Origin of the sequence: Pseudobacter ginsenosidimutans (assembly GCF_007970185.1) — a bacterium.
GTDB classification, from domain to species: domain Bacteria; phylum Bacteroidota; class Bacteroidia; order Chitinophagales; family Chitinophagaceae; genus Pseudobacter; species Pseudobacter ginsenosidimutans.
Map to the genome: position 1 here is coordinate 3,229,603 of NZ_CP042431.1, position 57,671 is coordinate 3,287,273.

The window sequence follows — 57,671 nt, forward strand, 5'->3', positions numbered from 1 at the left end:
CGCGATGGCCATTGATAGTGATGGTAACCTCTATGTAGTGGACCAGCAGGCAAAACTGGTAAAGAAGATCGCGCCTGATGGAACTGTATCCAATCTGCAGGCTGGTGGATCGGATATCATTTTTGGTATGCCCTCTGGTATCACCATCGATAAGAACGATAATATCTTTGTATCTGATCAGACAGCTATGCAGATCAGGAAGATCACACCTGCTGGTGTTAACACTGTACATACTTCAGGATTTGCATCCACTCAGATCACCGTGGATGGTAACGGAGTGATATATGCGAATGTGTCGGGCTTTGCCCAGGGGATCAACAGGGTAACAACCGTTGGTACCTACACAAAGGTTAACGGACCTTATTGGGTGATGACGCGTGTGGTGGTGGATGCTTCCGGCAATATCTATTATCCTGACCAGAATGCAAATAGTGGAAATGGAATTAGAACCACAACAACAGCTGGACAGAGCTTTGATTTTGTGGGCAACTCTGAAGCAGGTTTTGCTGATGGAGTGAGTTATATGGCGCAATTCAACGGTATCGGCAGCGCTGTATTTGCTAATGCCGGAGAGATGCTGGTGGCTGATAACAATAACAAGGCGCTGAGAAAAGTGGAAATGGCTACCAGAACGGTGAGCACTATCCAGCGATTCAGCTGGGGTTACCAGGATGGAACATTGAGCGAAGCTAAATTCAATTCGATGACCGATATGTGTATCGGCGCTGATGGCAGTATCTATATCCTGGATGCCACCAACAAAAGCGTCAGAAAGATATTCCTGCAGTAAATGCCGGATTGTTGAGTAGAGTATAGCCCGTCTGCAAGGAGAATGCAGGCGGGCTTTTTTCAAGAGATGCAGATGGATTGAAGTTTCATAATACCAGCCGGTAAAGCAATACAGGCATGATATTACTGGAAGCTGATAGACCAGCAGTCCTCTGCGCCGCGACGTGTTGAAAAATCGCCATCTTCTCCTGAGAAGTAGCCGCCTGTCACATAGCGTCCATTCGTTGTCTTAAATAACAATAGGCCTAAATCATTGCCACTACTACCGATCAACTTACTGTTGACAACTGTGCCATCATTATTGATCCACAGGAGCATTGCGTCAGCCTTTCCTTTATTAGGTCCATATTTGTCATTTAACGTGAATCCAGCAACAACCAATCCCTGTTCACGATTATGAACTGCTGCTTGTATGCGGTCGTTTTCTGCGCCACCATATAATGAGATATTTTGCAATTGGCCGTCTGCTGCCACTCTTAGGACCAGGCCATCTTCTCCCCCCTGATTTTTCCCTGCCAGCTGTCCGTCATTGCTGGCGCTTGTTCCAACAGCCACCAGTTCCCCATTTTCAACAGGGTAAACATTGTAAAGTACATCGATCCCACTACCTCCATATCTTTTGCTCCAAATTTTATTACCATTATTTGCATCAAATTTCATCAACCAGGCGTCCTGTGAACCATGCGGATCTTCAGCTCCGCTACCGTTGGAGCTGCCATAGTTTCCAGCTAATACAAAATTTCCATCGGATGTACGGAGCAGACTTCTCACACTCTCATGGTCTGAACCTCCATGTGATTTTTGCCATAGTAATTTACCGGTCAGGTCCAGTTTGATGATCCATGCATCGGTGGAACCAAAATGGTCAGTGACATCACCTTCAGCTCCTGTTACACTCCCTGCTATGATGTAGCCATCATTTACAGCTACGCACGCAAAAGCCTGATCATTTTCTTCGCTCCCATACATCCTTGTCCATTGTACAATACCATTCTTATCCATTTTAGTGATCCAGAAGTCATAACTTCCTCTTCGATCGGGAAAATCACTTTCACTGGAACCTGCTAACAGGAATCCGCCATCTTGCGTAACGATTACCGAATAGAAATAGTCGTTATTGTTTCCGCCATAGGTCTTTTTCCATTCCAGGGAGCCTGTTGCAGTATATTTTACTGCAATGGCATCACGTTCCGAACCTGGACGTTCACTAAAATCATGATCGGTGCTATAGGTATTTCCTATCAATATATATCCACCATCCGGTGTTGCAGCGCCATTATTGAACTCCTCGCTATTGCTGCCTCCGAGAACATTCAATATAGGTTGGTGAAACAAAGGGATCCTGGTTACCTTGATGTTAACGGGAGCATTCCCCTCTCCGCTAAGTGTAAGCGTTATTTCAGCCGGTCCCGAGTTATTGGTTACTTTGTTTTTCAGCTGAACCGTAGCATCTCCTGTACCACTGGAAGGTTCAATCTGCAGCCAGTCCGCACTTCCTGCTGCTTTGATTGTCCAGTTGGTGCTGGATGTGATCTTCAGGCTCGCCTGGCCATTAATCAGTCCGGAGATATTTACTTCTGTTTTATCTACCGATAATATGTGCTCCTTCTTATCTTTCTTACAGGAAGAGCCCAATACAATGACCATACTCATGGCCAGCCATAGTGATTTCATGGGTTACATTTTTTACTAATAGACAAATTATTCTATGAAGAACGGCGGCTGCACCGATCAGTTATATTTAATCGTAGACGAGTATGCGAAAATGAGCTATGAAATGGGGATGTCCATAGCTGTTTCACGGCCTCAATGTAATACTGGAAATAAATCAAGATTGAGCTACTATTTGTTTTATTTTCGATATATGAGCGCTGCCACCCGTCCCACTGCAACCGAATTACAACCCGTATTCGAACTCTTCAATGTCTTGCACCCTATCGGCAAAAGGGTGGAGATTTATCTGCAGAAAAATATATACTGTTGCGAAATCAAAAAAGGCGAACTGCTGGTGAAAAGCGGGGAGGTCTGCGATAGCATCTATTTCATCAAACGTGGCGTATTACGCGGTTTTATAGAAGAGGGTAGCAGGGAGATCACTACCTGGCTGACTGTGGAGAATGAGATCGTGGCAACCATCACCGGATTCCTGTTGAGAAAGCCTACCATGGAAAATATCCAGGCGATTGAAGATTGTGAATTGCTTGGTATCAAATTCGAAGACCTGAACCGGCTATACCTCAAGTATCCATCTTTCAATATTGTTGGGCGAAAGATCACGGAGCTTTATTATGTGTATGCAGAACAAAGAGCCTATATCACACGTTTTCATGAAGCAGAAAGAAAATACGAGATCCTGATGGACCTGTATCCTCATTACCTTAATCGCATTCCTCTAAAATACATCGCTTCATTTTTAGGCATTACCATTGAAACCCTTAGCCGGGTAAGGGCCAAAGCGCATACGCGTAGCAGAAAGAAATCTGTCAAAGACCTTTAAGCGTATCTCCGCATTACAGCAATACTTTTCTTTTAATTTGATCTGAGTCAAAAAAGCCACTCCGGGGTTGCTTATACACTTTGTCTGAAAGTCGCATCTGCTCTGGATTTGGCTCGGTCACTCGTTTTGTGAAATTTCACTGAAGCCCTTCAGTTATGCGGCTCACAGTATAAACATCATCTTACTTCTCGTTTCTTTATGGGCTGGACTGCCAGTCGGTTCCGCTATGACCCTAATATCCATATTGAAAAAAATGAAAAAGATATTGCTCCGCATATCCCTCCCTGTTGTATTGTTATGTACCCTTGTTGCCGCATTGCAGGCGCAAACCATTCGTTATGTAAGACAGGGCGGCTCAGGCAATGGCTCCAGCTGGGCCAGTGCATCGGGGAATTTCCAGGCCATGATCGATGCGTCTTCTGCCGGAGACCAGGTATGGGTGGCGGGAGGCGATTATCAAACGCCTGCCGGCTCGCCCTTCACTATGAAAGAAGGAGTGAAGATCTACGGAGGTTTCCCTAATACCGGAACACCAGCCTGGGCTAACAGGAATTTTACAACGAATATCACCCGCCTGTTGGGGGTTACAAACCCTTATACCGGTAACAGAGTAATTGAAAATCGAACTGCACTGACGGTTGCGGCTTTGCTGGACGGATTCACCATTACAAATGGGTATGTTGCCGGATCCAATCATGGTGGAGGAATTTCCAACATTGGAGCGTCCCCCACAATCAGTAATTGCATTATTACACAAAATGCGGCTGGAAGTGAAGGAGGCGGTTTGTATAATTTCGGCAGCAGCCCTGTTGTAACAAATTGTACATTTCTTTCCAATATCTCTGGTAAGGATAATAATGGGCAGGGCGGTGCTGTGGCCAATGTTTATGGAACGCCTGTATTCAATGATTGCGTGTTCCAGAATAATCGCGTTCTGACTGGGGGCGCGGGTACAGGAGGTGGTGGGATGTACAACAGCGAATCCAATCCTGTTCTGACTGGTTGTAAATTCTTCGGGAATAAAAGTTACGATGGTGGCGGGATGTTCAACTATAAATCGGGTGCTACCATCAGCAATACAGAATTCTCGGGAAATACGAGTGCATTGTACGGAGGAGCTCTTTATAATTATTCAAATGCCAATATCAAATTCAAAAACTGCAACTTCAACAATAACAATAGCGGTAATGGTGGTGCGATAGCCAACGGTTATTTCAGCGAGCTGAGTTTGGAAAACTGTCTGCTTTTTGGCAACAGGGCGATAGGTGGAGGTGGAAGTGGTAACGGAGGAGCAATTCATAACCGGTATGCAAAATGCACTATCACCAGCAGCACTATCACGGGGAATATCGGTGAGTTGCGCGGTGGGGACATTTCAAGTGAAGAAGTATTTTCAAATTACACGGTGCCCTGCGTCGTTATTCATAACTCTATCCTCTATGCGAATAGTTCCGGTATAGATCTTTACAGGAATGTTGTACAGATCCATAACAGCATAATACAAGGACATACTTCGGCAAGTAGCACAATTATAATAGAAAAAGTAAATACAATTGAAGGCCAGGATCCATTGTTCGTGAATGCGGCTAACGCAGTTGGTGCAGATGGGATCTGGGGTACAACCGATGATGGTTACAGGCTCCAGGTGCTCAGCCCAGCTGTAAATATGGGAAACAATACATTGCTTCCTGCCGGTGTGCTGACTGATTTTGCAGGAGCAACCCGTATTCAGGGTGGCACAATCGATATGGGCGCTTATGAAAGTTCACATGTCCTCAATTGCGGTTCAACTAAATTGTATGTAGATGGCAGTAAAGCCAGCTCCGGCACCGGAGCCAGCTGGGGTGAGGCTTTCAAAACAATGAGTGAAGCTATGCACAGGGCGCTCCAATGCAATAATGTTGCGGAGATCCATGTAGCAAAAGGAACTTATTATCCAACAGGAGATCAAAGCAGCATACTAAGAGACAGCAGCTTCCTCATTCCCGCGCGCGGTGGACTCAAGCTCTATGGTGGTTATCCTAATGGCGGCGGCACAAGGAACCCGGTAACTAACCCTACTGTTTTGAGCGGAGATATCGGCACTGCGGGATTTCATTACGACAACAGTTATCATGTGCTGGTAATGACCGGATCATTGCCTGGCGCAGACAGCGTAGTAATTGATGGATTCACTGTTACCCGTGGTTATAGCGATGGCGGCACCAACTACTACAATGATGTACTCACTAATCAGCATGAAGGTGGTGGCATCCTCTTACGCGTGAATCCGAATATTGGAAGCAAAGTGGCGATCCGGAATTGTAATGTGGTGAATAATCACGCAAATGGATTGGGCGGAGGTATCTATGTCTGGCAAACCACTCCTTCCATAATCAATTGTGTGATTGCAGACAATAGCAGTGGCAGTGACGGCGGCGGATTGTACAACCAGGAAAGTGGCACCACGAGGCTGATCAATTGTGCGTTCATCAGAAACTCCTGTACCAATGGCGCAGCAATGTATAACAGAAATGCAGCCATCACCATCGTCAACAATACTATTTTCGGCAATACTGCCAGTGTTCAGGGAGGTGCAGTTCTTAATACTTTTCCTGGTTCCATTTCAATCCAGAATTCTATTGTATGGAATAATGGAAACAATAGCATTTCCGATGCAGCTACCCTGAATGCAGGTTACAGTAATATACAGCAGGCCAGCGGTGTGTATGCAGGCACGGGAAATATCAATGCTGATCCGTTATTTGTGAACAGTGCAAATGCTGCCGGAGCGGATGGTATCTGGCGTACAGCTGATGATGGGCTGAAATTGCAGAATGCCAGTACTTTGATCAATAATGGTAATCCTGATATTTCAGGACTCGGCCTCGATCCGTTTGACCTGCAGGGAACGGAGCGCGTACAACGTGGCAGGATCGATATGGGCGCTTATGAAAGTCCATTTATCCGCTGTGGAGAATACAATACTTTATATGTAGATGCTGCTGTAGCCCAGCCTGGAAATGGATCGAGCTGGGCAGCTGCTTTCAAAACACTGAAGGAAGCATTTGATGTATTGAATTCCTGTGCTACTATCAATACCATCATGGTTGCGGAAGGAACTTACTATCCCACCAGTACAAACGACAGGGATGCTGCATTCCTGATACCTGCCCGGGGCAATGTTAAAATATATGGCGGATATGCCAGTGGTGGTGGGGCCAGGGATTTCAACACGTATAAAACGATATTGAGTGGCGATATCGGAGCCGCTTCCAATATAGCTGATAACAGTTATCATATTATGGTGTTAGCGAATCTTGCATCCGGAACAGATAGTGTGGTGCTGGATGGTTTCACTTTTACACAGGCGAATGGAGATGGAAGTGGAAGCAATACAATTAATGGAGTAGCGGTGGCGAGGAATACAGGCGGTGGTATATGTCTGATCAACAATGCCAATTACAAGACAATGATCCGTAATTGCCGTTCTGTCAATAACAGGGCCCTGCAGGGGGCAGGGATTTACTGTCTGGCAACTTCGCCATATATCGTCAGTACAATGTTGCAGGGGAATAGTTCCAGCGATAATGGCGGTGGCATCAGTATCTACAATTCCTCACAACCGGTGCTGATGAATGTTCTGATCTCCGGGAACCGCGCCGGATATGGAGCAGCAGTTTTCAATGATAACAGCAATCCTTATATCATTAACTGTACCATTACAGACAACTGGGCGGCTGGTGATGCAGGTGGATTTTATAACAGGCTCGGTATTGCCGAACTTACCTTCCGCAATTCAGTAGTCTATGGAAACAGGAATGGCGGTGGAGCAATTTCCAATATTCTCAATACCCAGGGTGGTAAGTCGAACTTCACTTATAGTTTGATCGAAACTGCTTCCGTAGCCTGGGAAGCCGCATTGGGAACAGATAATGGGAATAATCTGTTTGGGGATCCTGAGTTTGTGGAAAGGATAAATCCTACAACCGCCAATACACCTCATACTTCAGGTAATTACCAGGCGCAGGCAGGCAGTTCGCTGATTGATGGAGGAAGTTCTGTTCTGTTGCCAGCCGGTAGCTGGAATGATATAACCGGAGTGCCGAGAACGCTGCAGGCTTACCCTGATATCGGAGCGTATGAAAGTCCTTTTTTCAATTGCGATATCTTGAAGATCGACAGCAGTAAAACGAATGTGCTATGTTATGGAGCTGCTACAGGTAAAGCATCTGTACTTATGCTGCGCGGGAAAAGTCCATTCACTTATGCGTGGAGCAATGGTGCTGCAACAGCGGCAATCAGTAACCTGGCAGCGGGTGATTATTCTGTTACAGTTACAGATGCGAATGGATGCAGTATTTCTAAAACGATCTCCATTGCGCAGCCAGCTGCACCACTTGATGCTACAGTAATTCTCAATAATGTAAAATGTTTTGGGAACAGCGAAGGCAGTGCGTCTCTCACGGTAAGCGGAGGTCAGGCTCCTTACCAGTACAGCTGGTCAAATGGCAGTACAGCTTCCGCCATCAGCAATCTGCCTGCTGGTGTATATGATTGCACAATTAAAGATGCCAATGGATGCAGCATTGTAAAATCGGTAACGATTACGCAACCTGCTGCTGCATTGAATCTGAATATCACCAAAACAGATATTGTGTGTAACGGTCAGAATACTGGTATAGCCAATGCAGTTATTTCGGGTGGTGCACTGCCATACACTTATGAATGGAACAATAATGCAACTACTTCTTCGCTGACTGGTTTGGCTGCAGGAACCTATACCTGTACTGTAACGGATGGCAATGGGTGTATTGTCAGCAAATCGATCAGCATTGTTGAACCCGCTGCATTGAGTGTTGCCAATGTAGTGGCAAATGTCAGCTGCTTAGGCGCTAATAATGGAAAGATCGAATTGACCCCTGCTGGAGGAACAGGTAGTTACAGTTATAGCTGGAACAACGGCGAAACCAGTAGCAGCCTGAATAATTTGGCACCGGGCACATATTCCTGCATAATAAAAGATGCTGCCAACTGTCAGGCATCAGCTTCATTTACCATCACGCAACCGGCAGCTGCCCTTTCGGTTACCACCAATCAATCGGGTGTTATCTGCTATGGCAGTAATGCCGGATATGCCGGAGTGGTTGCCAGTGGTGGTACTGCTCCATATAATTATCTATGGTCGAATGGAGCTTCAACAGCATCTGTAAATAATTTGAGTGCCGGCACCTATTCCTGTACCGTTTCAGATGCTGCGGGATGTACTGATATGAGTGTTTTCACCATCACGCAAAACACTGCCATTACGCTTGACGGAACAGTAACACAGGTTGCCTGTTACAATAGCAATACCGGCTCTGTGAGTGTGGCGGCAAGCGGAGGAATTGCTCCATATAATTACTTGTGGTCAACTGGTAGTACTGCAGATGCTGTTTCAGGGCTTACTGCCGGGATCCATACCTGTACCGTTACAGATGCTGCCGGATGTTCAGCTTCAAAAACGTTTACCATCGCTCAACCCGCAACAGCTTTGATGGTAACAGTTGGCAAAACAGATATTGCATGTTTCAACGCTGGTGACGGAAAAGCTTCAGTGATAGTCTCCGGTGGCCTTGCTCCCTATACATATTCATGGAGCAATGGAGGAAGTTCTGCACAGATCGAAAACCTGGTTGCAGGAGACTATAACTGTACCATCACTGATAACTATGGCTGCACTAAAGTTGTACAGGTATCAATTATCCAGCCTGCTCAGGGACTGACGCTCAGCATTCAAAAAACTGATGTGTCCTGTAATACCGGGAATAACGGATCTGCAACAGCGAATGTAAGCGGAGGCACTCCTCCTTACAGCTATTCATGGAGTAACGGGGGGAATGCCTATTATGTTTCAGCGTTGTTTGCAGGAACTTTTTCCTGTACCGTTACAGATGCACTTGGCTGTAAAGCATCAGAAACTATTACTGTTTCAGAGCCTGATCCTCTCGTTTTGAACCCTTCAACAACCAATGTGTTGTGTTACGGGGCAAATAATGGAACTGCAGCTGTAAATGTTACTGGCGGTACATCTCCCTATACTTATAACTGGGATAATGGGGCTGAGAGTGCAGCTATCAGTAATCTGGCTCCCCGCCTGTATTTTGTTGATGTAAGAGATGCTAACGGATGCCGCAAATGGGAGTACCTGAACATTCTTCAGCCTGCTGCATTAAATGCACAGGTGATTTCGTTGAACAATGTGTTTTGTGGTTTAGATAATACCGGAGAGGCATTGTTGCAAGTTTCAGGTGGCATAGCGCCATATGATTATCTCTGGTCCAATGGCAGTACTGCTGCATTTGTTCAGGGGCTTGCTGTGGGTGATCATTCCTGTGTGATCACTGACGCCAATGGATGTGTGGTGAACAAACAGGTTACCATCAATAATCTTGTACTGAGTGGGAACAAAATATTTGTAGACAAATCTGTGGCTGTTTCAGGAAATGGCAGCAGCTGGAGCCAGGCATTTAAACATTTGAGCGATGCATTCAAAGCAGCTGCTTCCTGTAGCGGTATCGATAGTATTTTGGTGGCCAAAGGAACCTATACCCCATTGGGCGGATCCGCAACTGGGAACAGAGACAGTGCCTTCCTGTTCAGACAAAGTGGTGGACTGAAACTGATCGGCGGCTATCCTTCGGGAGGCGGCTTGCGTGATATCGATGCGAACGCCACTGTATTGAGCGGTGAGATCAGGAATCCCGGTAATGGAGATAATTCGCACCATGTACTGGTGATTGCAGGTATTAGCTCAGCTTCGGATAGTATTGTGATAGATGGAGTGTCTGTCATTCGTGGATATGGAGGAAATGGAGCAAATTATTTTTACAATGGAGTGGAGTTGTCCAATAGCAATGGTATGGGTCTTTATCTTGTCAACAATAATATCGAAGCAGGAAAGATCGCTATCAGGAATTGTCGATTTGCTGATCATTTTACTTTTGGCTCAGGCGCTGCCATTCATAACGAACAATCTGCGCCTTCGGTTATACATTGTAGTTTCTCCGGTAATATTGCTGTGTATGGGCAGGGAGGAGCTATTATGAACCAGCAATCGCCCAAAACCCTAATTGCTAATTGTGAATTTTCCAATAATGAGGCATCATCGGGTGGCGCCATTTATAATTCACAAAACTCAGATGCAAAGATCGATCAATGCCGTTTCCTTGATAATACCGCCAGCTTTGGAGGAGCTATAGGCAACGAGCATTCAGCACCTGTAATCACAAATTGTTTCATTGCCGGTAATAAATCAGGTAATACCCTTGGCGGCGCAGGTATCGGAAATAATAATGCTTCGCCGGTAATCATCAACACACATTTCATCAGGAACATAGCCACCAATGGTTATGGTGGCGGACTGTCCAATTTCATTAATTCAACTGCAACTGTTACCAATTGTAATTTTTACGGGAATGAAGGAACGGGAGGCACAGGTGCGATCTATAATTATGGAAGTCATCTTACAATCAGGAACAGCATATCTTATGGAAACGACGGTGGCATTACAAATGATAATGGCTCCACCACCAGTGCAAGCTATAGTCTGATTGAATACTGGAGTGGCGGAGGTACCGGCAATCTGAATTCCTCTCTGGATCCGATGTATGTAGCTCCAGTATATACTGCACCTTATACGCAGGGCGATTTTCGTCTCAAAACCTGCAGCCCAGCTATCAATGCCGGTACAACCGATACTACAGGACTAAATCTGCCAATTTATGAGGTAGCTATTGGTTTACCGCGCATTCAGCTGGGCCGGATCGACCTTGGTCCGCATGAGGCTAACAGTTATACCGATGCCAATGCTGCTTCCATCCCGTCAACAGCTGCATCAGGTACTGCCTTCCAGTTGAAGGATAATACAACATGGTATGGTACCGATTGTACCACGCTGATTGCAGCAGTCACCGGCAGCGGCTCCAATCCGGTAAGCGGTATCACAACTGCTTCCGTGGATATGGAAGCAAACCTGTTACCCGGATTTGTAAGCCGTTATTATGAAATTGAACCGGAACAAAATGGTGGTTCATCTTCCGGTACCATCACTTTGTATTTTTCACAGTCAGAGTTCAGTGCCTACAATACCGCCAACAACGGAACCAATAAATTGCCGTTACCTGATAAAGATGATCCTGAAATGAATGATGATTTTGTCAATATCAGGATCCGTAAGGTGTCTGGTGCCGTATCAACTACCGTTATCCCTCATACGATAAACTGGAATGCATCCCGGGAGCGCTGGGAGCTGAGCTTTGACGTAACCAGTTTCAGTAAATTCTATGTGTTCACTGAAAACAATGCAGCACTGCCACTCCGTTTGCTGAGTTTTGCTGTAAGAGAAGAAAACTGTACAGCAAAACTGAGCTGGACAACGGCTGAAGAAACTGGCGTTTCTCATTTTGAGGTGGAGCAAAGTACAGATGGTACTCACTGGAGTTTCATATCGAAACTGAAAGCTAACAATACAACCGGAGAGCATAAGTACAATGCAGAAGTAAACATCGATGTACAAATGAATTTCTATCGGCTTAAAATGGTGGATATAGATGGAACAACCACATATAGCAAAATTGTCAGACTTACTGCTCCTGCGGGCTGTAGCGCACGAAAGATCAAACTCTTCCCCAACCCGGCAGATAATATTATTTACCTGGAAAAAGCAAACCCGGGTGATCAGTATACGGTGTACGATAATGCGGGAAGAATAGTATTGCAGGGCAGGATCAGTAAAGCTGTTCAGGATATCAATGTAGCCAACCTTGTGATGGGAATGTATACCGTAACGGTGGTTAACAGGACTGGAGGTATTCAGGCATTTAAGTTTGTAAAGAGATAAAGATGGTTATATAGATCCCGCTGCCAGTTCATTATTTGATCTCGATCAAATAATGAACTGGCAGTAAGGGGCGAAAGTATATCTGCCTTTTCCGATGGAACAATAAAGACGACTGGGGCATCTGGGTAATATCGGGATTTGCGTTTGTAAGTCCCGGATTTCGTTATTTTTATTACGAGATGAATGTTGCATTTCACAAGGTACATCCCGCCCTCAGTCAATTCGTAGAGGTGATCATGTGCGTCAACAGAGGCGTTGATGATGCCGGAGAATTTTTGCAAACCAGCCTGCCCAATCATGAATGCTTCCTGAGTTTTGAATATGAGACTGACTTTATGGTAAGGACCGTAAAGACGAATGGATTTGTTGAGGCGCATACAACCACTATCATCCCCCCGCAATTAGACAAAACTGAATTGAAAGGAAAGACCATGAAAGCGATCATGGTCAAATTCAGACATGGCGGTTTTTTCAGGCTGTTCAAAATTCCTATGCCGCTTTTTAAAAATGACTGCTACAACGCAAGAGATGTGCTGAATAAGGATTTTGGAGATCTTTTTGAACAGATTCTCAATGCTGAGCCGCTGGCCGAAAAAATTAACCTGGTGGAATTATTCCTGCTGGCCAGGGTTGCCAATGCAACACCGGTGCAGCCAATTGATTATGCCTTTGAAAAATTGCTGTGCAGCAACGGCAATATTCCCATCCATGATATCGCCTCTATTGCCTGCATGAGTATCCGGCAATTGCAAAGAAGGTTCCTGGATCATTTCGGTATGTCGCCCAAGCACTATTCGAAACTGGTGCGATTTACTACAGCTTACCGGATGAGGACTTCACTTCCTCAATTGACATGGAGTGAGATCTCCATGCGTTGTGGCTATTATGATCAAATGCATCTGATCCGCGATTTCAGAACTTTCGCTGCATTCAATCCGGGCGAGCTGGATATGAATGGCAATTCCTCTAGTATGCTGCTCTTTCCTGACCATTCACTACAGGGATAACAATCCCTGATTCCCAAACTTGTCGCGTTTGTACTATCTCCCTGGCACGATTTGCGCATACTTTTGGCGCAGACATTTCTATTTATCAAAGTTGAAGTTTCATACCATATGAGAATTGCCTTACTGATCTTTCTGGTGATGGTCAGCCTGACCACCAACGCCCAAATTTCGAAAGAAACAAAAATTGTTACAAAGCCTAAAGTCCTGGATAAAACTGTAACGAAGCCCAATGCAGATAAGAAGGGAGAAAAAAAGGTGGAGACTTCCGGGAAAAAGCTGACAGGAACTGATCTTTCCAAAGAAATGAATGGCAATATTCCAAATGTATTGAGGGGAACTCCCATCATTGCTACAGTTGGAGGCACTAAAATAACTACTTACATTGAACCGCTCGATCGTGTGAGGTCTACCGTGAGTGCCGGCAGAAATCCAAAAGCAAGAAACAGGGGAACCAAAGAAGACAACGGGCTTATCTGTACTGCCTATAGTATTTCCCTGAGCCCCGAGTCGGAAAGTTTTGATGCGCCGCTTGCCGATAAAATGTCTCACACCTATCCCGGCGCGGCTTACAACTACAACGACTATATCAAGAACAACACTCAGCCGCCTCATAATAGATCAAAGCGTAATCCCATCATTTTGCAGGTGTCTTCCAGCAGTGGAAACGGGAAGCAGCTATTGGTGGAAGATCCCACTAAGAATAATCTCGATGAAGCGGCAGGTAAGCTTAAATATTCTTTGCCTAAACAAGCGAATAACCTGAGTACTGAAATCTATGTGCAAACTATCGTGAATGAGGCCACGTTCGCACTCAATGTTGAAGCGGGTGGTGGTGGATATGGTTTCAAGGCCAGTGCAAAATTTGGTTTGAAATACGATAGTAAGAAAACTTACATGAGCATCGATGCCAAACAAAAGAATTATGTGATCACTGCCAACCGTCCGGATAATGCAACAGGAGGTTTCTATGTAGATGAATCAGAGAATGCAAAAAACGAAAACGTATACATGTCGTCCGTAACCTATGGAAGGCGTGTGATAGGTATCATCGAAACGGAGCTGGACCAGGAACATATGGAAGTGGGTGCTAAAGCCTCTTATGATGGGTTTGGTGTTTCAGCAAATCTTGGTTTAGGCATTGTAGATAAAATGAGCCGGGCCAAAACCACTGTTCGCTTGTTGTTTATCGGAGGCAATGGTGATGTGATCACGATCCCGAATCCTACAGCTGCATCTGTACAGGCCACCATCAACCAGTGGATGACAAGTACTTCTTCGCAGGCAGCGGTGCCCATCGAATATACTTTCAAGAATATGCGGGATATAGGAATGCGCTGGGAAAGTGTTGCCAGTAATATCAATTACCAGCAATGCGTTCCCAAACCACCTGCCGCCGCAGCACCGCAGCCATGGGACATTACCGTTACACTCAATAGCATCAGCAATAACAAAAGAGAGAGCGCCAAGCTGGGTATTTCACAATCGGTAGGTGTTTCGGTGAACGGACAATGGAAGAACGAAAATGCTGGTTTGGACAAGCCGATCATTTGCTGGATGGAAGGCTGGCAGGGCTGCCAGACCCCGCCGCATATAGATTTCAGGCAACCTCACCGGATAGGGGATGCAACCCGCAGGTACACCATCAGCAATGATGAATACGAACAGAACCCGATGTTCAGGGTGGAGACGCAACGGATAGTTACCTATCGCACGAGTGTTGGCGGCAGTAAAAATGAGAATAACCAGAAACAGAGAAGTGATAAACGACTCAAAGATATTGGTAGTATTTCCACGTTTGATGTGCCGGTGCATATCAATGGGAGGATCTTCAGTTTCAACTATACTGTAAAAGTGGCGCAAAGACCACCAGCACAATAATTACTTAATCAATTAATTTATTTATCAGTGATGAAGATCTTATTAACTATTGTTGCGTTGATGGGATGGACTCTTGTTACGCAAGCCCAATGTGAAGAGAGGATTTCCGGCAGGCAACTGGAAAAAGGCATGTTTGTTTTGTGTACTCCCCAGCTAGAGGGAAATACAGTTTATGTGGCTGAAGTGTTGTCTGTAAATGGAACTGATTTCAGTTGCCGGTTCCTTCATTCCAATTCCGTGTATCAGCTAACTGATTTTAAAACGGCAGACAAAGGTTCTGCTGCAATCATGCAGGCAGCAGTAAGATCCAGTAAAGGTGGAGGTTATAAGGCAGGGTCGGTTTTTATAATTAATGTTTATATGGCAGACCCTGCTCCATGCGATCTGTCTACAGCTCCGCTAAAAAACCAATATGTTGTGATTGCCACTTTTAAAGCGGATAATAAACGTTACCTGGGAAAAATGATGCCGGTAAGTGGAGGATATGATATTCAGTTTAAACATTCCCAAAGTGTTTATACTGTTGACAAAAAGTTTACAGTAACTAAAGTGGTAAAGGGAGGATATATTGTCGGAAGCCAGATGGAACTTGTTCATGCCAGGTTGTTGGAATTCTAACAAAAATCGATACTGAAACAGGGTAAATATTATACTATGGAAAACAGATTGTATTTCCCACTCTTTGCTGTGTTTTTACTATTTGCAATAAATGGTTTGGGGAGTGGATTGGAACTGCCAGCAAAGAATACTTCCGATGGTAATTTGCTGAACTCCGACTCTGTTGTACTTCCTGAGTGCATAAAAAAACTTACTGCTCCTCCGGGAAAAGTTATACGGGCTTCAATTGGAGCCAAACAATTCCGGAAAACATACACAATGGAGAATGGAAAGATCTTGTATGTATTGCATTCGCAGGCATCGATCGGTTGTAATATGAATGAACCCGCCAGTACTAAGTATTACAACGATTCCTGTAAAATGGTGGCCAGTTTTCCAACCAGGTTTTCAATTAAGCAGGGCTTTAAACCCTTTGTGGCTGCCGGATATAAGCCGGATGATTTCCCGGAAGCAGCACAGGGTGATTATCCGGAGTACTTTGCAAATCTGAAAAAAGAAAAGACTACCAATAAGATCATTGTCAGCGATGCCAAACCTACAGATCCTTTTCCGGTAGAGAAGGAGTTTACAGTAATTGGAGTGGATGATAATGTGCTGGATTTGAAAAAGGGAGATATCGTAAGAATATCCACGAAAAATGGCCTGAGGATTTTCCGTAATGATAAGCTGCTGAACAATTACAAATTAGTTCCCCAGCTTTCTACCATAAAAATTGAAGCGAAGTGTAAAGTGCCTCCATGCTTCACAACGCTAACGAAAGCACTTGTTTATCATATGGGTGGCATCAAACGTTTTGTGGAGATCAGGAACAATGCTTTTATGATCTCTGCAACACAATATGCAGATGCGCCATCACCAACAAGAAGTATTGAATTATCCTGGAGGATTGCTTACGCGCTGCGTTCTGAATGATGCGGTCAATTTATTATCTCATCCGTCAAACAAATCGATATGCAGGTTTTATTATTAATTAGTTGTTTATGCCTGGCAGGTAGCGGTAGTGTTGAGAAAAGCAGGGCTGATAGCAGTCTTGTACTAGCAGGTATTGAAAAAAACAGGGAACTTTCAATACTGTTCCCAAAAAATAATCAGAAAGTACGTGGAGAGTATAAGGTCTATGGTAAAGCAAGGCCTGGCTCCGTAGTTGTTCTCCATATCAGTAGCACCTATTATAAAACTGCACGTGATAGCCGGCAAAAAGTAAGCAAAGGAGCCGGGCCAATAAATAGAATGAACAGGAAGTTTAAGCTAACTGCAGACCGGAGTGGTAACTGGATCCTGAAAAACATTGAATTGTGGAATGCTGGCTGGGAGGAAAACTTTACCATAAAAGCTACTGCAGAGAATAAAACGGTTTCAATTCGGGTGTATGATAATACGCACCCGGTAGCAATAGATTAGCAATGCACCTGAAATAACAAAAGCTTCCGGTTCATGCCGGAAGCTTTTGCTTTTGTCTCAGTTATATAAATAGAATTTTATTAACGCACAAAAGCCGCTGTAGTAGCGGCTTTTGTGTCTTTTTTCTGGTACCGGGGACGAGAGTTGAACTCGTGACCTCAGGGTTATGAATCCTGCGCTCTAACCGCCTGAGCTACCCCGGCGTTTCATTCAGTTCACGCCGCAGATCAATTGATAATCAATTCGTACAGCATTTCTCCAAATGGGTGGCAAAAATAGTGAAATTCCTGTTATTTAAAAAAGAAATTCAAAAAACTTTCCCGGGTTCGCAGGTAGTCTGTGGTCCGTGGCTGCCAGGGCTGCTTTGCAAACACCGGTGCTAATCCGGTACAAAATCCTGCTAATCCTACATCAACTTCTTACATTGTCCCCGTCTACTTTTACTTCACAAAAGCGGGAAAGCGTTGCCCTCCGCCATTTCCATACCAACCCCCACATCAATAAAATAGTATTACTATGTATATGAAAAAGACCTGCACGATTGCCATTTGTTTATTCCTCTTTTCTTGTTTTACAGTATCCATCCAGGCGCAACAAGTCAATTTTGAATCACTGCTCCGCGAAATGGCAGACAGAGAGGCCATCGCCCGTTATCCTTCGCAGGCCTACACGCTGGCCCAGTTCAGCAGCTACGACCGTGCTACCACGGTTCCGGGGGATTCCAGCTGGTACGCCAATTGGGACCGCTCCATGTTCATTCGTCTCGATTCAGATAAAGGAAGAAAAGAGTATGTACTTTTCGATACCACAGGACCCGGCGCTATCGTCCGCTTCTGGATGACCTTCTCCGGCTCCAATAGCGGTGATGGGATCCTTCGGTTCTATCTCGATGGGAAACCTGAACCAGTGATCCAGGGATCAGCCAAAGAAGTGATCAGTGGAACTGCCCTCGTGAATGGTCCATTGGCTGCATCAGTAAGCGATAGCGTGAAATACTCTATGCGCGGGCACAATCTCTATCTGCCCATCCCATACGCCAAAAGCTGCAGGATCACTTACGAAACCAATAATATCACCGACTACGGCGCCAAAAAAGGCGAGGCCGTGTATTACAATATCAACTACCGTACTTATCAACAGGCTTCCGTTACCAGCTTTTCACTAAAAGACCTGAAGAAACACCAGGCGCTGCTGCAATCAGTACAGGAAAAACTGTCTACACGCGACAAAGGTTTGCAGGGCCTCTCACTCAATCCGGTCAATATCAATACTACAATTGCAGCCGGGCAATCTTCCACCATCAACTTACCATCAGGGTCAAACGCAGTCAGGCATTTCCGCTTGAAATTGTCGGCTGCCAACCTGGAGCAGGCTTTGCGCAGCACCATCGTTTCGTTCAAATTCGATGGAGAACAAACCGTATGGGTGCCTGCGGGCGATTTCTTTGGAACCGGTTACCAGGTTCGTTATTCCAATACCTGGTATTCACAGGTGAACAACAACGGAACCATGGAAACCTGGTGGGTAATGCCCTTCCAAAAAGAAGCAACGCTTACACTGCACAATCTGCAAGATGCATCTGTGCAGGTGGAAGGACTGATTGAGACAGCTCCCTGGAAATGGGACGACCGATCCATGCACTTTGGTGCTAACTGGCGTCAGTACACCAATGTATTCACCGGCGAAGTGAAGAACATGGAAGCAACAGGCGAGCCCTTCGATGTGAACTATGTGCAATTGAAAGGAAAAGGTGTGTATGCAGGCGATGGACTTACTTTGTTCAATACCATTCATCGCTGGTGGGGAGAAGGCGATGAAAAAGTTTATATCGATGGTGAAAAATTCCCTTCCCATATCGGAACCGGCACTGAAGATTATTATGGCTATGCCTGGTGCCGCCCGGAAAAATTCTCCAACCATCCTTTCATCGCACAACCCGATGGCAGCGGCAATTTCACGCCAGGATTCACTGTGAATATGCGCTACCGCAATCTTGATGCCATTCCTTTCAACAAGCAATTGACCTTCGATATGGAGCTCTGGCACTGGGGAAGGGCCCTGATCAATTATGCGCCGGTAACTTATTGGTATATGCAACCTGGCGGAACTACCAATATCAAACCTGAAATCGCTACTGCCAAACTACCGGTGGTGATCAAACGCTCAGATATCGTTTCTCCTACAATCAATCATGGAAAAGTGGAAGGGGAGAATATGGAACTGGTGAGTGTTTCCGGGGGCAAACTCACTTACCAGAATCTGAAGGGATACGATTGGAGCGATAATACACAGGCATTCTGGTCTGAAGGAAAGCCCGGTGATAAGATGGTGCTGAAATTTGTATCAGAGGAAGAAGGGCAATTCCACCTGAGCGCCCGCCTCACCAGCGCTCCGGATTATGGAAAAGTGAAAATGAAACTGAACGGCCAACCTGTTGCAATCACCTTTGATGGTCACGAAGAAAAAACAAAAGTGAAGATGTTGTACCTGGGCAATTTCAGGATCAGGAAAGGGGAGAACCTGCTGGAAGTGGAGATCACTGATGCAAGACCCAATGAAAAGAAGACAGCTTATTTCGGGCTTGACTACCTGAGGGTGCATTAAGCCGTTTCGAATCAGGTAGGAAAACCAGGGAGCGCCGCAGCATCCATTCTTCAAAGATGGGTTCTGCGGCGCCCTGGTTTTTGATCATTCTTCAATGGTCAGTTCGTTCAGTACCAGGCCCGGATCCAGCAGGTAGATCCTGATCGTGGCCGGAATGGATGAATGAAAATAATGCCTGGTAGTGCCTGACATGAAGCCTTGTATAACGTTATTGCCCCAGCGCTGGCTCCAGTGCTCTCCCTGCCCATCGAGATTAACAAATTCAGGTAAGGATCCATTCACAGAAATGGCGTAACGTAGTCCATGTTCAGCATTCAATGCATGTGTAGGTAGGAGCTTTGCTCTCACAGTGTAATTTCCTGGCGGCACTTTACCCCTGTATTCCACCCAGGATGCGCCTTCCACGGTATTGCCCTTCACGGAGGCGGCGGTAAATGGGAGCAGCGCCAGACCATTTCCTGTAATACCTAATCCGCGGATATTGGTCAGACGATAACCGTTCATTTCTTTCTTCATGAAAAAGTCCTTTGCGCCGATGCTTAGCAGCGGTTTAGGTATTGCTGCCATGTCTTTTGATGCAGTTATTTTTCTGCCGGCAATAACTGCACGATACAGGCTATCCGTTCCAACAACAGGTGCAGCATAATTGAAGAACCGGTTGGTGATCTCTTTTGCAGTAGTATTCATCATGCCATCCCATTTGCCACCTGCAATGCCTTTGTGATAATGCACTGTGATAGTCAAAATACTATCATGAGCCGCTTTTGCCAGTTTTGAATAATGAGCATAGTGCTTATCTCCCTGCCTGGCCAATGACAGGCTGCGGGCTGCATACAGCGTTTGCTGATTCATCCATGATGCGCCCAGCACGGGATACTGGACCAGCTGGAACCAGGCATCCTGTAAGCGATCAGGGATTTTCTTTCCCAGTGCGATCGTTTTTGCAGCCAGCGAACGATAGCGTCCGATACGTTGGTCCGCTTCATCAGTTCGGAAAGGGATATTCAGTAGCTGATCCGGTTTTCCGGAGGCCGCCAACTCATAATACTGCGCTTTGATCTGTGCAATTTCATCAGCCAATGCATGTCCAAATATCCCTGCTGCCCACTTACGCAGATACTTATGCGCATTTTCAGGTGTCCATTTTTCGATATCCCATGCCATCTCCATGAAGAATGCTGTTTCCAGTTCCGCCGGCTTGATATCACCTACATTTACTATCCATAGTTGAGATATGCCGAGATCGTATGATTTTTTCATTTCGAATGCGGTCAGCATTGGAGAGATGCTGGATAACCAGATATAGGCTTCCGGTTCACCGAGATAGGAGAAATGATAATACATCCCATGTCCACCGGACCTTGATTGTTTTTCCGGAACAGGCAGTTGCCTTACATAGCCATGATTATCGTCTACCCAAACCATCGTAACATCGTCCGGCAATTCCAGCTGACCAGTGCGGTACATATCCAATACTTCGTTATACGGACAAAAAGTTTGCGGTACCTGCGAGGCTGGTTGCTGAATATATTTCTCCAGCATCGCCCGTTGGTCTTTCACGATGCTATTCCATAATTTTATTTTTTCTTCACGTGAGGCCGGCCCTGGCATTTCTGAATCACCCACGCCACGCATGCCGATCATGTAAGTGGATTCATAATTCCTGGATTGCGCAACACGGTCTTCCCAGTAACGATGGATCTGGTCTTTGTTCAGGTCGTATCGCCAGGGCCCTCGTTTTTCATTGTACTCTTTCTCGAAATTCACAGACCATTCGAACAAATTATTGCGAAGCATCTGCTCGCAATGTGAAGAGCCGATCACAATGGCATAATCATTCGCCAGCTTCGGATTGGCAGGTGTGTTATAGAAAGCTGTTGTGCCATAATACATGGCAGGCCAGCAATAATTGGCTTTGAGGCGCAGCAACAGCTCAAACACTTTTCCGTAAACAGCGGGGCCGAGATTATTCTGTCCATCTTTCGTGTTTTTGTTTGACCAGGAAACAAGCCCCCATTTTTCATCATTGATGAAGATGCCGCGGTATTTGACGGATGGAGGCCCGATGATGGCTGTACCGGGCGCCAGATACAATTCCTTTTTCTTTTCCGGCCGAACATCGGCCCACCAGTAAAAAGGAGAAACGCCGATCATGGCAGACAATTCAAAGATGCCGAAAGCTGTTCCCCGCCTGTCGCTGCCGGCAATGACAAGTGCCTGTTTTACCCGGGGAAATGGTTGATCGATCACCGCGATGATGAAGGTTTCCCATTGACCGCGTACGCGTTCTGCTTTCAGTTTGTTGGAAGCAATCAATTGATCGATCATGGCTGATTGACCGATGGTCCCTGCTATCACCATATATTCCTGCGCAGGCGCATCGGTTTGCACTGCAGGCTCAATATCCGTTACCAGTTTGATATCCGATTTAAGTGCAGTTGCTGCTATCCCAACAACAGCTGCATCTTTTGCATCGTAACAAATAGGCGCCGCCAGGCCTTTTCTTACCAATGGAAAAGCATTGGCTGATGACTGGAATATTACATGCAGGGAAGATTTCGGTTGATGATCGCTGTTGGTTTTGATGGCCTGCCCCTGTACAGGCAATGCAGCCAGGGCAAGGACCGAATAAAGTAAATGATGTATACGCATGATAGATACGTTTTACCGGATTATTGCCGGGACGGGTGTTATAAAAAGCGAATAGACAAACCGATGGAGCTTCTGCAGAAGGCGATCGTTTGTCTATTCAGTATAAAAGGGAAGCGGTTACTATCAGTAAATAGCGAGCTCATCCAGCACCAGGCCGGGATCAAGCAGGTAAATGCGGATGATGCTTTCTCCTGGTTGTGTGATCCGGTGTTTGGTCTCACCGGCATTGTAGCCTCTCAATACATTCGTGCTCCAGCCTTTGCGCCATTGATCTGCCCCTTCGATATTAATGACCTGGGGTTTACTGCCATTCACTGAAATGCCATAACGCAATTTGTACTTGCTGTTGATGGCATGAGTAGGCAGGAATTTAGCAAGGATCGTAGCATAGCCCAGTACTAACCTGGTTGTATATTCGAGATATGGCGCACTTTCCACGGCACTATCGCTGATTGGAGGAGCTGTGAAAGGCATGATGCTGATCCCTTCTCCTGAAATGCCGAGTCCTTTGAAACCATTCAATGTGTAACCTGGTTTATCTTTTTTAGAAGTATAGCTGGCAGCGCTGATCATAAATGGCACAGCTTCTGCCGGTGCAGCAACCAGTGGTTGAGACTTTGCAGCGGCCAGGCTGCTGTCTGTGGCAACCGGGGGCATCGACATATTGAACCAACGTGCCTTGATCTGCTCCACCATGATGCCATCCCATTTTCCATTTGCAATTTCCTTGTTGTATCTCCTGGTGATCCTGCCGATCTCTTCGTGTGCCTTTTTTGCTTTAGCTGCAAATTGCAATGCAGCTGCATCGCCGTATTTGGCAAGCATTACACTTTTCCGTGCATACCAGGATTTCTGGTTCATGTAATAAGATCCGAGTACAGGATATTCAATTAATTGATACCAGGCATCTTTGAGACGTGAAGGGATTTTTTTGCCCAGTGTAGTGGTGGCTTTCGCCAGTTGTTCATAGCGGCGGATCTTGTTTTCCGCTTCCTCTGTTGTTACCGGCGTTTTGATCATGTATTCGGGTTTGCCAGAATTCGCCAGCAGGAAGAACTCATGCTTGATCTTCCCGATCTCATCTGCCCAGGTTTCTCCGAATGTTTTTGCTGCCCAGTAACGAGGGAAAAGATATGCTTTTTCGGGAGTCCATTTGTTGATATCCCAGGCCATTTCCATGGCCAGTTCAATTTCCATTTCTGCCGGTTTGATATCGCCCACATTGAAGATCCAGAGCTTGTCGGCGCCATAGGCGTAGGACTTGGTCATTTCATAAGACGTGAGTGCGGGAGCTACAGTGGATAACCAGATGAAACTTTCGGGAGGGCCGAGATAGGAGAAATGATAGTACATACCATGTCCTCCGGTCCTTTGCTGCTCATTGCTGGTAGGTAATTGACGAACATAGCCATGATTATCGTCTACCCATAACATACTGATGTCTTCGGGGATTTCCATTTTTCCTGTTCTGTACCAATCCAGCACTTCATTGTAAGGGCAAAACAATTGTGGCACTTCACTGGCTGCCTTACCTGTATGTTCTTCCAGCATAGCACGCTGGTCTCGGACGATATTATTCCAGAGTGCGATCTTTTCTTCTTTCGTGGCAGATCCGGGCATATCGGAATCACCCACGCCGCGCATACCGATCATGTAAGTTGATTCATAGTTCTTCGACTGCTTCACACGATCATTCCAGTAACGATGTATCTGGGTTTTGTTGAGATCATAGCGCCAGGCTCCTTTCTTTTCTTTGTATTCTTCTTCAAAGAACACATCCCATTCGGAGATATTGTTTCGAAGCATTTGCTCACAATGACTGGAGCCAACCACGATGGCATAATCGTCCGCGGTTTGAGGATTGCCGGGAAAATAATAGAAAGGTTTTGTCTCATAAAACATGGCAGGCCAGATATAATTGGCCTTCAGTCTGAGCAGGAGCTCAAAAACTTTCTCGTAGGTTTTGGGGCCGATGCTTTGAACATCCTTGTCGAGATGTTTGGCAGACCATTGTGCCAATCCCCACATTTCATCATTGATGAATATTCCCCTGTACTTCACGGATGGCGGGCCGATCAGGCTGCTGCCTTTGGTAATATACAGGGCTTGTTTTTTTTCCGGATGAACATCTGCCCACCAGTAGAGTGGCGATACACCCATCATTCCGGATAATTCAAACAGGCCGAAGGCGGTACCGCGGCGGTCGCTGCCAGCCACTACCAGCGCCTGTTCCATGCCTGCGAATGGCTGGTCCACCACGGCTATCAGGAAAGTTTCCCATTTGTTGCGAATGCTATCAACAGAGATCTTTTTACTGCTGATCAGTTTATCGATCAGGTTCGATTGGCCGATGGTGCCTGCGATCACCGCATACTTTGCCACCGGTTGCTGATCATTCCGGATGGCCGGTCTGAGGCCGGTTACGCGCTGAACATCATCGGCGAAAGCTTTCGATGCGATGCCGATCACTTTTGTTTCACCGGCATCGAAAAATAATGGAGCCGCATTGTTGCTGCCTGCGAGGGGAAAAGCGCCGGCAACGGGTTTCGATACGATCGTCACAGGCGGCTGCGCCTGCGCTTTCAATGTGGAAGGTCCTGACAGCAGCAATAAAGTGGCCAGGGATAGGAGCATTGACCTCATCATAATGGAATAAAATTTTCAGGGACTGTATATCCGATTATGCACTAATGTAAATAATGGCAACAGGCAGGAATTGGATATTCCTGCCTGAATTTTGCACTATGTTAGCCGGTAGTCTATTTCCGCTTCAGCAGAAGATCGTGGAAGTTGTGGCTGGGGTCTGTGAGTGCGCTGATGGCTTTCATGGTGGCATGTTCGATACTGCCGTCTGCGCGAAGGGAGAAAGTGATGTAGGCGTCTGCCCTCAGGCCGCGGTTCTTCCATCGGGCGATGAATGTATTGTATTGCCAGTGCTCCAGCTCACCTGCTAACTGTGGCGAATGAGCGAAGCGAATGGAAAATTTGTTGTTTTCCTGAGAAATGATCACATCTCCATACCATTTGTCTGAATAGGTTCCGGCATAAGCGCTCAGCGGAAGTGAAGGGCTGGATTGTGTATTGCGCAGCTGCGCCTGTCCGCTTTCCTTTTTCAGGATGGCGTCCCGGTTGGCGACTGCTATCTTTTTATATCCTTCCACCCAGTTGAAGGATGGTGCATTCAAATAATAGTCGGCAATGGTATTGGTGATACTTGCGTAGGGGCCGCCGCCTTCCTGGTTGGTGAGAACGGCAATGCCGAGATCGAGATCAGGGAACAATGTCATGCGGGAAACAAAGCCATCCAGCTTTCCGCCATGCGCTACTACTTTTACGCCACGATAATTGAACACATTGAATCCTAAAGCATATCCCAGGAAGTCCATATTGGCGGGCTTCACAGCATCCTGCGCCTTGCCGAATGGCATGGGTGTGACCAGTTTCCAAAGTTCATGGATAGCCGAAGGCTTGAAAACCTGGTTGCCATTGGTGGCGCGTCCTGAATCGAGTTGTACCAGCATCCATTGAGCCATGTCCACAGCATTGGAAGCGATCCCGCCGGCAGGAGCCGATACATCGGAAAAGCCCTGTTCAAAGAAATTGTCAAGGACCTGTACTTTCCCATTCACAGGAGCATGTGAGGTAGCGAGATTTGGTTGCTGCTTCAGTTTGGAAAATCGAAGAACGGATTCCCTCATACCCACCTTGTCGAGTATGCGCTGTTGTACAAAATCCTCCCAGTTTTGGCCGCTCACGGCTTTGATCACTTCACCTGCTGCGAGATATAGGATATTGTCGTAAGCATAAGTACTCCGGAATGAAGCGGCCAGCGGAATATCTTTCAGTTTGCGCACGATGGCTTCGCGACTGTAATCCGTAGGCGGGAACTGCAGAAGGTCGCCTGCATAAGCAGGTAATCCGCTGCGGTGCACCAGCAGATCGCGGATGGTCATGTTGGCTGTAACAAAAGGATCAGACATGCGGAACCAGGGCAGGTGATCGATCACGGGATCATCCCATTTGATCTTTCCTTCCTGCACCAGCAAGGCCAGCGCTGTTGCGGTGAAAGCCTTGGTATTGGAGGCAATTGGGAACAAAGTATGTTCGTCTACGGATTTGGGTTGTCCTAATTGTCTTACGCCGTATCCTTTCGCCAATACTACTTTTCCATTTTTCACAATGGCAATGCTGATACCAGGTACTTCAAAACTACTGAGTGCATTTTGCACCACGGCATCGATATTGGGAGGAGGCTGGAGATCTGATTGAGCCACCACAGCTGAAGCTGTTGTGGTGAAAGCAAGCGAGAGAAAAAATATACGTTTCATGATGGAGAATTATTTGACCAGGGGTAATTGAATATGCGATGGAAACGAAGCACTCCTGAATATTTTGTGTGTCGCTTTTTTGTAATCGCTGTCTTTAGCTTCAAAAATATTCGGAACGAAGGTTTGTGGATTCCTGTCGATGATGGGGAACCAGGTGCTCTGTACCTGTACCATGATCTTATGTCCTTTTTTGAATACATGGTTGGCTGCATGCAGATCGATGGTGAAATTGTTCACTTTTCCCGGTTGCAGGGCCGTTGGTTTTTCGAAGCTTTGCCTGTAACGTCCGCGGAATACATCATTGGAGATCATCAGTTGGTAGCCCGACATGAGTGGCTCTTCGGGAAAATGATCGGGATATACATCTATCAGTTTTACGATCCAGTCTGCATCGGAACCTGTAGTGGAAGCAAATAATTTCGCGAATACTTCCCCGGTGATGGTGATCTCTTCTTCCAGTGCTTCTGTTTCCCAGGTGAGCACATCGGGACGGTGATGTACAAAACGCTGATCATCTACCAGCCATGTTCTCCAGGTGGAAGTAGCGGAATAGGTAGGTACGATCGGACGTGGGCGATAGGGAACAGGATTGGCGGGATCTGAAACATAGGCATCGAATGCCTGCTCACCACCAGCAGGTTTGGTGAAAGAAAGTTTTCCATCAGGATGCATGTACAGGTTGGTGGCTTTTGCCTGTTGAGGAGGCCAGCTGTTATAGGATTGCCATGTATTGGAACCTGTCTGGAAAGTGCGTGCTTCGGGGAATTTGCCATCACCTTTTCCTTTCAGGTGCCAGGCAAACCAGGGCGCCTGGATCTCTGCACGATACTGTTCGGAAGTAGGCTGATCGAAGCGGATCTTGCCTAATGTTTTTCCATCTCCTCTTGCCCATCCGCCGTGGTTCCAGGGACCGGCAACAAAATAATTGCGATGACTGCTGTCTCTTTTTTCCAGCAGCTCATAAGCTTTCAGCGGACCGTAGAAATCTTCCTGGTCCCACCAACCAGCGGTATGAAGAACAGCCACGCGTGGATAATCCAGCCTGTAAGCCAGCGCTTGTTTTTTCCAGAAATCATCGTAGTCGGGATGGTTTACAAAATTATTCCAGGAAGGTATCTTGTTGTAGAAATGCTTTTTGTTCACATTGGAGAGGGCACCGAGTTGCAGATACCATTCGTAAGTATCCAGTTTGGTAAAAGGGAAGGCAGAGTCTGTTTTGCTGATCTCTTCGCGGAAAGCATATTCAAATCCGTAGCTGAGGCGGAATGCGCCATTGTGGTGGAAATCGTCGCCGAGATACATATCGGCTGGTGTGGCTTCCTCTGAAATGGCCTTGAGTGCAGGATGCGGGTCTACAGCGCCCTGCATGGCGGTCCATGCATTGTAGGATACGCCGAACATGCCCACTTTTCCATTATTGCCCTTTATGTTTTTCAAAAGCCATTCGATGGTATCGTAAGTGTCTGTGCTCTCATCGATGGCGCCGGGTTTTGATTTGTCGCGGGTGAACCGCATCATTTCAAATTTCCCTTCCGACTTATAACGGCCACGGATATCCTGGAATACGAAGATGTAGCCTTCATTGGCCATCTCTTTGGTACTCATCATTTCGTTGGGGGAAGGGTAGCCGCTGACGCCATAAGGAGTGCGGAGAAAAAGAAAGGGAAGGGGTTCTGAACTGTTGGGGATAGTGAAGATCACGGTGTTCAGCTTAACGCCGTCACGCATGGTGATGAGCACTTCCATTCTTTCATAAGCGGGAGGTGCGGTTGGCTTTGCAAATACTGTTGTGCCTGTTGCCAGGATCAACAGTAATAACATAACGTAGCTGGTCAATCGTAGTTTCATAATGATTAATTTGAAATAGAGGAATCAGGTTGTTATTGGTTCACGAGCGGGCGAAGCAGGGGTACCAGTTTTCCTACACCTTCCTGGATGGGCAGTAATACCGGAATGCCGAATTGCTGTTCCAGTTTTTGCTGGAATCCGAAAGCTTCTTCCGTACTGCACCCTGTAGTGTTCAGCGCCAGTGCTATCACTTCGCTTCCATACATGCGTACCAGTTCTATCTCGCTTTCAATGGAAGGCAGCGGCCCCCAGGAGGGATCATCTACATAGTAAGTGCGCTTCGGAGCAAATACCAGTACTGTTTTTTTCGCATTGGCGGAGATAAGGTATTCGGAGCCGCAGGGCCCTGAAGGATTGCGAAGGCCGGCCTGGCCTTCCAGCAGGATAAGGTCAGGATTGGTTTCGCGATAACAGGTATGGATGGCATGTTCCAGTTCGCCCGCTACAAAATCATTGATGGTGCTGTCCAGCACAAATCCGTAAGCGCCATCCTGCATCCATCCGGTTTGTCCGGTAAAGATCATTTGTGCGTTCAGGCCTTCGCGTCTGCAGGCTTCTGTCAGCATCCTGGTAGTGGTGCGTTTACCGAGGTTGGTTTCCATGCCTAATACAGCAATGATTGGGCATTGTACTTCAAAGATCTTTCCGTTCCAGAAATGAAGTTCATTCCTGTTTTTTGGTTTTCGTACATCGGTGATCGTTACATGGTATCGGTTGGCGAGCAGGGACATGTCTTCCATATCGGAAATGAAATCATGCAGGCCGCTAATGATGGAGATGCCGTTGCGGATACATTCTTCCAGGATGAGTTTCAGTTCCGCGGGCAGTTTGCCGCCAACAGGTGCGATGCCTACGATGCAGGCATCTATCTTTACCGGTTGCGCCAGTGCTGCGTTGATTGAGGACCATACAGGTATATTCCTGTGTTTACCATCCAGTACTTCACCGGCGTCTTTCCCGGCATGTTCATGATCGATCACTCCCAACAGTGAAAATCGATCTGACCCACGGATAAGGCCATGCGCTGTTTTGGCTGAACCATCGGCCAGCATTCCATTGGTCAATACGATGGCGTTTTGTTTCATATGCAATTAGTTTTTGATGATCGATATATTGCTGATGCTGCAATCAAACTGTAATTGATTCGCATTGATGCAGAAAGGCAGGATCAACACTAACGCCGATGCCGGGCAGGTCGGGGGCCGACAAAAAGAATCCGTCGTAGATAACGCCATCCTGTACGGGGTCTATCAACTGGCCGGTCATAGCGGAGTCGAGATCGAAGAAACTGATACCGGGGCAGGCATAGGCGAGATGAAGATTGGCGGTAACGCCGATCCTGCTTTCCAGCATGCCGCCGATCATACAGGCTGCACCTGCGTTTTGCGCCACTTCATGGATCTTCATGGCTTCCAGCAGGCCTCCTGCTTTCGCGAGTTTGATATTGAGGTAGTCGGCGGAGCCTGAATTCAGTTGCTGGCGGGCATCGTGATGCGTGTAACAACTTTCATCTGCCATGATGGGAATGGGCGATTGTTCGCGCAATGCGGGAAGCAGGTCATTGTACCAGGTGCGCATCGGTTGTTCACAGAACTGGACCTTCAGGTCTCCCAGCCAGTTCAGCATCTGTGATGCTTCATCGAAAGTCCAGCCCTGGTTGGCATCTACACGTAATGCGATCTTATCTCCCACAGCATAGCGGATGCTGCGGATCCTGTCCAGGTCCTCTGCCGGTTGCTTGCCGAGTTTCACTTTGATCATCGTGGCGCCGGCGGCTTTGAATTCGCGGGCCTGCGCAGCCATTTTTTCCGCAGTGTCGATACCGATAGTGATATCGGTTTCAACGGTTCTCTCTTCTCCTCCCAGGAATTTGTACAAGGGTTGATTGGTGGCTTTTGCTGCAATATCATAGAGGGCCATATCGAAGGCGCTCTTGGCAGTGTAGTTGCCAGCTGTGCATCTGTGCAGTTCCTGCATCCTGGCAGGGATATCGAGCGGATCTTTTTCTTTCCATACATTGGCGAAATCACGGGCCATGGCTATACAGGTGTCCTGCGTTTCGCCAACGATGAATGGAAAGGGAGAGCATTCTCCAATGCCGGTGATGCCAGTATCGGTATGTACACGAAGCAGCATATTGCGTGAGCAATCCATGGTGCCGGTGGCAATGGTGAATGGCTCCATGGGAATGTTGAAACGATAGATGTCGATGTGCGTTATCTTCATATCTTTTAAATTTTTTTATCAGGGATCAGGCTACCCATTGCAGTAAGAGCCCGCAGAGATAGCCGCCATAATTACCGAACACATATCCGAAAATGGCCAGCAACACGCCTACAGGTGCAAGCGCCGGGTGAAAGGCTGCCGCTACTACGGAAGATTGCGCTGCACCTCCCAGGCAGGCTTCACTGCTGACAGCAAGAAAAAAGAAAGGGATCCTCATCATTCTGGCCACGAGTACCAGCAGCAGGATATGTATCAGTAACCAGATAGCACCCACCATCAGCACTCCCGGACTTTTGAAGATAGCCAGCAGGTCCATCTGCATGCCGATGGCGGCAATGAGCAGGTACAGGAAGATATTGCCGATACGCGAGGCGCCGGCGCCTTCCAGTTTTCGTATGTTGGTAAACGATAGTGCAGACCCTATAAGCGTAGAGATGATCACCACCCAGAAAAAAACGGAAGTGAGGCTCAGTTTTTCCAGATAAGGCGCCTTCCTGCTGATGAAGGGAACGATATTGTCGGCCACCAGGTAGGCGAAGCCGGTAACACCGAATGCGATGCCGAGTATCAGCAGCAGATCATTCACAGAAGGAATGCGTAGCAAGCCCTGTTGATAGGATTCTACTTTGTCCTTCAGTTTTTCCACCGTACTCACATCGGCTTTCAGTAGTCTGTCGATCTTTTTGGTGAAGCCTGCACCATAGAGCAATATGGCCATCCAGGAGCTGGCGATCACTACATCCAGCATCACCATGGAAGAATAGAGGGCAGGACTTGGTTTGAAAACTTCATAGAGTGCAGTCATGTTGGCGGTGCCTCCGATCCAGCTTCCGGAAACAGTGGCCAGTCCGCGCCAGGTGGCATTGGCTCCTTCTCCGCCAACTGTTTCGGGAGAAAAGGAAGAAACGATGAGCATGGCAAGCGGCCCGCCAATGATAATTCCGATGGCGCCGGTAAGGAACATCAGTCCCGCCTGGTGCCTTAGTTTCCAGAGCTCTTTGAAATCCACTCCGATGGTGAACAATACAAGACTTGCAGGCAGCAGGTATCGGGAAGCGATCTTATACAGATCAGTATTGTCGATGGAAATGATATGGAAACTGGTCAGCAGGGAAGGAATGAAATAGCAGAGCAGGAGTGGCGGAAAGATGGTGTACAATTTCCTGAGCGTGGGATGTTTGCTTTGTGCAGAAGTGAAGATGAGGGCCAGCAGGGCAATGAGGATACCAAAAGTGGCTACATCATTCGAGACCAGGGAAGATTGTGCTTTCAGGAATATCATACAGGCTTTTTAGAATGAACGCTTCTTTTTTCAAGACCTAATCCCGGTTTATTGTTCAGCAGGATCCTGCCCTCCGACAAAACAGGGTCTTTATAGGGATTGTTGGCGATCAGCCAGGGACTGTCGAGGTCTACCCAATCACAGAGTGGCGCCAGCGCAGCTGCAGCGAGGATGGCATTGGAGGATTCGCCCATGCATCCGATCATGGTTTTGAGGCCGAGCGATTGCGCTTCCCGGATCATTCCATAACCCTCCCGCATACCCGAACATTTAACCAGCTTGATATTGATGCCGTGATAAACCTGTACTGCTTTTTTTACGTCCGGCAATCGGAGCACCGCTTCATCTGCGATCACGGGCAACGGACTGTGTGCAGTTACCCAGGCGTTACCATCGGGGTCGGAAGCAGGCATGGGTTGTTCAATGAACAATACATTTTGTTCTTTCAGCCAGCCGATCATGTCCAGCGCCTGTTGGCGGTCTGTCCATCCCTGGTTGGCGTCTACTGTTATAGGTTTGTTTGTTTCTGCACGTACGGCATCGATGATGGCTTTATCATTATCTGATCCGAGCTTTACCTTGATGATCCTGAAATCCGTTGCCTGTCTAACTTTCTCACGTATTTCATCAGGATGATCTATCCCAACGGTGTAGGAGGTCAGCGGCATCTGTGAAGCGCTGGCATGGAAGAACTGATGGCAGGGCTTCTGACAGAGTTTGCCGGCCAGGTCATGCAGGGCCATATCGAGGGCCGCTTTCGCTGCGGTATTACCCGGAGCTGCACTGTCTGTATAATCCAGGATCTCATCTATCTGGAAAGGATGATTGAATTGTTCCAGTTTGAGTGATGAGAGAAAGGATGTGATGGTGCCTGCATTTTCAGGCAGGTAATGTCCGGGAGATGCTTCGCCGCGGCCAATCATGCCTTCATGTTCCAGCTCGGTAAAAACAACGGTGGCTGCAGTAGTGGTATGTCCTGATATAGTGAAAGGATATTTCCTGATCAGATCGTAAGTGTAGTATCTTAATTGCATAATATGTTGGTGTTTGGGGCGGGATCACAGTAAAGCCATGGCTGCTTTCATATATCCTGCAGTATAGGCCATGCCTGCATGCCAGGGGGCATCGCAGCTCATTTGCGGCGTATGGTCAGGTATCAGTACGCCGTTGTATCCGTTATTTTTGAGGATACGAAGAATGCGGAACATATCGATATCCCCTTCATCGATGAACACTTCACGGTAGTTGGGCACTTTGCCTTTCACGTTCCGGAAATGGACATACCCGATCTTTTGTTGCTGAGCATATTGTTGGGTGGATTGATAGATATCACCTTCTGTCATCTCGGCGAGTGAGCCGAGACAATACTCCAGTACATTGTGATTGCTTTTATGCAGGTCTAGCAATTGCTGGTACATATAAGGCTGGTACACGAGACGGGGCGTATCGCGCATATACGGCACCGGTGGATCATCCGGATGTGCTGCCAGTTTTACTCCTGCCTCTTCAGCAACGGGAAGCACCTGTTCGAGGAACCATGCGAAGCGGCGCCAGAGCTCCTGGTGAGTGATCCAGGGAATGAATCCTTCCTCTGGGTTCTCTTCGTATTGCATGTTCCAGACCATTCCGGTTGGGATGGGCGTCTGGTCTATTGTTCCATCCATCCCCACTGATATGGCTTCACCGCGTGCGTATTGTCCTTTACTTCTACCGGCCACTCCTGCAAGTGAAAAATTGTATCCGATAATGGGAATACCGGCCTTACCAATGCTGCGGATGATCTTTTTGATGCGTTCAACCTGTTGTTCTTTACGCGGACCATCCAGGAGGATATCCGACCAGTGTGCCGGATCGAAGTTCTCGATGGCCTCCCAGATCAGTCCGGCATCGTTGATCTGTTTTTTGATGGCGCAGATCGAATCGTATTCCCAGATCGTTTCATCGCCTTTTGTAAAGCCCCATCCCTGGAGGTTTCCAAGAGGCTGATCGGATCTTTGTTGCTGGCTGCTTCCGGCGAAATAGTCCACCAGGTGTACCACCACATGGGTGGCCCCGCATTGCCGCACAAATTGGTAATTGCTGCGGTGAAGCATGTGTCTGTATAGTCCCATGCCTAAGTGCATAAGCGATGTTAGTTTTGGTCAGCGATTTGTAAATGCCTGCGGTAGCGTGGTCTGACCATTACGGCCAGTATTGCCCAGGATAACAGATAAGCACAACCGCAGAATATGAAAATGGGTGTATAATCACCTGTTCTTTCCAGTACAAGTCCAGTGATGGAAGAAAAGATCATTCCCCCGATTGCTCCGGAGAACATGGCTATGCCGGTTACGGCGCCAGTTGCATTTTTTGGGAAGATATCCGATACCAGTGTAAAGATGTTGGACGCATAGCCCTGGTGCGCGAAAGTGGCCAGCGCTATCAGCGCGATCACCCAACCCAGTTGCTGAATGAAGGGAACGATCATTACAGGTATCACCAGCAGGGAAAGCAACAGAATGGTGTAGATGCGTGCGGTTACAGGGATTGCGCCTTTGCTGACCATTCTTGAAGAGAACCATCCTCCGGCCAGTGCGCCTGCGTCGGATATCAGGTACACGATCACCAGGGGCCATGCCATACCGGTGATGCTCAACTGATGTTCGGAATGCAGGAATTTCGGAAGCCAGTACAGGAAGAACCACCATACAGGAGCAGTTAGGAAGAGTGATACAGCAAAGCCTAATGTTTGCCGGCGCAGTACCAATTGCTTCCACGGTAATTTGTCCATTGGTTCGGGTCCATCCTGTTCGATCCAATCCCTTTCCGCTTCAGAAATTTTTGGATGGTCCTGTGGTGCATGGTACCATTTGCGCCAGCAGATGAGCCAGAGGATACCAAGCATGCCGCTGATGATGAAAGCCCATTGCCAGCCGGCCTGCAATGCTATCCAGGGAATGGCAAGCGGTGTGATGATGGCTGCGATATTGGAACCGGAATTGAAAATACCCGTTGCCAGGGCTCTTTCTTTTTTGGGGAACCAGGTGGCCACTGTTTTTACCGCTGCCGGGAAATTGGCTGATTCACCGAGCCCCAGCAGGAAACGCATGATCACAAAAAGAAAGAGCGTTCCCGCGGCTGCATGCAGCATACAGGCCAGGCTCCAGATAGCAACCGCGATGGTATATCCCCATTTCACACCGAACCTGTCAAGCAATGCACCCGAGACCAGCAGCCCGATAGCGTAGGCTGCCTGGAAACCTGCTACGATCCATCCATAAGCGGACTCCGACCAGTTCATGTTTTCCTGCAATAACGGAGCAAGCACCCCCAGGATCTGCCTGTCGATATAATTGATGGTGGTAGCGAAGAACAACAGCGCTACGATCTTCCATCTGTATTTTCCTGTGGGCTGCATGTGGTTCAACTTAAACTGTAGTGTTGTGTTTTCGGTTGTATGATGCTGTTAGAAGTTATAAGCTGCGCCACCATCTACCGGAAGTAATACGCCGGAGATATAGGCTGCGGAATCGGAAGCCAGGAATAGTGCGGCATACCCGATGTCTTCAGGTTTGCCCAATGCTTTTGCCGGTATCCTGTTCATCACTTTTTCCTTTCTGGCTTTATCACCATCGAGCGCAGCGGCCAGCATTTCCGATTGGATCCATCCCGGTGCAATGGCATTGATCCTGATGTTGAAAGGCGCCAGATCGGCTACCATAGTGCGCATCATTCCGGTGAGACCTGATTTGGCGGTTGAGTAAGATACCACACGGTCTATGCCCATTACTGCCGCCATTGAACTGATCAGGAGGATGGAACCGTTCTTTTTGTTTTCGATCATACGGCGGGCCACTTCACGGCTGAGTGCGAAAGCGCCCAGCACATTGGTTTGGAGGATTGCAGCTAGATCTTCATCTGTGGTATCGAGCAGTGGTTTTTTCTGATTGCGTCCGGCATTGTTCACCAGGATGTCCACCACACCTGCTTTTTGTTCCACCTGCTGAAGGAGCTGTGGAATGGTTTGAAGCTGATCGATATCTCCCGTAACATAGTGGGCATTGCTACCCAGTTTGCTGACGGCCTCCTGTAATACCTGTTCTCTTCTGCCGGTGATCACTACTGTTGCGCCGGCTTCAATAAAGCAGGAGGCGATACCGAACCCGATACCGGTTCCACCGCCGGTGATGAGTGCGGTTTTATTATCGAGTCTGAATGGTTGTTTGTTCATGTTGCTTTGCATTACATGATGCCGAATGTTTCGAATGCTTCCTTTGAGCTCATTCCTTTTTCCAGCGCCTCTTTTACGCGTTGTTCCCCGCGGCATTTTTCGATGGCTTTGGTGAATGCTTCTGTTTCCACTTCCTGCGGGATAACGATCACGCCGTCCAGATCACCGTAGATGATATCACCGGGTTTGATGATGGTCTGGTCGAAGAGGATGGGGATGCGATAGTCCAGCACTTTACCTCTCGGTCCCTGGTCCTGGGCGTAAGTGCCCATTCCGAAGATGGGGTAGTTGAAACGAAGCACTTCATTGGTGTCTCGCGTGTAGCCATTCACTACGGCGCCTGCGGCGCCGAGCCGGGAAGCCCTGGTGGTCATGAGTCCGCCCCAGAGCGCATAGCGCGGCGAAGCTCCGGAGCAAACATATATCTCGTTCCGCTGAAGACTGTCAAGCGCTTCGAACATCAGCCCGAATGGCTTGCGGAGCAGTGCGTTGCTTCCTTCATCGATCTTCTCTCCATATACATCGGCTTCCAGTACAGGCATGGCGCGGCCGATCACCACCATTTTACTGTCGAGTGGTTTGATGGAAGGCGGAAGGAATTGTTGCAACAATCCGAGTTTGTCCAGCACATCTCCCACCAGTGCCGGAAATAATTCCTGTTTTGCAATTCCGAATAAAGCATCGTCATCTTTCCAGAGCGCCATAAGTTGATTGAATTTGAATGATGTGGAAACAAATGTAAAGGGTCGGCAAAGCCTTGCTTTTACCTGTATTACCAGAAAGTGATACTATGTTGCCGGGAACCCGATCCGTCAATTCAAATGCCTCATCCGTTAATCGGCAGGGCGGGGAACGATAGAGTTTTACTAGTTTTCCCTTGAATGCAACCTCAATTGAAAAATGTACCCCATTTACCCGGAACATCATCCTTCCTGCTGAGGGATATGATCGTTCCTTATTTTTCCAACCCGTTCCATTTTCATCCTGAACTGGAACTGACCTTCATTGTGCAGGGCTCAGGGATCCGTTTCGTGGGAGATAATATTGAATACTTCGGGAGTGGTGATATGGTGCTGGTGGGTGCCAATCTTCCGCATCGCTGGAAGAACGATAAAGTGTATTATGAACTGGACAATGATCTTTACAGCCGCGCCATCGTGATCCAGTTCCGTGAAAATTTCCTGCGCAGCGATGCGGGCGAATTGCCCGAGATGGCTGATATCCGGAACATGCTTACACTCGCCAAGCGCGGGCTTAAGATCGTGGGAGCAACGAGGCAAAAAGTGGCCAAGAGAATGATCGCCATGTTGCATCAGAACTCTATCGAAAGGATCGCCAGCCTATTGCTGATCCTCTCGAATATTGCTGCGTCCAATGAGTATGCAGTGTTATCAGGAACAAGCATCGATCAATCTTACACCAGAAGCGATACGGAAAGGATCAGCCGGGTATATGCCTATATCATGGAGAACTTTACGGATGAGATCAACCTGCAGGATGTGGCAGGTGTTGCCAATATGAGCCTGACTGCATTCTGCCGTTATTTCAAGAGTGTGACCAATAAGACCTTTTCCACTTTTCTGCTGGAAACCAGACTGAATTATGCCTGTAAATTATTGCTGAGTGATTCATTCAATATCACGCAGGTGGCCTTCAGGGCGGGTTTCAACAATCTATCCTATTTCAACAGGCAATTCAAAAAGATGAAGGGGATCTCTCCCCTTCAATATAAAAAACAGTTCCTGCAGGCACAGACTTACTGAGAACTTCTTCTATCGTATCGATCTGTCCAGGTGCACATAGCCGCCATCCACAAAAATAGTTTGCCGGTTGATGGCTGCTGACACAGACGATAATAGAAAGGCAGTCATGTTGGCCACTTCACGCGGGCTGGTACATCTTTTGCCCAGTGGAGCCTGTGTGTCTGCCACCACGATCCCGTTCACACGGATCTGATAAGGTTTTAACTCATCGGCTAAACCTGTGACCAGTCCGGATCTGGCGCCATTGGCCGCTGCATAGCCTGATGTATTACCCTGACCAGTAAACGCAGTTTTGGAAATGATATTGACGATGTTTCCACCGGTACGCTTTAGAGCCGGCAAGGCAGCGCGACTAATACTGTAATAATGACCAACATTGTTCTCCAGTGATTGCAGGAAACGATGATGATCTCCTTTGGCGAGTCCAATATCATCATTGACGCCTGCATTGTTCACGATGCCATCGATCCTTCCGATCCTTGCTACGATCTGGTGAACAGTGTATTCACAGGCTTCGGGATCTGACAATTCCAATGGGAAAAAATATGCTTCGGATCTGAGCGATAGCAATCGTTGCACTAATCGTTCACCATTCTCTTCATTACGGTCGAGGACGCAGGGGATAGCCCTTTCTGCGGCGAGCGTTTGAACGATCGCTTCGCCGATACCGCCGGCGCCGCCTGTGACCAGTATTACCTGCGATTGTAATTGCAGGTTCATAAATGGACTGTTTCAATGTATTTGCCAGACTGCAGGTATTGCTTGTATCGGTGGTCTGTTGATTGTTGCATGGCCGGATCAGGTTGCCAGGTTTGCTCAAAACCCTGTCCCATGGCGCGGATGGCATCGGATACGGATGGGTGGATGCCCGCTGCTGTAGCGGCATTCATGGCGGCGCCGATGGCGCAGGTATTTTCACTGCGATGAACACGGATAGGCAATTGCAGGATATTGGCCAGCATCTGCATGATGTAGGGAGATTTCTTTGCGATGCCTCCAATGGCTGTGATGCCATGAATAGGTATGCCCTGCGAAATGAAGCAATCATTGATGGCCCTTGCGCCGAAACAGGCGCCTTCTGCAAGTGAGCGGAAGATGCTGGCTGCATCGGAGCCCAATGTCAATCCTAATAATGCGCCATGCAATGATTGATTGGCATTGGGCGTGCGGCGGCCATTGAACCAATCGATGGATAATGCAGTATGAGCATCGCCGGGGATTTTTGCTGCTTCGTTTGCAAGCGCTGATAATAGTTGAGACGAAAGATCTGTGCTGTGACCGCCTGTTGACTGGATGGACCAGGTGAGCAATGAAACATACCATTGAAAGATATCGCCAAAGGCTGATTGTCCTGCTTCCAGTCCAACAAATTCCGGAAGTACGGAACCCATCACCTGGCCGCATATCCCATTGATGTTCTTCCCTTGCAGGTCCTGTGGCGGCACCACCATGATATCGCAGGTGGAAGTGCCCATGATCTTCACCAGGTGATACGGAGTGAGTTCTGCCCCGATGGCGCCTGCATGCGCATCGATGATGCCATTGCAGACGATGACGTTGGTTGAAAGTCCAAGTGTTGCTGCCCATTCCGGGGAAATGGTGCCTGCTGATTTTTCCGAGGTTACAAATGTTCCCGGCATCTGTGCCGCCATTTTTTTCAGGTGCGGATCGATCGCTTCAAAAAAAGCAAGAGGAGGAAAGCCGTTGAAAGCCTCACTCCATAAAGCTTTGTGGCCGGCGGCGCAGATATTACGCTGAACATCCTGCAATTTTTTTCCTGTCAGTAACATTGGCATCCAGTCAGAATGTTCCAGCCAGGTGAAGGCTGCATCACGCACTGTATGGTCTGTGTGCGAGATGTGCAGCATTTTTGCCCAGAACCATTCGGTGGAATAAGCGCCGCCAACATAAGCGAGGTAATTGGTGGGGAAGCGAAGGCTGGCAGCATTGATCTGTTCTGCGGCCTGCAATGCAGTATGATCTTTCCAGAGGATGAACATGGCATTTGGATTTTCTGCAAATGCAGGCAACATGGCAAGGGGAATGCCTTCTGCGGAAACGGGGCAGGGCGTGGATCCTGTGGTATCGATACCGATGGCTTTGATCTGCGATCTTATTTCAGGTGATACATCTGCAAGGCAGGCTTTGATGGTATGTTCCAGGCCTTCGATATAGTCGAGCGGATGTTGCCTGTATTGATTGGCTGACCTGTTGCAATACAATCCTGCTTTCCATCGCGGATAAAAAAAGGTATGACTGCTGAGTTGAGCGCCGGTGCTGGTGTTGAGGAGTAAGGAGCGGACTGAATCTGTTCCGAAGTCGACCCCGATCACATACGAAGAGTGCATGTCTTAAACGTTTAAGCACGAAAGATAGCAATAAAAATTTGTTAGTTTATTCGTTTAAGCATATTTTAGCTCCATCATAAAGAAAGTTTCCATAAAAGATATTGCCCGCAAGGTTGGTGTTTCTACAGCGCTGGTTTCTTATGTACTCAACGGAAAGGCAGAGCAGGCGCGGGTTGGCAAAGAGATGGCCGAGAAGATCAGTAAAGTGGCGAGAGAGATGAACTATCAGCCCAACCTGATTGCGCGCGGATTGAAAGATGGAAGAACAAAGACCATCGGTCTGATTGTGGCGGATATCTCCAACGCATTTTTTTCAAGCCTCGCACGCATCATCGAAGATGAAGCCAAACAACATGGATACACAGTCATCTTCGGAAGCAGCGACGAGCAGCCCGGCAAAATGGCTGACCTGATCACTGCGTTGCTGAACAGGCAGGTAGATGGAATGATCATTGCGCCGGTGGAACATGGAGATGCCCAGATCCAGGAGCTTCGCCGTAAGGGGATCTCTTTTGTGCTGGTTGACCGTTATTATCATAAGATCAATACCAACCGTGTTACTATCAATAATCATGAAGCTTCTTTCAATGCAGTGAAACTTCTTATCAAGAATGGATACAAGAAGCCTGGTATGCTGGCCTATGATAATTCACTTCCGCATATGCAGGAAAGGATCAGGGGCTATGAACAGGCTTTGAAGGAAGCGCATATCAGGAGAAAGCCTGAATGGCTGGCGCGTATCCCTTATGCAACGGCCAATACAGATATGGAGAGTTTATTGAGCAACCTGCTGCGCGGTCCTAATGCGCCGGATGCCCTGTTCTTCGCTACCAACTCGCTGGCGGTGCAGGGGCTCAAGATCATCAATCGGATGGGCATCAGGGTGCCGCAGGAACTGGGACTGATCAGTTTTGATGAACATGATGCTTTCGATTTTTTCTATTCTCCCGTAACCTATGTAAGCCAGAACCTGTTGGCTATCGGTCAGGAAACTGTTCGAATGCTGATCAGTCAGATCGAAGATGGAAAGAAGAGCGAGCCGGTACAACTGGAGATCCCCGCAAAACTCGTCAAGCGCGAATCCTGCGGATCCAAACCCGCCGGAAAAAAGAAATAGGCCCCGGATTTTTTTTGCTTATCTTGCTTAAACGTGTAAGCATATTTTTGTTCTGATTTGTTTGGCTGAAGCGTTGGAAAGAGCGGCTGGTGGTCCCGGTGTTCCTGCATTCGCAGGATCCCACTGCCGCTCGATCCCAACGAGATTGATTGTAGAAGAAAACGTTTTCGAAACAATTAACGCTGCTATATGAAACGAATGTCATTGACCTCATTTCCTTACCTAACAATGCTTTGCTGTATGATCATCGCCTCCTGCCAGGATAGTCCTGAATCCTCTTCTGTCCATTTTGAAAAAGGATCTTTTGGCCACGACCTGCAATTCCTTCTTCAGCATGATAGTGTGATAGTGCTTACATCGGAAGATGAACAAGCGCAGGTGATCGTCTCTCCTAAATACCAGGCCAAGGTATTCACTTCAACCGCCACCGGTGCAAATGGGAGTAGCTTTGGCTGGATCCATTACAAAGCCTTTACGGAAGCGCCTGACCCGCATATGAATGCTTATGGTGGTGAGAACCGCTTCTGGCTTGGTCCGGAAGGTGGCCCTTATTCATTGTATTTTGCACCGGGAACTCCCATGACCTTTGATAACTGGCATACACCAGCGCCCATCGATTCGGAAGCCTGGAGCCTGACCCAACAAAGCAAGCATGCTGTGCACCTGCAAAAAGAAATGCAGCTCGTCAATTATGCAGGAACAAGTTTATCCCTTCGCGCAGACCGCAGCATTACGCTCCTGGAAGCGGACACTATCAGCCGATTGCTGGGACTGATCCCTGATACTTCGGTTAAGGCTGTGGGTTATCGGACAGACAATGCCATCACCAATACAGGTACAAATGCCTGGAACGAGAAAACAGGAATGCCCTGCATCTGGATGCTGGATATGTTCAATCCTTCAGAACAGGCAGTGATCCTGATCCCTTACGATTCCAATGCAGTGAAAGCAGGAGAAAAAATTGCAAATACAGGATACTTCGGTGAAATAGATCCTGCCCGCATCAAATATCACAAAGGCGTAGTTTGTTTCAGGGCGGATGGTAAATCGAGAGGAAAGATGGGGATTGTGCCCGGCAAGGCAAAACCGCTGGCGGGTAGTTATGATGCAACAAAAAAGATCCTTACCATTACCTTCTTCGATCTGGATCGCAATGGGAAATACCTTAACCAGGAATGGAAAACGAACGTACTACCCTTCAGTGGTGATGCTGTGAATGCTTACAACGACGGGCCTTTGGCAGATGGTTCTCAAATGGGACCCTTCTATGAGATCGAAAGTGTATCGCCTGCAGCATTGCTTCAGCCTGGTGAGAAGATCGATCACCAGCATACCGTACTTCATTTAACAGGACCTGAACAATACCTGGATGCAATTGTGAAAAAATTGTTCGGACTGTCTATCCAGGAAATTCCATCATTTCAATAATAAAATAGCGTGTGCCCAGTCGCTAAGTAAATCATTCATTCATACATATCATGACAAAGCATTTTGATTATCCCGCAATCGGGATCAGGCCTGTTATTGACGGCAGGTACGGGGGCGTGCGTGAATCCCTCGAACAAACCACGATGGAGATGGCCCGTGCAGCAGCCCTTCTTTTCGAAAACAGCCTGCATTATCCCGATGGCAGTGCGGTGCGCTGCGTTATCGCAGATACCTGTATCGGCGGCGTCACGGAAGCTGCAGCGGCCGCCAGGAAATTTGAACAGCAAAACGTTGGACTAACGTTGTCGGTCACCCCATGTTGGTGCTATGGCAGTGAGACCATGGACATGCATCCCACCTGGCCCAAAGCCATCTGGGGTTTCAACGGAACAGAAAGACCCGGCGCTGTGTACCTGGCCGCTACACTGGCTGCACATAACCAGATGGGGCTCCCTGCTTTCGGTATCTATGGACATGATGTGCAGGACCTGCATGATGCATCGATCCCCGATGATGTGCAGGCAAAACTGCTCTCATTTGCGCGCGCAGGACTGGCAGTGGCGATGATGCGCGGTACCTCGTATCTCGCTATTGGATCAGTATCGATGGGCATCGCAGGCTCTATCGTTGTTCCCGATCTCTTCCGTGAATACCTCGGCATGCGGAATGAATATGTTGATTCATCCGAGATCCTCCGCCGCATCGAACAAAAGATCTACGATGAAAAGGAATTCGAACGTGCACTGGCCTGGACAAAAAAACATTGCCAGGAAGGAGAAGACACCAACGCAGCTGCCAAACAATTCTCGCGCGAAGAAAAAGATGAGCAATGGGCATTTGTAGTAAAGATGACCATCATCATCCGCGACCTCATGAAAGGCAATCCGGTATTGAAAGAGAAAGGATTTCCCGAAGAAGCGCAGGGCCATCATGCAATCGTATCCGGATTCCAGGGCCAAAGGCAATGGACAGATTTCTTACCGAATGGTGATTTCTCTGAAGCTATTCTCAATTCATCGTTCGACTGGAATGGAATACGAGCTCCCTATATGGTAGCTACAGAGAATGATGCGCTGAATGGTGTATCCATGCTCTTCGGTTACCTGTTGACCAACCGTGCACAGATCTTCGCCGATGTGCGCACTTATTGGAGCCCTGATGCGGTACAGCGTGTATCGGGCTGGAAACCGGAAGGAGAAGCCGCATCCGGATTTATTCACCTGATCAATTCCGGTTCTGCTACACTTGATGGAAGCGGACAACAGGAGGAAGATGGTCAACCCTGCATGAAACCATTCTGGGAGATCAGCGAAAAAGAAGCGGCCGACTGTTTGTCTGCAACGTCCTGGCATCCCGCCAACCGCGGCTATTTCCGCGGAGGCGGTTACTCTTCCAAGTTCGTAACCAAAGGCGGTATGCCGGTGACCATGTGCCGTCTCAACCTTGTGAGAGGGATCGGGCCTGTATTGCAGATAGCGGAAGGAACAACCATCAGTCTGCCGGCGCATGTTCATTCCGTTCTCGATGACCGTACAGACAAAACATGGCCCACTACCTGGTTTGTGCCGCGCATCACCGGTCAGGGAAATTTCCGCGATGTATATACCGTGATGGCCAACTGGGGCTCCAATCATGGTTCCATCAGCTATGGCCATATCGGCCATGAGCTGATCACACTGGCCGCGATGTTGCGAATTCCTGTCTGCATGCACAATGTCCCTGATGAAAGGATCTTCCGTCCTTCCGCCTGGAGCGCCTTTGGCATGGATGCCGAATCAGCTGACTACCGTGCATGCGATACTTACGGTGCTATATATGCGTAAAAATATTTAACCCTTCAACTGCTTATGTTCGACCAATTGAAAATATCATGGATCGATCTGATGATCATCCTGGCCTATCTCGTACTGATCCTGGTGGTAGGGATCCTCTCCATCCGGAAAGACAAGATGAACAGCAATAATTATTTCCTGGCAGGGCGCTCCCTCAACTGGCTGCTCATCGGTTGTGCGCTCTTTGCCTCGAATATATCAACGATCCATATGGTAGGACTGGCCTCGGCCGGTTTCTCCGATGGAATCGTACAGGGAAATTTTGAATGGATGGCTGTTTTCATACTCATTATCCTCGGTCTTGTGTTTGCACCATTCTATTTCAGGAACAAGATCTCCACGCTTCCTGAATTTTTGGAAAAAAGATTCAATGGAACGGCCCGTACCTTACTGGCCATCTTTGGTATCATCGGCGCCTTGTTCATGCATATAGGGATCAGTCTGTATGCAGGTTCTGTAGTATTTGAGAATTTTTTCGGAGTGGATAAATGGACGTCCATTATTATCATTTCCATCATCACCGGCATCTATACCGTGTATGGCGGATTGAAAAGTGTGGTGATCACGGAAACGATCCAAACAGTGATCCTCCTGGTGGGTGCATTTTTCCTGGTAGGGTATGGTATCCATGCATTGAATGAGAACGGCATTCATTCCTGGGCGGACTTTCAACAGGCAACCAAACCCAACCAGCTTAGTCTCTTGCAAACTTCAGAACAAAATCCCAAACTGCCCTGGTATTCCATTCTGTTGGGATATCCCGTGATCGGCATCTGGTACTGGTGCGCGGACCAGACCATTGTGCAAAGGGTATTGGGGGCAAAATCACTGGAGGATGCACGCAAAGGGCCGCTGTTTGCCGGTGTGCTGAAGGTACTGCCGGTGTTCCTGATGGTATTCCCGGGTATAATGGCCTATATTCTTTTCAGGAACGAGATCCACAATCCCAACGATGCACTACCGGTAATGATCACCCGATTATTACCGGTGGGACTGATCGGTCTTTTCAGCGCTTCCCTCCTGGCAGCCTTGATGAGCTCGATCGCATCTGCATTGAACAGTGCTGCAACACTGGTTTCGATCGATATCTGTAAAAGGCGGAATCCTGACATGAGCGATCAGCGCCAGGTGATGATCGGAAAGATCACTGCAGTGGTGGTGATGATCTTGTCCATTGCCTGGTGCCCGATGATCGAGCGGTTCATCAGCATCTTCGATGCCATCAACCAGATCCTGGCCGTGCTCTCGCCACCCATCGCAGCTGTTTTTGTTTTAGGCGTATGCTGGAAAAGAGGCAATCACCAGGGAGCGGTAAGTTCCATGGTAGCGGGCATTGTTGCAGGTGTTCTTGTATTCCTGCTGGATTTCCCCATCATCGGCAATCAAAAGATGATTACGGATGTGCTGGGCATTCCCTATATGATGCAGTGCTGGTGGTTATTCGTATTCTGTTGCCTGGTATTTGTGATCGTAAGCAAACTCACGCCGCCACCACCTCCTGAAAAAGTTCAAAATTATACGCTTGCTTCCCCATTGAGTTTCCTGTATGGGAAGTTGACAGGTATTGGCGATGCCAGGATCATTTCACTGTTCCTGTTACTGCTGATGGCGGTACTGTACTTCATATTCCGTTAACATGGAATACTGTGGAAAACCTTACTGGGAAAAGGATAGAAAGGATAAGATAGTGCTAAAATGAGATAACCTGGTAAATAGCCGGAGCATACCCGGAATTTATCTTTGGCCTGCAGTCTGTCAACAGCCTTCCCGGCCCTGGTACTTAAATAAAATCAATTGAAATAATCATGAATCGCAGAGATGCTTTGTACCGGATCGGTGTATTGGCAGGTGGCGTGATCACGGGTCCGGGTTTTATTTCTTCCTCCATTTTCAGCAGGTCTTTCAGGTTGGTGATCCTGCCAGATACACAAACCTATTCGAAACGCTACCCGGAAATTTTCAAAGCGCAGACTGCCTGGATTGCTAAGCATGCGAAGGACATCGCATTCGTTTTGCATGCCGGCGATATCACTGATCACAACAGCGAAGAGCAATGGAAAGTAGCTGTGGATGCCATGAGCCTGCTGGATGGAAAAGTTCCCGTAAGCATTGTACCGGGCAATCATGATATCGGCAGCAAGCCAAAACTTTCCTGTGATGTGCGGAACTCGGATCTCTTCAACCGCTTCTTCCCCTATGATAAATATAGCGCCCAGCCTGAATTTGGTGGTGCATATGAAAAGGGGAGGATGGATAATACCTGGTTCAGTTTCCGTGCTGCAGGTGAGAACTGGATGGTCCTTTCGCTGGAGTTCGGCCCACGGAATAAAGTCATTGCCTGGGCAAACGAAGTGGTGGCGCAACATCCCAAACACCAGGTGATCCTTCTCACACATGCATACATGTATGCAGATGATACCAGGATCGGGGAGGGAGATAAGTGGAGACCACAGGCATATGGCATCGGAAAAGACCAGGGCGATGATGCGGTGAATGATGGTGATCAGATCTGGGAAAAACTGGTGAGCAAACATGCCAACATGAAGATGGTATTCAGCGGACATGTATTGTTTGATGGTACAGGGAAACTGGTAAGCAAAGGCATTCATGGGAACGATGTATACCAGATGCTGGCCAATTACCAGGAAGGAGTGATCGGAACGGAAAACGGCGGGAACGGCTACCTGCGCATTGTAACAGTGAATCTACGTAAGAAGAAGATTTCTGTACAAACCTATTCACCTTATCTGGACAAATACAAAACGGAGGATGACCAGCAATTCGAATTCAATGATGTCAGTTTCGGATAATTGCCGGCTTCTTACCATCCCTTGATCAACTTAATGCTAAACCCTGCTTAATTAATTCGGGTATGAAAAAATCGATCTACGCCAGTTTGTTACCGGCTATCATTCTAATCAATGTAAATATTCAACGGCTCACTGCAGCTCCTGTAACAAGAGACAGCAGTCATGATTTTTCTGCTGCTGCCGCAGAAGAAGCGATCAAACAATTCATGGACAAATACAAGGTACCGGGACTTTCCATTGCCGTGGGGAAAGATGGCAAGATAGTATATGCCCGTGGCTTTGGTATTGCGGATTCGGCTGCCGATAAAAAAGTGAATACGCAAAGTCAGTTCCGCATTGCCAGTTTATCCAAGCCGATCACGGCTGTTGCCATTCTTAAACTGGCGGAACAGGGAAAGTTTTCACTGGATGATAAAGTGTTCGGCGAAGGCGGCGTACTGGGAACTGCCTACGGTACGCAACCTTACCCCGAAGGCATTTCGTCCATCACCATCCGTCAGCTGCTATCGCATATCAGTGGCGGCTGGCAGAACAATGGTGATGATCCCATGTTCCACAATAAAGACCTCACTGCCGATCAGCTGATCTCGCATACGCTCAACAATCAGCCATTGAAGAACAGGCCGGGTACCGCCTATGCCTATTCGAATTTTGGTTATTGCGTTCTGGGCCGTGTGATTGAGAAGGTGACCGGCAAGCCTTATGAAAAGTTCATGTTGACTGAGATCCTGCGTCCTGCCGGTGTAAAACATATGGAAGTAGGCGGCAATACTGCCGATGAAAAGAGAAAGCATGAAGTAGTGTATTATAGTCGGGACAGGAGTGCTTACCTCGACAATGTTACCCGTATGGATGCACATGGCGGTTGGATCGCCACGCCTACAGACCTGGTAAAATTCTTATGGCAGGTGGATGGTTTCGATAACAGGCCAGACATCCTGCAATCCGCATCGATCCGTGAAATGACCACGCCATCCCAACCCAACCCCTCCTATGCTTTGGGATGGAGTGTAGCCGGCGCCACCTGGAAACACACCGGCAGCCTTCCCGGTACTGGTGCAGAAATGATCCGTACGGGCGGCGGCTATTGTTGCGCCGTTCTGGTGAATACCAAACAGGGAGGAGATTTCTTCAAAGACCTCGATATCCTCGTGAAAAAAATTACCGGCCTTCCATAGGGCCATAGCCATTAGCCTTCCTACTGACCTGTTGAAGCTTATTGAATCTTAACCAAATTAACTTGTTTATGAAAAGCAAGCGGACTGACCTTTTATTGAGGTCGATCTTCATCCTCTTTATGCTGCTGAGTCCTGGTGTGATGCTCTTCACTCAGGCGCAGGACAAAAAGAGCCCTGATAAAAAAACAGAGATCAGGGGCACTATCACCGACAGTTCCATGGCGGTGATGCCGGGGGTATCGGTTTCTGTAAAGGGCAATTCCCAGATCGGCACCACTTCCGATCTGAATGGTAAATATATCCTGGAAGTTCCGGCGGGTTCGATGATCGTGTTCAGTATGGTGGGCTTCGGTACACAGGAGATATTGTCCACAGGAAAATCAGTGATCAATGTAACGATGCGTTCTTCCGCCAACCAACTTGAAGATGTGGTGGTGACTGTTGCATTCGGCAAACAGAAAAAAAGGGAAGTGGTAGGATCCGTTACCAGTATCGATCCCGGCGAACTGAAAATTCCTTCCAGTAATCTCACTACTGCACTGGCCGGCAGACTGGCAGGTGTGGTGGCTTACCAGCGAAGCGGCGAGCCCGGAGCCGACAATGCCAATTTCTTTATTCGCGGCGTCACCACTTTTGGTTACAAGACAGACCCGCTGATCCTGGTTGATAATATCGAGCTGACGGCTACGGACCTTGCGCGTCTGCAACCCGATGATATCGCCAGTTTCGCGATCCTGAAAGATGCAACGGCAACTGCCTTGTATGGAGCACGCGGCGCTAACGGTATCATTCTTATCACCACCAAAAAAGGTAAGGAAGGGAAAGCGAAGATCAATTTAAGAGTGGAGAATTCCGTTTCGCAACCTACGCGCAATATCGAGCTGGCCGATCCTGTAACTTATATGAAACTCGGCAATGAAGCAGTGCTCACGCGCAATCCGCTCGGCATCCTGCCTTATTCGCAATACAAGATCGATAATACCATCGAAGGCACCGATCCGTACATGTTCCCGGCAACGGACTGGAGAAAGGAATTGTTCAAAGATTACACGATGAACCAGCGTGCCAACTTCAGCGTCACTGGTGGTAGTCAGACCACACAGTATTACCTGTCTGCTTCCGTGACCAAGGACAATGGCATGCTACGTGTGCCGAAGCGCAGCAACTTCAACAACAATATCGATCTAAGGACCTACCTGCTGCGTTCGAACGTGAACATCAATCTTACAAAAACAACCGAGGCGGGCATCAAGCTGTATGGCTCATTTGATGAATACAATGGGCCCATCGATGGCGGCACCACATTGTACAATAAGATCATGCGCACCAACCCTGTTTTCTTCCCGGCCTATTACCCGGTAGATGCGGAGCATGCGCATACACAACATATCCTGTTCGGCAATTTCGAGAGCGGGGATTATATCAACCCCTATGCCGATATGGTAAAGGGATATAAAGATTATTCAAGATCACTGATGCTGGCACAGTTCGAGCTGAAACAAAACCTGGCTTTCATTACGCAGGGCCTGAACTTCAGTGGCATCATCAATACTACCCGCCGTTCCTATTTCGATGTATCCCGCTTTTATAATCCATTCTATTACCAGGCTACCAACTACGATCCGGCAAAGAATAAATACAGCCTTACCCTGCTCAATGAAGCGCAGGGTACTGAATACCTCAATTACCGGGAAGGACAGAAGCTGATCAGCTCCACTTCCTATATTGAAGCATCGTTGAACTATAACCGAAGTTTCGAGAAGCATGGTGTGAGCAGCATTCTCGTATTGCTGATGAATAACAGGCTGGACGCTAATTCCGGCGATCTTCAAACCTCACTTCCTTATCGTAATATCGGATTGTCCGGTAGGTTCACCTATTCATTCGACCGCCGGTATTTTGCTGAATTCAATTTCGGCTATAACGGATCTGAAAGATTCTATGATGGAAAAAGATTCGGATTCTTTCCGTCAGCAGGTATCGCCTGGTCTGTGTCCAACGAAAAATTCTGGAAACCGCTGGAAGATATCGTTACCAACCTGAAGCTGAGGGCAACTTATGGCCTTGTCGGAAATGATGCCATCGGCGGTCCGGCAGACAGGTTCTTCTATCTCTCCAATGTGAATATGGAAGATGGTGCAAGGGGCGCTACGTTCGGCACCAACTACGGTTATTCCAGAACGGGTATTTCCATTTCCCGGTACGACAACAGGGAGATCACCTGGGAAGTAGCGCAGAAAGTGAATCTCGGCATGGAGATCAGTCTCTGGAACAAACTCAATGTGATTGCTGAAGTGTTCAGGGAGAACAGGAGCAAGATTCTCATGAACCGTTCCAGCATCCCCAATACCGCCGGTTTGCAGGCCGCCCAGAAATCCAATGTGGGCGAGGCTTCCGGAGAGGGTATGGATATTTCTGTTGATTATTCGCTCAACCTCAACAAGGATATCTGGTTGCAGGCGAGAGGTAATTTTACTTACGCTACCAGTTCCTTCAAAGTATATGATGAACCTGATTATGCAGAAAAATATTTGTCGAGGATCGGTTATAGTCTTAACCAGACCTGGGGCTATGTGGCAGAAAGATTATTCGTGGACGATGCAGACGTTGCCAATTCACCGCGGCAGAATTTCGGAGAATACATGGCGGGCGATATCAAGTACCGCGACCTGAATGGTGATGGCGTGATCACTTCCCTGGATCGTGTGCCGATCGGTTTCCCTACCGTTCCTGAGATAGTGTATGGATTCGGATTCTCTGCCGGGTATAAGAACCTGGATCTTTCCTGTTTCTTCCAGGGATCTGCAAGATCTTCTTTTTATATCGATGCTGAAAATACATCGCCCTTTGTGGAGAACCAGGCATTGCTGAAAGCCTATTCGGAAAGCTACTGGTCCGAAGATAACAGGAATATATATGCGCTTTGGCCACGGCTGAGCAATACCAATATCAACAATAACCTGCAGGCCAGTACCTGGTTCCTCCGGAATGGAGCATTCCTGCGGTTGAAAACAGTGGAGCTGGGTTATTCTTTCCCAAGGAAGCTGATCAGTAAAGTGCATCTCACTAATGCCAGGATCTATGCCAGTGGTATCAACCTTCTCACGTTCAGCCCTTTTAAATTATGGGATGTTGAAATGGGAGGCAATGGACTGGGCTATCCTATCCAGCGTGTGATCAATGTAGGGCTCAATATCAATTTTTAATGATCAGTAATAATATAAATAAGATGAAACGAAGTTCCATCCGACCATATATAAAATTAGAAAACTTTCGGATGAAAGTTTTTACAATGATAGCCCTACTGGCGATACTCGCGGGCAGCGGCTGCAAGAAATACCTCGATATTGTGCCGGACAATATCGCTACCATCGATTACGCATTCCGGGCAAGGAATGTGGCGGAGAAATATCTCTTCACCTGTTATTCCTATATGCCGGATGATGCCAGCATCTTCGCCAATCCGGGTATGCTAACGGCAGATGAATTCTGGTTCTATTATCCCGGCTTCAGCTCCAATGCCTGGAATATTGCACGGGGCTTACAGAATAAAGTGAATCCCTACCTGAATTACTGGGGTGGATTGAATACCGGGAAGCCATTGTTCCAGGCGCTGCGCGACTGCAATATCTTCCTCGAGAATATCAATAAAGTGCCTGATATGGACCAGATGGAAAAAGACCGCTGGTCGGGCGAAGTGAAATTCCTCAAAGCCTATTATCATTACTTCCTGTTCAGATTATATGGCCCCATTCCTTTGATCAAAAACAATCTTCCTATTTCTGCTTCCGTGGAAGAAGTGAAGATCAAAAGGATGCCCGTTGATTCCTGCGTGGACTATGTGATACAATTACTGGATGAATCCATTCCTGTGTTGCCGGACTTCATCCAGAATGAAGCATCCGAACTGGGAAGGATCACCAAAACAATTGCCATGACGTTGAAAGCCGATGTGCTGGTGACTGCTGCCAGCCCGTTGTTCAATGGCAATCCTGATTACGCTTCTTTCAAAGACAATGATGAAGTGAATCTTTTCCCCGCAACCTATAGCCAGGAAAAATGGGCGAAGGCTGCAGCAGCCTGCAAGGCCGCCATCGATCAGGCCCATGGCGCAGGTCATTATATTTTCAAGTACATCAATGCCAACCCCAGTCATATCATGTCTGACTGGACTAAAACGCAGATGAGTATCCGAAATTCAGTTACACAAAGATGGAACAAGGAGGTTATCTGGGCCAATAGTCAGAGCCAGGCCATCGCTATCCAGCGTTATGCTTTTATCCGCGCCCTCGACCCGGTAGCCAATAATAACTCCACTGCGCTGGGCGACCTGGCGCCAACCCTGAAGATGGCTGAAACTTTCTATACAGTAAATGGTGTGCCGATCAGTGAGGACAAGACCTGGGATTACCAGAACCGTTACGGACTGCGTGTTTCGGAGGATGAGAACAAGCATGCCATCAAGATGGGGTATACCACTGCCAAACTGAATTTCGACAGGGAACCCCGCTTCTATGCAGACCTGGGCTTCGATGGAGGCACCTGGTATGGGCATGGAAGATTCGATGATAATAATCCCTGGGTGGCGGAAATGAAGCTGGGACAAACTGCCGCCAGGAAAAATACCTACGGATACTCCATCACGGGCTATCAGCCGAAGAAGCTCGTGTTCTTTACCAATACAGCAACGGCGTCTGCCTATCCCATCGAAAGCTATCCATGGCCGTTATACAGGCTCGCTGATCTTTATCTCCTGTATGCTGAAGCATTGAATGAATCGGACGGCCCCACTCAGGAAGTGTATGATTATGTGAATCTCGTACGTGAGAGAGCCAATATCCCTACCGTGCAGGATGCATGGACCACTTATTCAACGCAGCCCGACAAGTTCACACACAAATCAGGTTTGCGCGAGATCATCCACCAGGAGAGATTGATCGAGCTTGCCTTTGAGGGTAAAAGAGCGTATGATCTTCGACGTTGGAAAAAGGCTATGTCCTATCAGAATTCCCCTGTGGAAGGATGGGATATCCTGCAGTCGGAAACAGTGCTCTACTACCAGAAGAAGATATTGTTCCCGCAGAAATTCCAGACCCGCGATTATCTCTGGCCAATAAGGGAGAATGATATCACCGTGAACAGGAAACTGGTACAAAACCCAGGCTGGTAAACCCTTTCATTACATCATCATAAAATGTTCTTTTATGTGTGCTCCTAAAAATATAATGCTCCTGCTGTTGGTTGCTCTGACAGTATTCGCCTGTAAAGAAGAATTGATTGGGCCTCCGGGAGGAGATGGAAAAGGACCCGGACCGGTTTCGAACGTAAGCGTGGAGAACCTGCCTGGCGCTGCCAAACTTACGTATACACTTCCTTCTGATCCCGATCTCATGTATGTGGTGGCTGAATTCAGTCCACGTACCAACAGCAACAGGGATGTAAAATCATCTTTCTATAACAATTCTCTGGTGGTGGATGGATTTGGAGAGAGCAAACCATTTGAAGTGAGATTGTATGCGGTTGACAAGGAAGAGAAAAGGTCGGAACCTGTTATAGTTACTGTGAATCCTGCTACGCCTCCCATTCAGAAAGTGTATGCTTCGGTGGAATTGAAAGAAGATTTTGGTGGCCTGAACGTAAGGTTCAAGAATCCCGATGGCGGTAATATCGTTTTCAGTGTGATGAAAAAGAATAGTGGCAGTGAATTCCAGGAGATACAGAAATATTATACAAAAGATACGGCAGGTACTTTCTCCGTGCGGGGTATGCCTTCCGAGCCCGTCACTTTTGGCGTGGTGTTGCGTGACAGGTGGGACAATCATTCCGATACACTCACAGCCGATCTGACGCCTATCTATGAAGTACAGGTGCCTGATAATACCATCACGCTTAAAAAAATGACCGGTGATGTATTCACGCCGCGCAGCCCCTGGAAATGGGAGTGGATCTGGGATGGTATCATTGAACATACTGCCAACAAATTCCTGGTTACACAGGTAGGTACGGGCATGCCTCAGTCCTTCACCATGGATCTGGGAAAAACGTATAAGCTAAGCCGTTATAAGTACTGGCAGCGGACAGACGCTTCTTACTATGCACAGGGTCCGCAGTACTGGGAGCTCTATGGCTCCAACGATCCCAACCCCGATGGAAGTTTCGATGCCAGTTGGGTAAAGCTGCTCAGTTGCGAGCATGTGAAACCAAGCGGCCTGCCGCCCGGTGAGAATACAGCGGAGGATCTGGAGAAGCTGAAAGCTGGTCTGGAATTCAATTTCCCGCTGGATGCGCCACCCTGCCGCTATATCAGATGGAAGACGCTTTCTTCCTGGGCAGGTACTGATTTCCAGGTGCTGGGTGACATTATCGTTTACGGAAACGATCAATAATATTTCCGGTCTTAATACAAATTTTTTATGACGAAACTAATCTTCAATACAGTTGTAACGGTATTATTGGTTTCCCTGTCTGTTTCCTGCGGGAAGATGAACGATGTATACAAGGATTTTGTGAAAGGGGGAGCGATCAATTATACCGGCAAGGCAGACTCCGTGAAAGTGTTTCCCGGAAAGGGCAGGATCCAGTTCACCTATCAGCTCCGTTCAGATCCCAAGATCATCAAAACGGTCATCTACTGGAATAACCGGAAAGATTCGATGGTGCAGCCCGTGCAGCGCAAACCGGGCATCGACACCATTACCACGCTGATTCCACAGATAGCAGAAGGCACTTACACTTTTACATTTGTCACTTACGATAACCAGGGAAATTCCTCCGTGTCAGTAGATATTCCCGGCAATGTATATGGAAGCAATTATGAAAGCTTTCTAACCAGCAGGCCTATGCGCACCAGCGAAATGACACCGCAGGGCGATGCGCTGATCACATGGTATACAGCAGATCCGCTGGTGATCGGAACGGAGATGAGCTATACCGGTATCGATGACCAGGAGAAAGTAACAATGCTGCCCGCTTCCGAGCTGGAGGGTGTGATGGAGGATTTCAAGGATGGCGCTCCTTATTCCTACAGGACGATGTACCAGCCTGAACCCAATATGATCGACACCCTGTACAGTGCGGCAACCTCTGCTGAAATCCTGATGGACGATGTAACGCATTTGTATCTGCTGAACCCCGGTAACCCCTTCGAGTATGCTACGTATGATGGTACGCGTTATGGCACGCTCAAAGACTGGACGGTAACCGCCAATGTGAACAACCAGGGAGGCTTTGGCAGTTTCGACAATATCGATGATGGGGCTTATATGAGCATTTCCAAAATGACGGATGACAATGCAGTGGTGACCAACGGAAAGATCTCACAGGTAGTGAACCTGCCGGCAGGTGAATACAATTTCATCGTTTATTTCAATGGTAAGCCCGAAGCAGGCTATTCCATTGCAGCCGGCACAGGTTCAAGAGTGGCGGCAGCCCTGGGAACCACGATCCCGAATACTCCATCGGCAGCCAATGCACTGGGTTTCTCCACGCTCAGTCCACGCACTTCCATCGCATTCCAACTGACGGAGCCGAAGCAGGTGGCAGTGGGGATCTGGAGTACCATGTCGCAGAACACAAATTATTTCAGGGCAGTAAAAGTAAAACTGACGAAACGTAAATAACCCGGTTCCTGATAACAAGCAAAGGCCGCTCTGATAATATCGGAGCGGCCTTCCTTTTGAATTATGTTGAAGCGGGATTATTTCGTTCTTCCCGGGTAAACTTTCAATGCAGCTTCCAGGCAATCCATGGCGCCATTGAGATCGTCTACATTCAGTACATAGGCCAGGCGAACTTCATTCAATCCAAGTCCTTTCGTTCCGTAGAAACCGGTGGCAGGCGCCAGCATTACAGTGGCGTTGTTGTGATTGAAAGATTCCAGCAGCCACTGGCAGAATTTATCGGAATCATCGATGGGCAGTTTGGCCATAGCATAAAAGGCGCCGCCGGGATTGGGGCAGAATACGCCATCCATGGCATTCAGTCTTTTTACCAGTACATCCCTGCGCCTGAGGTATTCGGCGCGTGTGGCGTCGAAATAGTTTTCAGGCAGGTCTACGGCTGCTTCTCCGAGGATCTGTGCAAAGGAGGGAGGGCTGAGGCGCGCCTGTGCAAATTTCATGGCGGCATCCAGCACTTGTTTGTTCTTGGTTACGAATGCTCCGATACGACCGCCGCAGGCGCTGTATCGCTTGGAGATAGTATCCATCAGGATCACGTTCTGCTCGGCTCCTTCGAGCTGCATGGCGCTGATCTGTTTGCCATCGTATGCGAACTCACGGTATGCCTCATCCGAAAACAGGAAGAGGTTGTGCTTAATCACGATCTGTTTCAGGGTGTCCATTTCTTCCTGGCTGTAGAGGTAGCCGGTAGGATTGTTGGGATTGCAGATCACGATGGCTTTGGTGCGGGGTGTGATCATTTTTTCAAACTCGCTGATGGCGGGCAGTGCAAATCCGGTTTCGATGGAGGAGGTGATGGGCTTTACCACCACTTCAGCTTCCACGGCAAATCCATTGTAGTTGGCGTAGAAAGGCTCGGGAATGATCACTTCATCACCGGGATCGAGGCAGGCCATGAAACCAAAGATGATGGCTTCGGATCCGCCGGTAGTGATGATGATCTGGTTATGGTCCACTTCAATACCTACTTTCTTATAGTAATCGACCAGCTTGCGGCGATAGCTCTCATTGCCCGCACTGTGACTGTATTCCAGCACTTTGAAATCGGCATGGCGAACAGCGTCCAGGATCTGGGGAGGCGTTTCAATATCCGGCTGACCAATATTGAGATGGTATACTTTCGTTCCTTTTTTCTTGGCTGCTTCCGCGAAGGGAACCAGTTTACGGATGGGTGATGGTGGCATTGCATTGCCACGCTGGCTAATCGTTAACATGCGGCAAAGATAGGGGAGTATTGTTATCTGTTTTCCGGGAAATACACAAAAAAATGCGGGGTCTTCCATGTATTGCCAAAGACAACAGGAAGACCCCGCGCA

General features: G+C 47.8%; 36 protein-coding genes and 1 tRNA gene (1 of these 37 running past the window's edge). 20 read left to right on the forward strand and 17 right to left on the reverse strand.

All coding sequences use genetic code 11. The annotated features are described in order from the left end of the window. Positions 1–790 carry the 3' portion of an IPT/TIG domain-containing protein gene (locus FSB84_RS13085; protein ID WP_130544501.1) on the forward strand. 1,388 nt of this gene lie to the left of the window's left edge, so the window shows 790 of its 2,178 coding nt (coding positions 1,389–2,178); its start codon lies off the left edge, out of view; its stop codon occupies positions 788–790. A gap of 122 nt (positions 791–912) precedes the next feature. On the opposite strand, the gene FSB84_RS13090 is transcribed toward FSB84_RS13085, so the two are convergent. After that, the gene (locus FSB84_RS13090; protein WP_130544500.1) at positions 913–2,463 is read right to left on the reverse strand and encodes a BACON domain-containing protein; all 1,551 of its coding nucleotides are present in this window, start codon (positions 2,461–2,463) and stop codon (positions 913–915) included. Positions 2,464–2,653: 190 nt separating this feature from the next. Here FSB84_RS13090 and FSB84_RS13095 point away from each other — a divergent pair, with 190 nt between their 5' ends. The 7 genes from FSB84_RS13095 to FSB84_RS13125 all read left to right on the forward strand — a co-directional run bounded on the left by FSB84_RS13095 (position 2,654) and on the right by FSB84_RS13125 (position 17,050). Further along, a complete protein-coding gene (locus tag FSB84_RS13095; RefSeq protein WP_158643886.1) occupies positions 2,654–3,286 on the forward strand; it encodes a Crp/Fnr family transcriptional regulator in 633 nt (210 codons plus the stop codon). A 253-nt stretch (positions 3,287–3,539) separates the two neighbouring features. Further along, positions 3,540–12,146: a right-handed parallel beta-helix repeat-containing protein gene (locus tag FSB84_RS13100; protein WP_158643887.1), complete on the forward strand. Its 8,607-nt coding sequence runs from the start codon at positions 3,540–3,542 to the stop codon at positions 12,144–12,146. 179 nt (positions 12,147–12,325) lie between these two features. Then, positions 12,326–13,153: a helix-turn-helix domain-containing protein gene (locus FSB84_RS13105; protein WP_130544497.1), complete on the forward strand. Its 828-nt coding sequence runs from the start codon at positions 12,326–12,328 to the stop codon at positions 13,151–13,153. 108 nt (positions 13,154–13,261) lie between these two features. Further along, positions 13,262–15,031, forward strand: coding sequence for a thiol-activated cytolysin family protein (locus FSB84_RS13110; protein ID WP_130544496.1), 1,770 nt, complete (start codon positions 13,262–13,264; stop codon positions 15,029–15,031). A gap of 27 nt (positions 15,032–15,058) precedes the next feature. Then, complete coding sequence (locus tag FSB84_RS13115) at positions 15,059–15,649, forward strand: hypothetical protein (RefSeq protein WP_147122161.1); 591 nt, start codon at positions 15,059–15,061, stop codon at positions 15,647–15,649. 36 nt (positions 15,650–15,685) lie between these two features. Continuing rightward, the gene (locus FSB84_RS13120; RefSeq protein ID WP_130544494.1) at positions 15,686–16,561 is read left to right on the forward strand and encodes a cupin domain-containing protein; all 876 of its coding nucleotides are present in this window, start codon (positions 15,686–15,688) and stop codon (positions 16,559–16,561) included. A gap of 39 nt (positions 16,562–16,600) precedes the next feature. Next, entirely contained in the window at positions 16,601–17,050 is a 450-nt protein-coding gene (locus FSB84_RS13125; RefSeq protein ID WP_130544493.1) for a hypothetical protein, read from the forward strand. A gap of 126 nt (positions 17,051–17,176) precedes the next feature. On the opposite strand, the gene FSB84_RS13130 is transcribed toward FSB84_RS13125, so the two are convergent. Beyond that, positions 17,177–17,253 (reverse strand) — tRNA-Met (locus FSB84_RS13130). A gap of 319 nt (positions 17,254–17,572) precedes the next feature. On the opposite strand from FSB84_RS13130, the gene FSB84_RS13135 reads away from it, so the two are divergent. After that, positions 17,573–19,654, forward strand: coding sequence for a glycoside hydrolase family 172 protein (locus FSB84_RS13135; RefSeq protein WP_158643888.1), 2,082 nt, complete (start codon positions 17,573–17,575; stop codon positions 19,652–19,654). An 84-nt stretch (positions 19,655–19,738) separates the two neighbouring features. Here the strand turns inward: FSB84_RS13135 and FSB84_RS13140 are convergent, their stop codons facing one another. The 12 genes from FSB84_RS13140 to FSB84_RS13195 all read right to left on the reverse strand — a co-directional run bounded on the left by FSB84_RS13140 (position 19,739) and on the right by FSB84_RS13195 (position 36,904). Further along, positions 19,739–22,306, reverse strand: a complete 2,568-nt coding sequence (locus tag FSB84_RS13140; RefSeq protein WP_130544491.1) for a glycosyl hydrolase 115 family protein — start codon at positions 22,304–22,306, stop codon at positions 19,739–19,741. Between the two features lie 123 nt (positions 22,307–22,429). Then, a complete protein-coding gene (locus FSB84_RS13145; protein ID WP_130544490.1) occupies positions 22,430–24,952 on the reverse strand; it encodes a glycosyl hydrolase 115 family protein in 2,523 nt (840 codons plus the stop codon). Between the two features lie 113 nt (positions 24,953–25,065). Then, entirely contained in the window at positions 25,066–26,634 is a 1,569-nt protein-coding gene (locus tag FSB84_RS13150) for a serine hydrolase (RefSeq protein WP_130544489.1), read from the reverse strand. Between the two features lie 9 nt (positions 26,635–26,643). Then, on the reverse strand, positions 26,644–28,482 hold the full coding sequence (locus tag FSB84_RS13155) for a CocE/NonD family hydrolase (protein WP_207234360.1): 1,839 nt from the start codon (positions 28,480–28,482) through the stop codon (positions 26,644–26,646). 32 nt (positions 28,483–28,514) lie between these two features. Next, positions 28,515–29,567 (reverse strand): DUF1611 domain-containing protein, encoded by a 1,053-nt coding sequence (locus tag FSB84_RS13160; protein WP_130544488.1) that lies wholly within the window; start codon positions 29,565–29,567, stop codon positions 28,515–28,517. A 43-nt stretch (positions 29,568–29,610) separates the two neighbouring features. After that, positions 29,611–30,708, reverse strand: coding sequence for a mandelate racemase/muconate lactonizing enzyme family protein (locus FSB84_RS13165; protein ID WP_130544487.1), 1,098 nt, complete (start codon positions 30,706–30,708; stop codon positions 29,611–29,613). A gap of 25 nt (positions 30,709–30,733) precedes the next feature. Then, entirely contained in the window at positions 30,734–31,990 is a 1,257-nt protein-coding gene (locus tag FSB84_RS13170; protein ID WP_207234359.1) for a DUF819 family protein, read from the reverse strand. Beyond that, on the reverse strand, positions 31,987–33,024 hold the full coding sequence (locus tag FSB84_RS13175) for a dipeptide epimerase (RefSeq protein WP_130544486.1): 1,038 nt from the start codon (positions 33,022–33,024) through the stop codon (positions 31,987–31,989). Before FSB84_RS13175 ends, FSB84_RS13170 begins: the two co-directional genes overlap by 4 nt. Positions 33,025–33,048: 24 nt before the next feature. Then, positions 33,049–34,113 carry a mannonate dehydratase gene (locus FSB84_RS13180; RefSeq protein WP_130544485.1) on the reverse strand — a complete coding sequence of 355 codons (1,065 nt, stop codon included), beginning with the start codon at positions 34,111–34,113 and terminating at the stop codon, positions 33,049–33,051. Positions 34,114–34,121: 8 nt separating this feature from the next. Continuing rightward, on the reverse strand, positions 34,122–35,387 hold the full coding sequence (locus tag FSB84_RS13185) for an MFS transporter (protein ID WP_130544484.1): 1,266 nt from the start codon (positions 35,385–35,387) through the stop codon (positions 34,122–34,124). Positions 35,388–35,435: 48 nt separating this feature from the next. After that, complete coding sequence (locus FSB84_RS13190; RefSeq protein ID WP_130544483.1) at positions 35,436–36,200, reverse strand: SDR family NAD(P)-dependent oxidoreductase; 765 nt, start codon at positions 36,198–36,200, stop codon at positions 35,436–35,438. An 11-nt stretch (positions 36,201–36,211) separates the two neighbouring features. Then, entirely contained in the window at positions 36,212–36,904 is a 693-nt protein-coding gene (locus tag FSB84_RS13195; RefSeq protein WP_130544482.1) for an RraA family protein, read from the reverse strand. Between the two features lie 189 nt (positions 36,905–37,093). On the opposite strand from FSB84_RS13195, the gene FSB84_RS13200 reads away from it, so the two are divergent. Next, positions 37,094–37,963 carry an AraC family transcriptional regulator gene (locus FSB84_RS13200; RefSeq protein ID WP_158643889.1) on the forward strand — a complete coding sequence of 290 codons (870 nt, stop codon included), beginning with the start codon at positions 37,094–37,096 and terminating at the stop codon, positions 37,961–37,963. 9 nt (positions 37,964–37,972) lie between these two features. Here the strand turns inward: FSB84_RS13200 and FSB84_RS13205 are convergent, their stop codons facing one another. Continuing rightward, complete coding sequence (locus FSB84_RS13205) at positions 37,973–38,683, reverse strand: SDR family NAD(P)-dependent oxidoreductase (RefSeq protein WP_130544480.1); 711 nt, start codon at positions 38,681–38,683, stop codon at positions 37,973–37,975. Then, complete coding sequence (locus FSB84_RS13210) at positions 38,680–40,311, reverse strand: ribulokinase (protein WP_130544479.1); 1,632 nt, start codon at positions 40,309–40,311, stop codon at positions 38,680–38,682. Before FSB84_RS13210 ends, FSB84_RS13205 begins: the two co-directional genes overlap by 4 nt. Positions 40,312–40,411: 100 nt before the next feature. Here FSB84_RS13210 and FSB84_RS13215 point away from each other — a divergent pair, with 100 nt between their 5' ends. From FSB84_RS13215 to FSB84_RS13260, 10 genes are all read left to right on the forward strand, one after another. Continuing rightward, positions 40,412–41,428, forward strand: a complete 1,017-nt coding sequence (locus FSB84_RS13215; RefSeq protein WP_225980096.1) for a LacI family DNA-binding transcriptional regulator — start codon at positions 40,412–40,414, stop codon at positions 41,426–41,428. 240 nt (positions 41,429–41,668) lie between these two features. Then, positions 41,669–42,856, forward strand: a complete 1,188-nt coding sequence (locus FSB84_RS13220) for a DUF6786 family protein (protein WP_225980062.1) — start codon at positions 41,669–41,671, stop codon at positions 42,854–42,856. Between the two features lie 50 nt (positions 42,857–42,906). Continuing rightward, positions 42,907–44,679, forward strand: a complete 1,773-nt coding sequence (locus FSB84_RS13225) for an L-fucose isomerase (RefSeq protein WP_130544477.1) — start codon at positions 42,907–42,909, stop codon at positions 44,677–44,679. 24 nt (positions 44,680–44,703) lie between these two features. Next, positions 44,704–46,323, forward strand: a complete 1,620-nt coding sequence (locus FSB84_RS13230) for a sodium:solute symporter (RefSeq protein WP_130544476.1) — start codon at positions 44,704–44,706, stop codon at positions 46,321–46,323. A gap of 170 nt (positions 46,324–46,493) precedes the next feature. Next, positions 46,494–47,498: a metallophosphoesterase gene (locus FSB84_RS13235; protein WP_207234358.1), complete on the forward strand. Its 1,005-nt coding sequence runs from the start codon at positions 46,494–46,496 to the stop codon at positions 47,496–47,498. Between the two features lie 62 nt (positions 47,499–47,560). Further along, positions 47,561–48,676: a serine hydrolase domain-containing protein gene (locus FSB84_RS13240; RefSeq protein ID WP_130544475.1), complete on the forward strand. Its 1,116-nt coding sequence runs from the start codon at positions 47,561–47,563 to the stop codon at positions 48,674–48,676. A 68-nt stretch (positions 48,677–48,744) separates the two neighbouring features. Then, entirely contained in the window at positions 48,745–51,882 is a 3,138-nt protein-coding gene (locus FSB84_RS13245) for a SusC/RagA family TonB-linked outer membrane protein (RefSeq protein ID WP_130544474.1), read from the forward strand. 71 nt (positions 51,883–51,953) lie between these two features. After that, positions 51,954–53,846 carry a RagB/SusD family nutrient uptake outer membrane protein gene (locus tag FSB84_RS13250; protein WP_130544473.1) on the forward strand — a complete coding sequence of 631 codons (1,893 nt, stop codon included), beginning with the start codon at positions 51,954–51,956 and terminating at the stop codon, positions 53,844–53,846. A 34-nt stretch (positions 53,847–53,880) separates the two neighbouring features. Next, positions 53,881–55,062, forward strand: coding sequence for a DUF5000 domain-containing lipoprotein (locus tag FSB84_RS13255; RefSeq protein ID WP_130544472.1), 1,182 nt, complete (start codon positions 53,881–53,883; stop codon positions 55,060–55,062). A 27-nt stretch (positions 55,063–55,089) separates the two neighbouring features. Next, complete coding sequence (locus FSB84_RS13260; protein ID WP_130544471.1) at positions 55,090–56,295, forward strand: DUF4998 domain-containing protein; 1,206 nt, start codon at positions 55,090–55,092, stop codon at positions 56,293–56,295. A 77-nt stretch (positions 56,296–56,372) separates the two neighbouring features. Here the strand turns inward: FSB84_RS13260 and FSB84_RS13265 are convergent, their stop codons facing one another. Further along, positions 56,373–57,569, reverse strand: coding sequence for a pyridoxal phosphate-dependent aminotransferase (locus FSB84_RS13265; RefSeq protein WP_130544470.1), 1,197 nt, complete (start codon positions 57,567–57,569; stop codon positions 56,373–56,375). Positions 57,570–57,671: the final 102 nt, after the last annotated feature.

Coding starts and splice junctions, on each gene's coding strand:
- FSB84_RS13090 (WP_130544500.1), bottom strand. CDS start 2,463: ATGAAATCACTATGGCTGGCCATGAGTATGGTCATTGTATTGGGCTCT.
- FSB84_RS13095 (WP_158643886.1), top strand. CDS start 2,654: ATGAGCGCTGCCACCCGTCCCACTGCAACCGAATTACAACCCGTATTC.
- FSB84_RS13100 (WP_158643887.1), top strand. CDS start 3,540: ATGAAAAAGATATTGCTCCGCATATCCCTCCCTGTTGTATTGTTATGT.
- FSB84_RS13105 (WP_130544497.1), top strand. CDS start 12,326: ATGAATGTTGCATTTCACAAGGTACATCCCGCCCTCAGTCAATTCGTA.
- FSB84_RS13110 (WP_130544496.1), top strand. CDS start 13,262: ATGAGAATTGCCTTACTGATCTTTCTGGTGATGGTCAGCCTGACCACC.
- FSB84_RS13120 (WP_130544494.1), top strand. CDS start 15,686: ATGGAAAACAGATTGTATTTCCCACTCTTTGCTGTGTTTTTACTATTT.
- FSB84_RS13125 (WP_130544493.1), top strand. CDS start 16,601: ATGCAGGTTTTATTATTAATTAGTTGTTTATGCCTGGCAGGTAGCGGT.
- FSB84_RS13135 (WP_158643888.1), top strand. CDS start 17,573: ATGAAAAAGACCTGCACGATTGCCATTTGTTTATTCCTCTTTTCTTGT.
- FSB84_RS13140 (WP_130544491.1), bottom strand. CDS start 22,306: ATGCGTATACATCATTTACTTTATTCGGTCCTTGCCCTGGCTGCATTG.
- FSB84_RS13145 (WP_130544490.1), bottom strand. CDS start 24,952: ATGATGAGGTCAATGCTCCTATCCCTGGCCACTTTATTGCTGCTGTCA.
- FSB84_RS13150 (WP_130544489.1), bottom strand. CDS start 26,634: ATGAAACGTATATTTTTTCTCTCGCTTGCTTTCACCACAACAGCTTCA.
- FSB84_RS13155 (WP_207234360.1), bottom strand. CDS start 28,482: ATGAAACTACGATTGACCAGCTACGTTATGTTATTACTGTTGATCCTG.
- FSB84_RS13160 (WP_130544488.1), bottom strand. CDS start 29,567: ATGAAACAAAACGCCATCGTATTGACCAATGGAATGCTGGCCGATGGT.
- FSB84_RS13165 (WP_130544487.1), bottom strand. CDS start 30,708: ATGAAGATAACGCACATCGACATCTATCGTTTCAACATTCCCATGGAG.
- FSB84_RS13170 (WP_207234359.1), bottom strand. CDS start 31,990: ATGATATTCCTGAAAGCACAATCTTCCCTGGTCTCGAATGATGTAGCC.
- FSB84_RS13175 (WP_130544486.1), bottom strand. CDS start 33,024: ATGCAATTAAGATACTACACTTACGATCTGATCAGGAAATATCCTTTC.
- FSB84_RS13180 (WP_130544485.1), bottom strand. CDS start 34,113: ATGCACTTAGGCATGGGACTATACAGACACATGCTTCACCGCAGCAAT.
- FSB84_RS13185 (WP_130544484.1), bottom strand. CDS start 35,387: ATGCAGCCCACAGGAAAATACAGATGGAAGATCGTAGCGCTGTTGTTC.
- FSB84_RS13190 (WP_130544483.1), bottom strand. CDS start 36,200: ATGAACAAACAACCATTCAGACTCGATAATAAAACCGCACTCATCACC.
- FSB84_RS13195 (WP_130544482.1), bottom strand. CDS start 36,904: ATGGCGCTCTGGAAAGATGACGATGCTTTATTCGGAATTGCAAAACAG.
- FSB84_RS13205 (WP_130544480.1), bottom strand. CDS start 38,683: ATGAACCTGCAATTACAATCGCAGGTAATACTGGTCACAGGCGGCGCC.
- FSB84_RS13210 (WP_130544479.1), bottom strand. CDS start 40,311: ATGCACTCTTCGTATGTGATCGGGGTCGACTTCGGAACAGATTCAGTC.
- FSB84_RS13220 (WP_225980062.1), top strand. CDS start 41,669: ATGATCATCGCCTCCTGCCAGGATAGTCCTGAATCCTCTTCTGTCCAT.
- FSB84_RS13225 (WP_130544477.1), top strand. CDS start 42,907: ATGACAAAGCATTTTGATTATCCCGCAATCGGGATCAGGCCTGTTATT.
- FSB84_RS13230 (WP_130544476.1), top strand. CDS start 44,704: ATGTTCGACCAATTGAAAATATCATGGATCGATCTGATGATCATCCTG.
- FSB84_RS13235 (WP_207234358.1), top strand. CDS start 46,494: ATGAATCGCAGAGATGCTTTGTACCGGATCGGTGTATTGGCAGGTGGC.
- FSB84_RS13240 (WP_130544475.1), top strand. CDS start 47,561: ATGAAAAAATCGATCTACGCCAGTTTGTTACCGGCTATCATTCTAATC.
- FSB84_RS13245 (WP_130544474.1), top strand. CDS start 48,745: ATGAAAAGCAAGCGGACTGACCTTTTATTGAGGTCGATCTTCATCCTC.
- FSB84_RS13250 (WP_130544473.1), top strand. CDS start 51,954: ATGAAAGTTTTTACAATGATAGCCCTACTGGCGATACTCGCGGGCAGC.
- FSB84_RS13255 (WP_130544472.1), top strand. CDS start 53,881: ATGTGTGCTCCTAAAAATATAATGCTCCTGCTGTTGGTTGCTCTGACA.
- FSB84_RS13260 (WP_130544471.1), top strand. CDS start 55,090: ATGACGAAACTAATCTTCAATACAGTTGTAACGGTATTATTGGTTTCC.
- FSB84_RS13265 (WP_130544470.1), bottom strand. CDS start 57,569: ATGTTAACGATTAGCCAGCGTGGCAATGCAATGCCACCATCACCCATC.